The organism is uncultured Fibrella sp. (genome assembly GCF_964250085.1).
Taxonomy (GTDB): Bacteria; Bacteroidota; Bacteroidia; order Cytophagales; family Spirosomataceae; genus Fibrella.
The window spans coordinates 114935-172605 of record NZ_CAXUEC010000007.1 but is presented as its reverse complement, the minus strand read 5'-3'; the positions used below and the strand labels follow the sequence as shown (position 1 = coordinate 172605).

Below are 57671 nucleotides of genomic sequence, written 5' to 3'. Positions count from 1 at the left end.
AGCGGACAGACGAAGGAGTGGACCGACCAGACCGCGCAATCGGGTTATCCGTCCGTGGCCCATCTCATCCGAAAAGCCTTCCTGGTGAGCGAAAATGATCCCTACAGCCGCATGTACGAGTTTGTGGGGCAACAGCAGATCAACCGTTCGTTACATGCCAAAGGCTATCCCGATACGCGGATTACGCACCGCTTTGTCAGGATGACAGCCGACGAAAACCGCCACACCAACCCCGTTCGGTTCATCGCCGCCGATGGTACGCTGCTCTACACTCAGCCCGCCGCCTACAACACCGATCCGTTCGATTTTCGCCGCCCAGCCCGCCTCGGCAAAGGGTATTACGTTCGCGACAGTCTGGTGAAGCAGCCCTTCGATTTTACCACGCGGAACAAACTCCCGCTCGAATCGCTGCAACAGATCCTGCAATCGGCATTATTCCCGGAATCAGTATCGGAGAAACAGCGATTCAACCTGACTGCCAACGATTACCAGTTTATCTACCAGTACTTGTCGCAGGCGCCCGGCGAGACGAATTACCCGAAGTACGACGGTCAGAAATTCTACGACAGCTACGCTAAATTCTTCTTCCGCGACAGTCTGCACCACCTTCCTGACGGCTTGCGCGTGTTCAACAAAGTAGGGTGGGCCTACGGTTTTCTGACTGATGCATCCTACGTCGCCGACTTCAGGAACAAGGTCGAATACATGCTTACGGCGGTGATCTACGCGAACAGCGACGAGATTTTAAACGACGACAAATACGAGTACGACACCGTTGGCTGGCCGTTTCTCTACCAGTTGGGCCAGACTATCTACCAGCACGAGCTACGCCGAAAACGGGCATATAAACCCAACTTATCCCGTTTTAAAGTCCGCTACGAAAAGCGGCAGGAAGATGACCGGCCCGTTGTGACGGAGGTGGATAATTAGTGGGAGATTGGAGGGTATCACTCAACCTATAAGGTCTCTTTTTTGACTTTATAGGTTTGAAAAACCTGCACCCGTCCCCCATTTCTTCCAGCCAGCACAAACTGACCACTACGGCCTTGCACCGGTACAATGGAACGAATCTCGCCGTTTAGCACAAAACCAGTATCATAAGGCGACGGAGCCGTGAAACGGCCCTTTTCATTGTACAAAACAAAGCCGCTGCTGGCATCGTAGCGGCCCTGATACGTACCTACGCCATAGAAATTACCGCCGCCCAATACGTCCAGATCACCGTCGCCGTCCGCATCGAAGGGGGTTAGGGCAAAAACTTTCGACACCTGCGCCAACAACGGTAAGGAACGTACCTGGAACGTAGGCGGCTCACCTTTTTTGCCCGTATTTTCGAGGTAGACCGACGCAAACTGATCAATCGTGCGCTCGTCGGCATCGACTAGTTCAGACGCAGTGAAGATAGTTGAAACAGGTTTTCCGGCAATGCTGCTGTAGGCAACGTACCGCTTGTTGATAATGCCCGGCATCTGCTTTCCGAGTTCGTCTTTCGTGGCTACCGGAAACCAGTCGCCGGTGTTTCCCAGCCGTTTGTAGGCCAATACCTGATCGGTGGTTTGGTTCCCATCCATGTCTTTCACCCACATGCGCAACTGTCCGTCGGGGCCTTTCCGAAACTTGGTATTCAGGCCCAGATTACCCGCCATCAGGTCGATGTCGCCGTCTTTATCGAAATCAGCCGCGGCCAGGCATTGCCAGAAACCGGCCATAGGTACGTCTCCAAACAGTTTGTCGACTTCGGTAAGCTTACCTTTTTGGGTCAGGAAAACGCGGGGAGCCATCCAATCGCCCGCCACAACCAGATCAGGCTGACGGTCGTTGTTGACATCGGCCCAAACGGCATCGGTGAGCATGCCTGCCTGACGAAGGCCGGGCGCACGTTGATCCGTTTCGATCATAAACTGGCCTTTCCCGTTGTTGATCAGCAGGTACGAATCGGGCGTTTGGCCGTAGTGATTCGCCACTACACGCCCACCTACAAACAAATCCAGATCACCGTCGGCGTCAATATCGGCGGCACGAACACAGCTTTTGTTACCCGCCAGTTGAGGTAACCCCGTCGATTTGCTGAATTGCCCGCCGGTATTCAGATAGAGCCGATCGGCCAGTGGCGGGTCATTCCTGGAAAATTCGTTGCCGCCCGACACCACGTATATATCCAGGTCGCGGTCGCCATCTGCATCAAAAAAGAGGGCGTCGACATCTTCGGATGCTGAGTCGGCCGCCATAGCGGGTTGCGGACTGGCTACGAACCGGCCGGATGGCGTTTGCAGCAGCAACGTACCTGGCTGGTTGCGCGCCCCGCCTGCATACACATCGTCGAGCCCATCGCCGTTCACATCGCCCACCGCCAAACGGGGACCTTCGGTGGAGACTTTGAACGGCATCAGCGATTCGCGGGAAAAATCCAGATAGGACAAATTTTCCCGATGCCGATACGGAACCAGCATAGAATCAGACGCTTCTGTAAACAATCGGTCTGCCTTCGCGCGGCCCGAACGAGCAATGACATACCCGCGACCGTCGAGTTTCGCGTCGGCCTGTTTCAGTACCAGTTGCTGGTTGGCAGGTACGTTGGTGCGCATCTCCATCTGTTGATTTGGCCAGATCACGATCAGCGAATCAATCGTTTTACGCGTGCCCAGGCCAAAATTCAGGCGCGGCTCTACCGACGACTGAAAACCACGTGTCGGCATCAATTGCTGCATCTGTAGGCTATCGCCGCCTGTTTCATAGCGCAGAATAACTTTCGCGCCCACCCCGGCGGTGTTGGCCCCAATGCCCTGTAAGCGCACGCTCAGGTACGTATGTTGCGGAAACAGCACGTTGGCCCGATTCAGGTAAATACCGGCCGGGTCGTTCAGGTTATTGGTGATCAGATCAAGGTCGCCGTCGTTATCCAGATCGGCGTAAGCGGCTCCGCTGGCGCAGTTGGGTACGTCGAATCCCCAGGCCAGCGACTTGTCCTGGAACTGCAACTCGGGCGTTCCCCGGTAGAGGTAATTATGCACGTTGCCTGTCGGCATAATCTGAATTGTCTTTTGCAGCGCCTCAGCCGACGTACCCATTGCCGACTGTACCGAGTCGCTGGATACGTACTTGACGTAATCGAGGTCGTTGGGGCGGCGAACGATACCATTTGCAATGAAGAGATCGGTTTGCCCATCGAGGTCGTAATCGGCCAGTAGCGGCGACCAGCTCCAGTCGGTCGCCGCAATACCCGACAAGGCAGCTACCTCAGCAAATCGTTGCCCTTTCTGATTCAGTTGCAGGCAGTTACGGCTATATTGGTTCATGTAGCCATAGGCCAGCTTGTAGGTGTAAATATCCAGCGGGTCTTCGCCGGCCGACGATTTTTCTACCGTTTCGTCTTCCGGGTACATGTCGAGCGTCACCAGATCGGCATAGCCGTCGTGGTTCACATCGGCGGCATCGTTTCCCATCGAAAAGCGGCTGGTGTGGGCCAGTTGCTGCGGTGCTACGTTCACAAAACCACCGTGCCGATTGTTCCGATACAGGTAATCGTCTTCATGGAAATCGTTCGAGACGTAGATGTCTTCCCAACCGTCGTTGTCCATATCGGCCACGGCCACGCCCAGCCCGTAGCCCATCGGCGCCTGAAAAATGCCAGCCTTCTCCGATACATCCTGAAAAGGCTTACCAGTGCCTTTATTCTCGAACAGGAAATCGCCCGCCAACGAATCGGGCTGATTGCGGGCGGTGACTTTATCGAACGAGCGGACGGAATGAACGGCATGGTTGAGCAGGAAGCAGTCGAGGTCGCCGTCGTGGTCATAATCGAAGAAAGCAGCCTGGGTTGAAAAGCCCGCGAAAGCCAGTCCATAGGCTTCGGCGGATTCAGTAAAGGTGATGCCTTCTGGGCCATTCCCATTGTTGATATAGAGTTCGTTGCGCCCTTTAGTAGGTACGTTACCGCCGCCTTTAAACCCGCTGACCGCACAAACGTAGATGTCGAGCAGTCCGTCGCCATTTACGTCGGTCATCGTCGTTCCGGTTTGCCAGTCGGCGTTTCCTTCTACACGCGCGGTTTCCGAAATATCCTGAAAATGTGGAAGTCCGCCAGGTTGTGTTCTGTTCAGGTATAGTTTGTTCGGCCCCTGATTTGAGACGAAATACAGATCGGTCAAGCCATCGTTATTGATATCACCCGCCGAAACGCCCGCGCCGTTATAATAGTAGAGGTAGTCGATGATGTTCAGTTGCGGCGTGTCGGTAAGGCGATTCACGAACGTCACGCCGGTCCTGGCCGAATCAAGCGTTTCGAACAGCTTCGGCTCGTTGGGCGTAGTTCTACAGCCCCAGCCAACGGAGAGAATCAGGAGTGAGAGGATGTATTGCGTTCTTTTCAATGAATTGACAGACGATTGGGTGATGTGTTACTTGTTGCTTTTTGTTATGGGTTGCTGTGGCTGACGCTGTTGTCGGTTGCTGTCGAAGGGCCCAGCGAGAGCAACCTAACAGCAACCGACAGCGCGAAGCCTACAGCCACAGCAAAAAGCCACTACAGCCCGGACCAGCAACCATTATTGTACGAAGCCACTTACGGTGAACGTTTTCAGCGGGCCGTTGCATTCGCCGATCAGCAGGTACGTTCCTACGCGCTTTATATCGCGGATGTCGCCGTTGACGAACAGGCCGGTTCTGGTCATGGGCAGGGTTTCAAACTGGAAGTTGCCTTTATTTCGGAGTACCAGACCGTAGTTCGCGTCCACTTTACCCAATCGCAGACGGAGTTTCGAGTTGTTGCCCATCAGCACCAGGTCTTTCTTGTTGTCATGATCCAGATCGTCGGCCAAAATGGCGTAGAGGGGCGCATATTGGGCAGCAGGCGGCAGGTTGTGCGGAATGAACTCGCCATTCCGGTTTTCCAATACGAGCGACCGGGTTTCGTTGATGTCAAGCTTTTTTGCCTTTTGTAGCACCGACGGGTCGAAAAACTGGTCGAGCGTAGCGGTGGAGTACGAAGCATAGGTCTGGAATGTGCGGCGAAGGCTGGTCACCTGATCGCCAATTTCGTCGCGGGTATGGGCGGGGTACGGCTTTCCCTGAATGTAGTACGTCATGAAGCAATCGAGGACGCCGTTCTGATCGAAATCTTCATAGACAAGCGAAGCCGGTTCGGCCACGTTGGCCCGGAATTGCGTGTTCTGGCCAATGTTCCCGACAATCAGGTCCTCATCGCCATCGCCGTCGAGGTCAGCTTTTTCTACGCGGTTCCACCAGCCCGATAAGGATTGAATGGGCGATTGGGTGAATGATTGGTTATGCGCGTTTACAAGCACCGTCACCGGCATCCATTCGCCCACTACAACCAGATCGGGCCAGCCGTCGTGGTTTACGTCGGTGGTGGTGGCGTCGGTAATGAGGCCCAGCTTACCCAGCGATTTCGGCGTAAAATGCGCGCGCCCATCGTTGATCAGCAGCATGCTTTCGTCGGCCAGCGGAAACCGGTTTGGCCGCACATGCCCCCCCACAAACACATCCAGATCGCCGTCGCGGTCTACGTCGATGACCGTCGCGCACGAGCCGTTGATTTTGTCTTCGGGCAACGTGGCCGGCACCAGCTTCCCCGATTCATTGAGCCAAAGCTGATCGGGCAAATCGCTCCAGTCGCGGAAGTTGTAGCCGCCATTGACTACGTAGAGGTCGGGGCGTTTGTCGCCGTTAAAATCAGCCAGCAGGGCGGCGGTATTTTTGCGGAGCGCAGCGGCTGGGGGCAACGGTGTTGTTGTAAAGCCCGCCCCGCTGTTGATGAGCAACGTACCTGGCTTTTCGGGCGTGCCGCACACAAACGCGTCGGGCAGCCCATCCCCGTTGACATCGCCCACCGCCATACGCGGACCCGTGTATGAATACTGCATGGGCAACATCAACTGCCGTTCAAAATCATTGACGGGGGCAATCGTGTGTGTCCAGTTCACGGCAGCAGCAGCTTCGCTGAACAGGGGCTTGTCAGACAGTGCCGGATAGATGGTTGGCAACAGGGCAGGTCCCGGACGGGATTTCTGATAATCAATGATGAGGGTTTGGTCGACCTGCGGGTTGGGTACGTTGTCGGTATGTCCATCGGGCCAACGTACCTGAACGGTCAGGGCTTTTCCGCCGTCGGGTAGCCCGAACAGCAGGGCATCGTGACTCGCCGACAGGTAGCCGCGTGTCGGGTAGTTTTCCTGCGTCTGGGTTTGTCCACCGTTTTCGATGGTTACCGTAGCGCCAATGCCGAATGGGTTTTCGGCAGGGCCTTTTAGTTTTATTTTCAGAAAGTGGCCCTCGTTTTGGTCGCGTTGGGTGTTCCGGTAAATGCGGGCGGGTTCGTTCAGGTTGTTGGTAATCAGGTCCAGGTCACCGTCGTTGTCGAGGTCGGCATAGGCACAGCCATTGGAGCGGGTATTTTCATCGAAACCCCACTCTTTCTGCCGGTTCTGAAACGAGATGCTATCGGGTTGCGGCCCGCTCACATTTCTGAAGATGTAGTTTTTTGTTGGTGTCGAGGGCATCTGCTTCAACTGATCGAGCAACGAGGTGCCTTTCTGCATCTGCTCTTCGTCGCTGAGGTACTTGGTAAAATCGGCGTTGGTCAGGTCGCGGCCGAGGCCGTTGCTCACGAAGAGGTCTTTGCGGCCATCGAGGTCGAAATCGGCCAGCAGTGCGCCCCAGCTCCAGTCGGTGGCCGACACACCCGCCAGTTGCCCCACCTCGGCAAACCGGCCCGACCCGCCCGGCGTTTGCTGGTTGATCTGAAGCATGTTGCGCATGTTCTGATGCCAGAAACCGTTCTGCAACTGCGCCTGATACACCTGCCAGCTATCGGGCCAGATCAGTAGTTTTTGCCGGGCATTATCTTCCGGCAGCATATCGAGCGTGAAAATATCGGGCAGCGCATCGTTGTTCACATCAGCAATATCGACGCCCATTGCCGAGTACGACGTGTGTCCGATCCGCTCGCGCAGTTCATCCCGAAAGGCAGGGGATGCGGCCCCCCTACCGGCGGCATTTTTGCCCCGCTGATTGATGTAGAGGTAATCATCTTCTACGAAGTCATTGGCCACATACACATCGGGCCAGCCATCTCCGTTAGCGTCTGTTACGGATACACCAAGGCCAAACCCAAGCGGATTGCCTTTGATGCCTTCCTGCTCGCTGACGTCGACAAATAGTGAATGAGTATCTACTGAAACTGGTGAATTAGTGCTGGCACTCTTTTGCTCTTTCTGTCTTTCACTCATTAAGTTTTTAAACAGCTTATCGCCGGCGTTGTAGTCACGTTCGGTGCGCATCACGGCGGCTTCTTTACGCTGGTAGTTCTTCAGGTTATGATTGATCAGGAAACAGTCGAGATCACCGTCGAGGTCATAATCGAAGAAGTTGGCCTGCACCGAGTAACCCGAATCGGCCAGACCGTATTCTGTAGCACGTTCTACGAACGTAGGTACGTTGCCGGGTACGTTGGTGGTGTTGATGAATAGCTGGTTACGGCGCAACGAATCGGGGCGCATACCTGAGTAGCAGACGTAGATATCGAGCCAGCCGTCGGCGTTTACATCGGCCAGTGTAACGCCCGTTTTCCAGCCGCCTGTCCGTCCGGCCACCTGTGCCTTGCCGGTAACGTCGGTGAATTTTAGCGGCTTTCCGGTTTCTGTTTCGTTCAGAAACAGCTTGTTGGGCACCTGATTGCCCGTGAAATAGAGGTCGGCACGGCCATCGTTGTTGAGGTCGCCGGCGGCTACGCCCGCGCCGTTGTAGAAGTACTCGAACGCCAGAATGTTCTCCTGTTCGGTTTCCTGCAGCATGTTGGCAAACGAAAGACCGGTCTGCGCCGGGTCGGTTTTTTCAAACAACGTACTTCCGTTGCCACATCCAAGACAAGTGATAAAGAGTAGTAGAAATACGGCAGGTTTCATAGGTACGTAAAGATACTAATCGAACGGTTGATATGTAGGGGCAGGCCCTCGCCGAATCGGTCGTGCCAGCGACCGGCCAATAAACGGTACGTTTATGGAGATAATGGGTATTAATGCCATGCGAACCTTGATACTTCCACAAGGTTCGCATGGCATTTCAGAGTAGAGACGATTTGAAAGGGCTGCGTTTATCAGGCGGTCGCTGTCGCGTCCGGGAGTGGGCGCCCACGAGGGGCCGCCCCTACATATCAACGATCTGGGATCAATCGTTCTTTTTATACAAAAAGACCGCTACGGGTCTGTAGCGGTCTTTTTGTATACGTAATCCCTGGCTAATTTTAATACCCTGCGTTTTGTGGTTGCAGGTTCGGGTTACTGTCGATTGCCTGTTGTGGGAATGGGAACAGTACAGCCGTATCGGGCGATTTTGTTGGGCGTTGATCAACCGGGTTGAGGAACGTACCAAAGCGAATGGCATCGCTCCGGCGCCAGCCTTCCCAGTATAGTTCACGACCACGTTCGGCCAGAATAGCTGGCAGATCAACGGTGCTGAGCGTTGTAGCACCCCGCGTTGTGCGTAAGTTATTGACGATCGTAGCGGCAGTCTGCCCTTGTGGGTCGGTGCCACCCCGCGCAATAGCTTCTGCTTTCATCAGCAACACGTCGGCATAACGCAGGAAGACATAGTCATTCGTCGGGTTATTGTAGGTAACCGGGTTAGGCAGGTATTTGATGACGCGGATACCCTGTATCTCACTGGCTGAATTAATATTCACCTGAGGGGTGAAAGCCAATGGGTTTCCACTGCGGTCTTTGAGCGGTATAGCACCTGGCCCAAATTGCTGACCGACCTGAAACCCTGCCGTCAGCCCGGTAAGGGGGGTCAAGTCTGCTGGTTGGGCAGACCGACGTTCATCGGCCGCTTCAAAACTGTTATAAAAATCGGCCAGCGTTGTGAACCCATTCCAGGCACCGATATACTGATTATAGTGCTCAGTCATGAAGTACCGGTTCTGTACGCTACCTGGCTGGGCTGTCGCATTGTTCTGAATCGTGAAAATCAGTTCGTTTGAGCGCTGATCGTTTTCCCAGTGGAAATTGTCGAAATATTTTCCTTTCGCCACCAGCGAGAATTTTGCGGTAGCAATTACCTGGTTGGCGAAGTAAATAGCCGAGTCCATGTCGGCCTTAGCAAAGGTGTATGGTCCCGCTGGACTAGCCGGATTCTGGTTATACACGGCTCTGTTCAGGTATATCTTAGCCAGCATGGCCGCGGCCGCTTCCTTGGTAGCCACATTGGCCGTAGCCTTCGTATAGGCTGGTAGCGTAGCAAACGCATTCCGCAAATCACTGATTACGAAATTAGACGCCGCCTGACGGCTCAGGACCTGTGGATTAGAGTCGGCGGCATCTGTTGCCAGGCGGACCGGAACCCGACCCCATAGGTCAACTACATATGATGTAAAAAAGCCGCGCAAGAATTGTCCCTGTGCCACTAAAGCCGTATTTGAACCGGCTGCATAAACAGCTTGAGATGCTCGGAACGCGCCCGTGTTCAGGTCATTCCACGCACCCAGGATCTGGTCATTCAATGAGTTCCAAGTGTGCTGATGCAACTGACGCCAGCGGCCGGAGTCATCCCAGTCCGTTCCACGCGTTGGCCCCATCATTTCATCAGACGAGTGCTCTTCCATGGCATACGTGTTGCCCTGGTTTGTTGCCAGTGGATTCAGGGCCTGATAAGCACCTTGTAAGGTTGCCGTTGGGTCTAGTTTGATGGCCCCTGGCCGCGCATCTGTTGACGACAAGGCCCCGTACACTTTATCGTCGAGGTTGGTACATCCATTTATGCCCGCACCGCCAATCAGGACGGTGGCTGTCAGCAAACCAATGGTTCTATATGTTGAGAATTTCATATTCTTAGATTAAAAAAGTTCTGTTGATACCTGCTCGTATGTATCGATACGTACGAGCCAGTATTCCTGCTAGCTGGTTAGAATCCTACATTTAACCCCAGTGTCACTGTACGTGGAGTTGGATACGGCGTGTAGTCGATCCCAAGTGATGGAATACCGTTACCATTACCGTTGAAGGTCACCGTGTTCACATCTGGATTCAGGCCTGTGTACCCAGTGAAGATGAACAGATTCTGACCGGTAAGTGACAGCGACAGCGACTTGGCGAAACCGCCGCTAGGCAGATCGAACCGGCGTGACAGCGTCAGGTTGGTAATCCGAACGTAGTCGCTACTTTCCAGGAAGCGCGTCGACACCGAGTTTTCATTTAACCCGCTTTCTATGGTGTTGGCCGCTTCATACGTAACATTGCGGGCGTTTTTAAGCGCGCCTTTTGCAAACTGAGCGTTAGCCGTGTTGTTGTAGATTTTGCCGCCAAACTGCCCGTTGATAAACAAACTGGCCGTATAGGCACCGAACGTAAAGTTGTTGGTTAAGCCTAACCGTAGCTTGGCAAACGGGCTTCCCTGATATGACGATTTGCGATCATCGGCATACGTCGAATTTCCGTTGACATCAAAGCCGGTGAACGTAGGCATGAAGAAGGCAAATGGCGGATAGCCACTCGTAATCCGTTCCGCATAAGCACCCGACAAGCCCTGACCACTAATAGCACCAACGATTTGGTCTGTACCGATGTTCTGCGCCTCAATGTTCAGCGTGGTTAGGTTAAACACAGCTTCCCAGCCAAATTGCTGTGTTTGGGCTACCTGACCAATCAGGTTCAACTCAATGCCCTGGCTGACGATCTGCCCCGGCAGGTTAATCCATTTGTAGTTAACCGGAGCAGGCTGTGCGTAGAACACCTGTAGCAGGGTGTTGGAACCGGCCCGATGATAGTAGTCGATCGAACCAGACAGGCGGCCTTTCAATACGCTGAAGTCGATACCGGCACCCGTCGTGGTGTTTTGCTCCCACTTCAGATCAGGGTTTGGGTTATTCTGCTGAACCTGCGAACCAGAATTATTATACGTGTAAATAATCTTCGACGCCCCACCTGTGAAGTCCTGATTACCCACAATACCATAGTTGGCCCGTATCTTCAGATCGTCGAAAATTCCTTTTGGTATAAAGCTTTCCTGCGAAATGCGCCATGCACCTGCCAACGATGGGAAGGTACCGTATTTGTTGTTGATCCCGAAACGCGACGAACCGTCGACCCGTATCGTGGCCGTCAGCAAATACTTTTCATTGAAGTTGTAGTTAGCCCGACCGAAGAACGATTGCAGGTCATTTTGATTTCGAGACGATCCACCCCCAATAGCGGTTCCGGTCAGTGTGTTTGCCGCACCAATATTGTCAGTATACGAAATAGCCGACTGATTAAATGGAAAACGGCTGGCAGCCAGATAACTCGTATTCGTGCCAAACGTCTGGTAAGCAAACCCAGCTACAGCATCCAACGTACCTGGGCCAAGTTTCCGGTTGAAATTCAGGGTATACTCAACCAGTTTAGATAACCGGTTCAGGCTATTGATATAGGCAGCACCACCCACTTTAGATACAGTATCAGCGTATACTTGGTTGGTTACTGAGCCAAGTGGTACTGTAAACTGACCATTCAACCGTGAATCGATCGATGTTTTCCGGGTCGACGTGGAATTATCGACACCAAAGTTCGCTTTGAATGACAACCCATTCAGTATGTTCCAGGTAGCACTGATATTAGCCAGTGTACGGTTTGTTACGCCCGAGTCATGGTAATAATCGAGCATCGCCCGCGGATTCCGATAAGCGCCACCGGCTAGCTGATAGTAGGCTGTATCGGCACTATTTGTGAATACTGGGTACGTTGGGTTAGCGCCAATCATAGCCCCAAACAAGTTGCCCAATGCACCAGCCTGGTTACCAGTCAAGGCATACTGATCCGTCACGTTCGACGTAGTTGCGTTCACGGCCAGCGTTACTTTTTTGTTGAAAATATCCTGCGATGCGTTGATACGGCCCGTGATCCGCTGTTGTCCTGTGCCTTTTACCAGACCCTGCTGATCCTGATAACCCAGTGAGAATAGGTAACGGGTATTGTCGTTACCTCCACCAAAACTGGCGTTGTATATCTGCGAGATGCTGGTACGCAGAATCTCATTCTGCCAGTCGGTACTCGCCTTCCCATTGACGGTGCTCAGTGTGGGATCGCCACCGGCGGCTTTCACACCCGCCAGAAAGTCGGTTGGAGAGAGCAGGTTATATTTCTTCAGGGATGAAGAGACCGCGCCCGATGCTGAGAAATTAAACTGCGGCGCACCGGCCTTTCCTTTCCGGGTTGTGATCAACACAACGCCGTTGGCACCACGAGCCCCGTAGATAGCGGCAGCCGAGGCATCTTTCAATACCGAAATATTCTCGATATCGCTTGGGTTCAGGAATGACAGTGGGTTACGGGCCGTTGTGGTACCCGTACCGAAATCGGGTGTACCACTGCTGAAATCACCTCCATCAAGTGGCACACCATCAATTACATACAGAGGCGTGTTACCACCCCGCAGCGACACCGCACCCCGAATCTGGATGTTGTTGGCCGCACCTGGCTCACCACTGGCTGGCGTAATCTGCACCCCCGCAACGCGACCTTGTAATAGTTGCTCTGGTGAGGTGATCACCCCTTTGTTGAAGTCTTTGGGCCCCAGCGTAGCCACCGAGCCAGTAACGTCTTTTGCGCGTTGAGTACCATAACCCACCACCACCACTTCGCCCAGCGTTTTGTTGTCTTCGGCCAGTGAAACATCGATCGTTTGTCGGCTACCCACGGTTACTTCCTGTGGCGTGTACCCAATTGAGCTAAATACCAGCACCGACGTAGGGCCAACGCCGGTAAGTCTATAATTTCCATCAGCATCGGTGGTTATACCGCGCGTTTGTCCTTTAATCTGTACCGTAACACCCGGCAGGCCAAGGCTACTTGTTCCGTCGGTTACCTTTCCGGAAACGGTCGCTTCCTGGGCAAAGGCGAAGGAAACAGTGAAGAGCATGAGCAGTGAGAGTACTGCTTTCCATAGGTTAGCAGATGTGTTGGCTCCCGGCTTGTGGCTGGAATCAACAACCTGACCCACTGTTGAGTAGGGTTTGTCGTTCATAAAACGGTTGACTTGTTAAAAATGGTTATTAACCACCCTTTAATCGTCTTGCCCTATATAGAAACAAACAAAATCAACCAGACAACGAAGACATTGGCACTGAAGTAAGTAAGGATATATCACGTTGAGTATTGACTCCTGCCAGTTTATAATTGAACAAACAAGGGATAGTCTATAGGACAAATTACAATAGTAAGAACGAATAATTCAACTAATTAGGGTTTTCCCTATCCACTGCACCCTATCATCAGGGTTTACATACTATAGTTAATTGTATTAAAACAACATAAGAGGGTTTGCCTTCGGTAGTATAGGGCCCTAATAATGAGTCGCTTACCTAACTCAGTATATCGTATTTATACACCTGTATACTTTCTGGGTGGTTCGTTGAGCAGGCAAACTTTAACGCTCTTTAAATAGCATTGGCGGCGCGTTATTTATCAGATTTAACAGATACGGCTGCTGATTGATCGTCAACGGGCTAATTTGCTTCACCTCGCCCCGGGTCAGATAGCCGCTTTCTTTGCTGGATAGCACCCTGAACCCACCGCCCGCCTGGTTCAGCAAGACAATTCCCTGGCAGGCGTCGATCATGCCTAGTTGCGGCGTGAAGTGGGTAAAATTGCCGCCCAGTACAATGTCCCGGCGACCATCCTTGTTCAGGTCTTCGCAGGCAATAGCGTTTACACAGGTCATTTGTACAGCATCAGGTAAGTCACGCACCGTGAACGCTCCCTTGCCATCGTTGATAGCCACGATTGATCGGCGATAAGTCAATGTTTTCACCTGACCCGCTTCGAGAACAGCCGGTGGAAAAAGGTCCTGTAACGTTTTGGTAGCGTAATCGCTATGCTTCAGAATCTTGCTTTTCAGGAACGGAAACTGATCGGCCATTTCCCGTTTCAGAAACACAGGTACGTCCCGGCCATCAATGGTTTTGGTCATTATCTTATCGAGGATACCGTTCTTATCGAAGTCGTTGACCCATAGTTTCAACGGATGGTCTGCATCGGCATTAAGCGCGAAGTTCTCTCCTATGTTGCCGATAATCAGATCGTTGTCTTTATCGCCGTCGATATCGGCTACGGCTACCTTCCCCCACAACCCGGTCAGGTTGGCCAGACCGGTGTTTATGTTGGTGAATCGACCACTGGCGTAGCTAAATACCTGCGGACTCATCCAGTCGCCCACAACAATCAGTTCGCTACGTCCGTCGCCGTTGAGGTCGGCCCAGGCAGCGTCACGAACCATGCCCAGCCCGGCAAAATCAGGAGCAACCTGTTTTGTCGCATCCGAAAATTCACCGGTTCCATTATTTTGATATACATAACTCGACGGACTAACGCCATATTCTTTCGGATAGCTGCGACTCCCAACAAACAGGTCCAGATCGCCGTCGGCATCGTAATCGTAGGGCACCGCTACCGATGTGTTCATGGTTGTGGGGGGCAGGGCACGCGTGTTGAGCGTAAACATTCCTTTCCCATCATTTATAAACAGCCGGTTCATCAACGTACCTGACCCCGTGGGAACCTCGTTGCCACCGCTCCCAACAAACAGGTCCAGATCACCGTCTTTGTCAGCATCGAATAGCAGCGCGGCCGTGTCTTCAAACTCACTCAACTCCCTGAAAATGGGCTGGTTCGATTTTGTAAATCCTGCGCCAGTCTGCAAATACAACTGGCCGCCCTGCCCCTTGGCACCGCCTATGTATACATCCTGACGCCCGTCGCCATTCACATCGCCAATTGCCGCTTTGGGGCCTTCAGACGATAACTTCATGGGAATGTTCCTCTCGTCGAAGAAGTCTTCGTAGCGGTCTTCAACATGGGCATCGAAGGGCGCAGGTACGTTGGCAAACAGGGCGGGCGTTGATTTTACAGGCATTGTACCCAACGTACCTGAACCCACTTTAGCATCTTTGTGCGCCAGCGTCAGGGTAGCGCCAGCTTTCGGGGCGCGGAGTACGGTCACCTTATCATCAAACCAGATCACCCGCACAGAGTCGGGCTGTTTGAGGGTTCCCAATCCAATAGTCTGTATGTATTCCGTGCTCGATTGGAAGCCGCGCGATGGAGCAATGTAGCGGCTAAAAATCTGGCTTCCAGCGAACACCTCGATTTTTGATCCGATCGCATAAGTATTCTGCCCATCGCCCTGGAGCTTCACCCGCATAAATTGATTCGTTGCGGCCCGTTTCTCGGCGTGATTCTGGTACACGAAGCAAGGCTGATTCACATTGTTGACAACCAGATCAAGGTCGCCGTCATTGTCCAGATCGGCATAGGCAGCACCATTCGAGAAAGACGGATCGGCCAGCCCCACCGCCTCTCCCGATTCGGTAAAGCGCAGGTTTTTGTTATTACTGAAGAAGTAATTCGGAATAGGTCGTGATGGCATGTTCTTCACGATTTCATCGAACTCCTGTTTTTTGCCCGACAGCACCATTTTCTGAGCAAGTTCGTTGGCAAAAAAGTCGATAAAATCCTGGTCGATAACATCGTTGTAAATACCATTGCACACGTAGATGTCATTGTAGCCATCATTATCGGCATCGAACAGCAAGGCTCCCCAACTCCAGTCGCTGGCCGCCACACCGGCATAATTGGCTATTTCACTGAATGTCCCGTTCTGGTTGTTGAGTTGCAGGCAATTTTGCTGCAACTGGTTATAGAAACCTTTATCGCGCTTCAGGTTTGCCACGTAATGATTCTCAAACGAGGTGGTTGTTTTCAGACGTTTCTCGTCGCGGGGCAGCATTTCGGTGGTAAAAATTTCGGGGTAGCCGTCGTTGTTTATATCGCCCATATCGGCTCCCATCGACGCAATGCTCAGGTGCTTCATCCGCTGCTCTACTTCTTCCGTAAACCCGGTATGCCGACCGTTCGCATCATGCTGATTGATATAGAGATAGTCTTTCTCGAAGAAGTCGTTCGATATATAAATATCCGGCCAGTTATCACCGTTCACATCACCGACCGTTACCCCAAGCCCGAAGCCAATCAAACTGCTGTAGATATTTTCTTCTTTGGAAACGTCATGGAAGACGCCGTTGTCGTTGCGCATCAGCCGGTCGCCGCCGCCTTTCAGAAAATCTTTTACCGGCCATTCTTCGGCCCGCACCGACCGATTGTTTTCGTAGTTAAGCGTATTGACCGGTATAAAGCTGTTGTTCAGGATATAACAGTCCAGGTCGCCGTCTTTATCATAATCGAAAAAGGCGGCGTGGGTGGTGTACCCGTCTTCATCAAGACCGTATTTCCTGGCTTCTTCTTTAAATGTGGGTACGTTGTCGGGGCCGTTACCCTGATTTATGTAGAGTTCGTTGCGCTGGTCGATGCCTTTTTGGTACCCGGCATAGCAAACGTAAATATCAAGTCGGCCGTCGTTGTTGATGTCGACCATAACCACGCCGGTTCCCCATTTGCCGTTACTTCCCACCTTCGCTTTGGTGGTTATATCGTCGAAGTGCCAGTTTCCCTTGTTCAGGTACAGCTTGTTCGACCCCATGTTTGAGGTAAAATAGATATCGGGCAGGCCGTCGTTATTGATATCACCCACACCCACACCGCCTCCATTATAGAAGTTACGGTAATTGAAAATATTGAAGTCGGCCCGGTTTTCGACCTTATTTTGAAAGGTTACGCCAATGGCCTCATTGTCCATCTTCTCGAACAGCGTATCGCTTTTCTTCGACGAGCAGGCTGTGGTAAAGCACGCCGCCAGCAGGTAAACGGAGCCTTTCAGGTACGTTAATACGATCTTATTCATAGGTTAGTTACGGCACACGAATCTCAAAGTTACCACGTAAACACCGACACCGGTCGGGGAAACTTATAAGTTTAACGAGGCTTAATACAGCAACGATCTGGTTGTGTCGCCACGCATCATGAGCTTTGGGCGTTTGTAAACCAGCAGTGCCTCCAGGCTTTTCCAGGTTTTCGGATCACGCATTGTGTTGAAATTTCCGGTTTTTCCCGACAGGCGTACAACAACCTTCTCATCTGATAGCGACTCGACCGTTGCGTCGCCCTGGGTCATAATAAAACCGTCGCCGGTGCGCTTTGCTCTGTCGTTTACCCGGCCAATCATGACACTGCCCGCCGATGGCTGATCGACTACGATGGGCCGTGAAATGGGTCGTTTGGCAAATAATGCTTCATCGCCAAGCGAGAAAATGACGTTGCTCTCGTATTGATCGAAAAGATTCATGTGAACGGTATTCGGCGAAACGGTCACTTCGCCAGAGAACCGGCTATCGTCAGGGTAAAAATCGTCCCCATCGATCGAGACAATGATTCTGGCTTCACCAGCCTTCAGCGATTTGTAGACGGTTTCTACATCGGGCTGGGTTTTACACGTGCAAAAGAAGAGGATGGATAACAGGCTGGCAAAAACGGTAGTAATAAGACGCATAGTCAGGTAGTTGTCAAACAAACCTATAAGGTCTTGAAGACCTTATAGGTTTCAGATTTCTTAAAAGCAAAAAGGCCCGCCGGAGCGAGCCTTTTTTATCAACATAGAGTCACTCGTTTTAGTAACCTGCGTTCTGCTTCAGATTCGGGTTCGATGCAATGGCATCAGCCGGAATAGGATACAGAACCGTACCTGGATCTTTCCGGTCAACACCAGTACCCGTTAGGAATTTGTTGTAGCGAATTTCAACCGTCCGCTTACCACCTTCCCAATACGTCTCCCGACCAATTTCGTCGAATATCGTGTTGGCATCCAGTGTAGTTAGTGCTGATGCACCACGGGTTTTACGCAGGGCATTCACCCAGGTTAGGGCACCGGCCACGTCGCCACCCCGGAACAGGGCCTCTGCTTTCATCAGATATGCATCACCATACCGAGCCAGGATATACTTGTTGGCATCGGCAGGGTGGTACTTGATCACCCGGATACCCTTATCGGTTGGGCAACCAGACAGAATTACGTCGCGGGTGAATTGCAGCGGCTTGTTAGCCCGGCTATCGTTCAGGGCTACCCCTTTATCGGTATACTGCTGACCGATCAGGAAGCCACGTCCAATACCAGAGTAGTTGGAACCATCTTTCTTGGCAGCAACGCCTTTGCGAATATCAGACGCCTCGAACTTGTCGTAGAAGTCGGCCAGTGTTGTGAAGCCGTTCCAGCCCGATGGGTTCTGGTCGTAGTGCAGCGTCATCATCCAGCGGTTTTGAGGTGATCCCTGCGCACCTGTCAGGATGATTTCGCTGGCCGCTTTGTCGGTAAAGTTGCTGAAATAGTCTGAGCTGAGTTTGAAACCAGCCGCCGTAATGGCATCGACATATTTCACTACCTGATCCATATCCGCTTTTGCGAACGTGTAGCTACCATCTGTGCTTGTCGAGGTGTAAACCGCTTTGTTCAGATACAACTTGGCCAGCAGGTAGTTAGCGGCTGCTTTTGTTGCCGCCGGGTTTTCTGATACCGTGGTTTTCGCTTCTGACAGGGCGGGCAACGCCTCGGTCAGGTCTTTCACGATAAAGTCAAACGCTTCTGCCCGTGTTTTCACTTTTGGGTTCACAAAAACGTCTTCAGTAGCCTCCCGGAATGGCACCTGACCCCAATAGTCCATTACATGAAACATATTCCAGGCCCGCAGGAACTTGGCTTCGGCCGCTTGCGCTGCCGATGGGCTTGAGTTCAGAATCTGCGTGGTTTTAAGTACCTGTGAGTTCAGGTTATTCCAGGCGCCAAGTACGTTTGAGTGTGTGGGATCCCAGGTGTGTTGGTCGAGCGTCCGCCATACACCATTGTCACCCCAGTCAACCCCACGGGTTGGTGGAATCATTTCAGCCGTTGGGTGTTCGCCCAACGAGTAAATGCCTGCCTGATCAGAAAAGTTATTGCCAAGCGCGTTGTAAGAAGCCTGTAGTTCGTCCACAACGTTGACCGCTACAAAGCCCTTGTTAGTCGCTTTTACAACCAGCGAGTCTTTTTCTACTGAGTCCAGATTGGTGCAGGATGCCAGCACCGCCAGCCCTGTAGCCAGACTAATTGATTTGAATGTTATATTCTTGTTCATCTTTTTAGTTGTAAATCAGTGATTTAGAACGTAAGGTTTGCACCTAGCGTGAAGGTACGAGCCCGTGGATACGCTGTGTAGTCGATACCATATGATGGCACACCGCTCAACGATTTGTTGGTGTTTACTTCAGGGTCCTGACCAGTGTAGTTCGTAATTACGAACAGGTTTTGGCCAGTCAGGTAAACGCGCAGATTCGACAGGGCTGATTTACCCACGTTGAACCGGTAGCCCAGGTTCACGTTCTGCAACCGAACGAATGAACCGTTCTCCAGGAAGCGGGTCGATACGTCGGGCGCGTTGAAGGCACCTTCAGCCAGGCCAGGTACGTTGCGTGTCACGTTCCGACCGTTGTTATACGATCCTTTCGTGAAGTAGGCGTTGGCCGTGTTGTTATAGATGTAGTTACCAAATACACCATTGAAGAACAGGCTCATCGTGAAGTTCTTGTACCGGAAGTTGTTGGTCAAGCCACCAGTGATGGTTGGTAATGGGCTTTTTCCGATGAACTGCTGCACGTCACCGTTCGGATATTTCGAGTTACCGTTTTCGTCGTAACCACCAAACTCACGCAGGAAGTAAGCGAATAGCGGCTGCTCATTGGCGATCCGTTCAGCAAAAGCACCTGTCAAACCCTGACCGCTGATGCCACCTGTGTTGATCAAACCCTTGTAGTTCTTTACAATGTTCTTGTTGTAAGCGGCATTGAAGCTTACATCCCAACCAAAGTTAGCCTTATCAACAGCCGCGTAGTTCAATGCCAATTCAACGCCACTGTTGAATACATCAGCGTCCAGATTGAACCAGGTAAACGACGTCAGGGCGGGTTGAGCCGATGAGTTTTGGATCAGCAGATTCTTGGTATCTTTCTGATAAACGTCTAGGCTACCAGAAATTTTGTTGCCGACCAGCGCGAAATCGATACCAGCGTTAAACTGGCCAGTAGACTCCCACTTCAGTTTCGAGTTTGGGAACGAGATATCGTCCAAACCGCCACCACCAATACTGGTTGCCGTTTCATTCATATTCCAATCACCATACCGCTTACGTTGATCATACAGGTTGTGCGGAATTGACTGGTTACCCGTTACACCATAACCAACACGTACTTTCAGGTCAGAAAATACCCCTTTAGGCATAAATCCTTGCTCGGTAAGCCGGTAAGCTACAGCCGCTGATGGGAAGTAACCGTACTTGTTGTCTGTACCGAAACGGGTTGATCCATCGGCCCGCAACGTACCTGTTACTACCAGCGCACCAAAGTCTACGTTAACCCGACCAAAGAAAGACTGCAGTTCGTCTTTCGTGTACGACGTGTTGTTGAGCTGGCTACCAAATCCTTTTGAGTTATCAGCCGAGGCCGCGTTGTTGATCATCAGATCGAGATCATTTGTGCGGAAGTTGGTGGCTGATACTTTCTGGAACGTATACTCGAAGCTCTGGTATGAATAACCGAGCAGAGCGCTCAGATTAGCCGTACCCACTTTCTTGTTGTACGTAAAGTAGTTTTCCATCAGGTTATTGTCTGTCTGAATATCAGTCAAATACAACCGACCCACGTTCTGAATTGCCTGGTAACCCAGGTCTTTCGAGAAAGCAGCCTTCCGTGACGACATCGACTTGTCAAAACCTAATACAGTCTTGAATTTCAGCCCATCAATGATTTCGTATTCAGCATTGATGTTACCAACCGTACGAAGCGTTTTGGTATTGTCTTTCGACAAGCTCAACAGCGCCTGAGGGTTTGGCTCAGCTACGTTGGTCGACTGGAACAGTGAACCATCGGCGTTATAGATCGGCAACGTTGGGTTCGACTTCAGAATACCACCCAGCAAATCGCCCTGGTAACCGGCGTTGTCGGTAACCGGGATGTTGCCATCTTTCGTTTGCGACACCGTAGCCTGAATACCAATGTTCAACTTGTTGTTGATAAACTTCTTGTTGCCATTAAACGTCAGGCTGATCCGGTTCAGCGAACTGCGCTGCATGATACCCTGCTGATCGAGCGAGCCCAGCGAGAAACGGTAGTTGCCCGTGTTGTCGCCCGAGCCATAGGCCAGGTTGTGCTGCTGCGTTACACCCGTGCGGAACAGAACGTCCTGCCAGTCTACACGAGCGCCTTTGTCGTTGGTTGGTTGCAGTTTAGCGTATTCATCAGCACTCAACAGATCGTACCGCTTCGTAATGTTGCTGATACCCACTGACGGTGAATACTCCAGCGTACCTTTTGCGCCTTTACCTTTCTTGGTCGTAATCAGCACAACGCCGTTGGCACCACGAGCCCCGTAGATAGCCGTTGCCGACGCATCCTTCAGAATGTCCATCGACTCGATATCATTCGAGTTCAGGAAGTTCAGTGGGTTACGGGCCGATGAGCTACCGATACCTGAGTTATCACCGCCAGCCGACGTTTCGTCGCCTGCCAGTGGAACACCATCTACGACAAAGAGCGGGTTGTTACCGTTCCGTACCGAAGACGTACCCCGGATACGAATGTTGATAGCGCCACCTGGTTCGCCATTACTCTGCGTGATAGCAACACCCGGTACACGGCCCTGAAGTAACTGCTCAGGAGACGTTGTGATACCCTTGTTGAAATCTTTCGTACCAATGCTGTTTACAGCCCCCGTCAGATCTTTTTTCATGGCTGTACCGTAACCGATAACAACCACTTCATTCAACGTCTTATTGTCTTCGAGGAGTGTTACGTTAACCACTGATTTACCAGCGACCGTAATATTCTGGGTTTCGAAGCCAACAAAACTATAAACCAGCACCGCATTAGCCGGCACGCCGATTTTATAGTTACCATCAGCATCTGAGTTGGTACCTCGTGTTGTACCCTTTACACTGACACTAACGCCAGGTAACCCCCGGCCATTATTGTCTGATACTTTGCCCGTTACGCTGTTGTCCTGCGCAAACGTGAATTGGCTGCTCAGCAAAAGAAATAGCATGAGCACCGACAGTCCTCCCAACTGAAGAGAAGACCGAACGGACTGCATACGCCTGGTAAATGTGGCGTAACCTACTGAGTAGGAGTTGTCCATCATAGGTTTGTTAAATGGTTAGTAAAAGTTTTTTTAGTGGTAAGTACTCGAACCGCTATATACAACAGCACTCAGGACCAGATACCATAAAGCCTTGTCTACTCCACTGAACGTATAGTGGCTTTATGGCACTTGATTTAGAAGATATTGAGTATATAGATGAAGGAGTTGGCAAATTACAAGAAATAATACTTTAGGTACAAGTTCTTTTTTGATGATATAAGCTTAAGATCTGTAGGAATAATACCGATTTTTTTATTGCTCGTAGAGAACAGGCTATTGCGGAATAATACCTGTAAACTTGTATTTACACCTAATAACTAACTGATTAATAACATTTTATGTCTTGATAAGATTATGAATAATCCCAGAATAGTCATGGGCCCTCATAGACATAAATTTCTCCTTTGGTCCAGTTTTGGTTAAATTTATGGCCTCAATTAAGTCATCGAACGTACCTGCAACGCGTAAGCTCAGTCACGTTTGAGGCGGTGTAGATTACATGATACCTACTGCTTCTTCCTTGTTGCCTCCTCCCGCGTTCGAGGGCGACTTCTTTACCGATTCCACCTACCTTACGCTTTATGCGACCGACGCTTCGGCCTACCGGGAGATGCCGCTGGCGGTAGCTATGCCAAAGTCAGTCAATGACTTGAAAGCACTGATTCAATTAGCTCGCCAGGAAAAGGTGTCGCTCATCCCTCGAACTGCAGGTACGTCGCTGGCCGGGCAGGTAGTGGGCGCGGGAATCGTGGTCGACGTGTCGAAGCACTTTACGAAGATTCTGGAAGTCAACCCGGAACAGCACTGGGTACGTGTACAACCGGGCGTCGTGCGCGACGAACTGAACCTGTTCCTGAAACCATACGGCCTGTATTTTGGCCCCGAAACATCAACGGCAAACCGGGCGATGATTGGGGGCATGGTGGGCAACAACTCCTGCGGGTCCAACTCGGTTGTTTACCGGGCTACGCGCGAGCATACACTGTCGGTGAAAGCACTGCTGTCTGATGGGTCGGAGGTGGAGTTTGGTTCCCAGACGAGTTGGGATTACATCAAAGCGGTGGGTAACGCCAGCCGGAAGAATGGAGGTGCCACACTGGCCGACCAGATTCTGCTGAAAACAAACGCGATGCTGACCAACGCGGAAAATCAGCAGGAGATACGTACCCAGTTTCCGAAAGCCAGTATCGAGCGGCGCAACACAGGCTACGCATTGGACGAACTGCTCAATTGTGAACCGTTTACACCGGGTGGCGAGGCGTTTAATTTCTGCAAATTGATTGCCGGGTCAGAAGGCACACTCTGCTTCATGACCGAGATCAAGCTGAATCTGGTGCCGCTACCACCGAAGGAACAAGGGTTGGTTTGCGTGCATTGCCACACCATCGACGAATCGCTTCGGGCCACGCTGGTAGCGCTTAAATACAAACCGCAGGCCGTTGAACTGATCGACGACATTATACTGGAACGGGCCGACTCGAACCCGGAACAGCGCAAAAACAGCTTTTTCGTCCAGAAAACACCGACCGATGGCTTTCCGATCATTCTGGTCGTCGACGTATCGAAACCGACACGCGCCGAGATTGAGTCGACGGCCGCCGAGATGGAAGCCGAGATGCGGGCGGCCGGACTGGGCTATCACTACCCACTCCTGTTTGGTGAAGACACCAAAAAAATCTGGACGCTCCGCAAAGCCGGTCTGGGCTTATTAGGCAACTTACCGGGCGACGAAAAAGCGGTGGCTGTTATCGAAGATACGGCCGTTGACGTGCGCGACCTGCCCGACTATATCCGGGAGTTCAACGAGATTCTGAAGACCCACAACATGGCGTCGGTGCATTACGCCCATGCCGGTTCGGGGGAGTTGCATTTACGGCCGATCATCAACCTAAAGACAGCCGAAGGCCATCGTCAATTCAGGATGATCGCCGAAGAGATTGCCACACTGGTAAAAAAATACAACGGCTCACTCTCCGGCGAACATGGCGACGGACGGTTACGCGGTGAGTTTATTCCGCAAATGGTCGGTCAGCATAATTACGAGTTGATGCGGCAGGTGAAGCAGCTTTGGGACCCGGAAGGCATTTTCAACCGGGGCAAGATCGTGGATACGCCACCAATGGACACGTACCTGCGCTACGAAGCCGACCAGCAAACGCCCGATTTCGAAACGTATTTTCGGTATAACAACCAGACCGTGTTGCAACATGCCGAGCAGTGCAACGGCTCGGGCGATTGCCGCAAAACGGAAGTGTCGGGCGGAACGATGTGCCCCAGCTACATGGCAACGCGCAACGAGAAAGACACCACGCGGGGCCGGGCCAATATCCTGCGCGAAATGCTGACGCATTCGCCCAAAGAAAACCGGTTCGACCACAAGGAGATCAAGGAAGTGTATGACCTGTGCCTGTCGTGCAAAGCGTGCAAGTCGGAATGTCCGTCCAACGTGGACGTGGCGAAGTTAAAGGCGGAGTTCTTACAGCATTATTACGATGCCAATGGCGTTCCGATCCGGTCGCGGCTGATCGCCAATTTTGCCCGCCTGTCGGGGCTGGCCAGCTATGTTCCGTGGGCCTGGAACGCGGTGCTGGGTACGTCCCCGCTTCGCCGCATGGCCAACCGCCTCGTCGGTTTCCACCCCGACCGGACCATGCCGCTGATGGGAAAAACGACGCTCAAAAAATGGTTTACCGCTTCCCGTTCACTGTCTTCTGTTGCTCTGCAAAATAGCCCGGTCCGACTAATCGGCGAGGCAATGGAAAACAGCAAACTAAAAACAGTGAACCTGTTCTGCGACGAGTTTACCAATTTCAATGATGTGGAAGTTGGCCAGAAAGCAGTGCTGCTGCTTGAGAAACTGGGCTATAACGTCGTTATTCCGACGCACGGCGAAAGCGGGCGGGCGGCGCTCTCGAAAGGCATGCTGAAATATGCTAAAACACTGGCCGACCGAAACGTGCGCGACTTGCGGGGCGTTATCACCGACGAAACGCCGCTGGTTGGCATTGAACCGTCGGCTATTCTGACATTTCGGGATGAGTACCCCGACCTCGTCGATCCCTCGCTGGCGGATGATGCCCGGAACATTGCCCGTAATGCGCTCACGTTTGAGGAATTCATCGCCCGCGAGCTAGATGCCAACCGCATCGACCCGGCCCTGTTTACCGACGAAAAGCGACTCATCAAACTGCATGGTCACTGCCAGCAAAAGGCGGTGTCGAGCATGGTTCATAGCCAGCGTATTCTGTCGTTACCCAAAAACTATACCGTCGAGCAGATTCCGTCTGGTTGCTGCGGCATGGCGGGGTCGTTTGGGTACGAGAAAGAGCATTACGACGTATCAATGCAGGTGGGTGAGCTGGTATTGCTCCCAACCGTTCGGCAGCAACCGGCCAATGTGATTATTGCCGCCGCAGGTACGTCGTGCCGCCACCAGATTCATGACGGCGCGAACCGCACGGCCAAGCACCCGGCTGAAATTTTGTATGAGGCGTTGAAATGACCCCTAAATCCCCTGAAGGCGGTCGGCCCCTACCGGACTTTGCGCTGCTCAGCTACGAAATGCCAGATAAGCAAAGCAAGTCCGGTAGCGGCCGACCGCCTTCAGGGGATTTAGGGGTTGACCACCTATCAAATACCGGGTTTTATTTCGTCATAAGCCTGTTAATTTTACAGAGTAATACGTTCGTTGCCTGACCGGGCGACATTCCGCAATTTTTGTTCATGAAAAAACTCCTGATTGGTGTCGCCTGTCTGCTTAGCTGGCAGGGTATGGCCCAGACTTCATCGACAACAACCACCAGCGGCTACGACCCCCGTGTGTTGTTTCACCCTTTATTTAATATGCAGCCCGGCAATGACTACCGGACGGGCAGCGGTGCACCAGGCCCCCGCTACTGGCAAAACCGGGCCGACTACAAGATCAACGTCAAACTGGATGATGTTGCCCAGACCGTGACAGGCGAGGTTGAGATTACGTACAAAAACAACTCGCCCGAAAGCCTTAACTACGTATGGCTTCAGCTCGACCAGAACGCATTCAGTGACACCTCGCGCTCGGCCAAAACCACGCCTATTCAGGGGGGACGATTTGGTAATAAGGATTTCGCGGGTGGCTACGGCATCACCAGTGTACAGGTGGAGCAGGGCACACGTAAGTTTACGGCTGCGCCAAACGTCGTTAGCGACAGCCGGATGCAGATTAAACTGACCGAGCCTATGAAGCCAGGCGGCGATGTAGTGAAGATCAAGATCGGCTATTCGTTCAAAATTCCCGAATACGGTTCAGACCGGATGGGGCAGTTGAAGCGGAAAGACGGTATCATCTACGAAATCGCGCAGTGGTATCCACGTATGTGCGTCTATGACGACATTCAGGGCTGGAACACGCTGCCTTACCTGGGTGCGGGTGAGTTTTACCTCGAATACGGTGATATAGAATACGCCATTGACGTACCCTGGGATCATATCGTAGTTGGTTCGGGCGAGCTGATGAACCCAACGGAAGTACTAACGGCCGAGCAGATCAAACGGTTGGCGCAGGCCAAACAGAGCGATCAGACGGTGATGATTCGCAGCAAGGAAGAAGTAACGAACCCATCATCGCGGCCCAAGCAATCGGGTCGGCAGGTGTGGCGTTTCAAATGTATCAACACGCGCGACGTGGCGTGGGCCTCGTCGAAAGCATTTGTCTGGGATGCGGCCCGTATTAACCTGCCAAGCGGTAAAAAGGCACTCGCCCAATCGGCGTACCCAGCCGAAAGTGCTACAGCCGATTCGTGGAACCGGTCAACGGAGTACGTCAAACACAGCATTGAGTTTTACTCTGGGTACGTCTTCGAGTACTCGTATCCGGTAGCGACCAACGTAGCCGGTATTGTGGGTGGTATGGAATATCCCGGTATCGTGTTCTGCCAGCATAACTCGAAGAAAGACGGCCTATTCGGCGTAACAGATCACGAATTTGGCCACAACTGGTTCCCGATGATCGTGGGTAATAACGAACGCAAATACGCCTGGATGGACGAAGGGTTCAACACCTTCATCAACTTCCTGTCGACGGCGGCGTTCAACAAAGGCGAATACAACCGGGAGCGTGGCACCATGCACGACGTGGCCCCGGCACTGTACTCGCCCGTTGAGCCAATTATGACCATTCCTGACGTGCAGGCGGCGCGTAACCTGGGCATTCTGGCGTATTACAAACCTGGAATGGGCCTGCGTATTCTGCGCGAGAGCATTCTCGGTCCTGAGCGTTTCGACTATGCATTCAAGCAATATGTGGCTCGCTGGGCATTCAAGCACCCAACGCCGCATGACTTCTTCCGCAGCATGGAAAACGGCGCGGGCGAAGACCTGGGCTGGTACTGGCGTGGCTGGTTCTTCGAAACCTGGAAGCTCGATCAGAGCGTGAAAGGTGTGAAATACACTGATTCGGCCCCCGAAAAAGGCAGCATCATCACCATCGAAAACCTGGATAAGCTGGCCATGCCGGCCGTTGTGGAGATTCAGGAAAGCAATGGCAAAAAGACGCGCGTTCAACTGCCTGTCGAAATCTGGCAGCGGGGTGGCACCTGGAGCTTCCAGGCCAATACCACCTCAACCATTTCGCAGGTAACGATTGATCCTGATCAGAAACTGCCCGATTACAACTCGAAAAACAATACCTGGAAAGGCGATGTAAGCCCGAGCAACTAAAATCATGTCCTCTGTTGCGCTGCTACTGAAACACATCGGAGATTAGCGAAGCAACAGAGGACAGAAGACTGTACAAAGCGGCCATTCTTGTGAAAGGGTGGCCGCTTCGTTGTTGATGAACCTTTCATTCTTCCTGCATTTTCTGTTAATTTTGTAAGACCGGTCCGCCGGTGCGGTACTCTTGTATAACCAACTCATGAAAAGTAATACGATGGCGCTTTGCAACTGGCTGTTAACGCTGGTTTTGCTGGGCGCGGCGGGCTGTCAATCAGCAAAACCGGAGGAGTATATGCCCAAAGCGGCGAATCCGGAACGCTACAATGCCTGCGTCAATAAATTAACGGAGGTCATTATTCACGATATTTTTTCGCCTCCCGTCGCCAGCCGTATTTATGGCTATGCTAATCTGGCAGGTTATGAAGCGATGGCCCCGTTTAACCCCGGCTTCGAGTCGCTTGGCGGTAAGATCAAAACGTTTAAAAGTGGGCCGCAGCCCGAAGCAGGAAAAGAGTATTGCTATCCCATTGCCGGTGCTAAAGCGTTTTTGACCATTGCCCACGCGCTGACATTCTCAACCAATTTTTACGAGGACTTCGAGCCTGCCTTTTACAAGCAGTTCGAGACAGATGGCGTGCCCAGCGACGTTATTGAACGCTCGATGGCGTATGGCGAAGCGGTAGCGAAAAATGTACTCGATTTTGCCGGGAAAGACCATTACAAACAGACGCGTGGTTTTAAGCACACCGTCACCAACGACGAGGGAACGTGGGTGCCAACGCCACCCGCCTACATGGATGCCGCCGAGCCAAAGTGGAACAACATACGCTGTTGGGTAATGGATACCTGTAATCAGTTTATGCCGCCTCGCCCCTATGCGTACACGATGGCAAAGGGAAGCCCGTATGAGAAGGAGTTAATGGAGGTGTATGAAACAGGCAAAAAGCTAAGCAAAGAGCAGTCAGATATCGCTTATTTCTGGGATGATAACGCCTTCGTGATGAATGTGGCCGGACACGTTAGCTACGCCTCGAAGAAAATGACGCCGGGCGGCCACTGGATCGCCATTGCCCAGACGGTAGGCCGCCAGCAGAAGCTACCCCTGATGCGTATGGCCGAAGCCTACACATTGACATCGTTTGCGCTGGCCGACGGATTTATTGCCTGCTGGGACGAAAAATACCGCAGCAGAACGGTGCGCCCCGAAACGGTGATCAACAAGTCGATCGACCCGAAATGGGCACCCTTCCTGCAAACACCGCCTTTCCCGGAATACCCAAGCGGACACAGCACGATCACCGCCGCCGCGGCAACCGTATTAACCCGGTTGATGGGCGACAACATTCCGTTTACCGATTCAACTGAATATAAATACGGCCACGGGGTACGTTCCTTCAAATCGTTTTACGATGCGGCCAACGAAGCGTCGGTCAGCCGGTTATACGGTGGCATCCATTACCGGTCAGCTCTCGAAAACGGCTCGGTAATGGGCAAAAAGGTAGGCCAGTATGTGCTGGAAAAAGCCAAAACCCGGAAAGAAGGCGTAGCGGTGAAATAAATGTGGGTTCAGAGGTTTAAGGTCTAAAGTGGCTTCGCTATAAACCGTAACGGAAGTGTAGCGGAGCAACGTTAGGCCCTTGGACATTGAACCCTTGAACCTATTTTATTTCCCCTCCATCTCGCGCAGCAACTTGTTGGCGTAGATAAACTCGTTCAGTTTGGGTACGTCTGAATGGGCCAGTGTATCGCTCGTGCCTTCCCAGAGTTTGTTACCTTCGTAGAGGAACATAATCTTTTCGCCGATCTCCATCATCGAGTTCATGTCGTGCGTGATAACGACCGTCGTGATTTTGTATTCGTCGGTAATTTCTTTGATCAACTGATCGATTTTGATCGACGTTAGTGGATCGAGGCCGGAGTTGGGTTCGTCGCAGAAAAGGTATTTAGGGTTCATCACGATAGCCCTGGCAATGCCGACGCGTTTTTTCATCCCGCCCGAAATCTCCGATGGCATACGCTGCTCCGCGTTTTCCAGACCTACCCGTTGCAGCGAGGCATGGGCACGTTCCAGCTTTTCTTCCTCCGTCATGGTCGTGAGCATATCGAGCGGAAACCGGACATTTTCGAACACACTTTTCGAGTCGAACAGTGCTGACCCCTGGAAAAGAACGCCCATTTCGCGGCGGATGGCTTTGCGGGTATCATCATCTGACGTCAGAAAATTCCGGCCGTCGTAGAGCACTTCGCCGGCATCGGGTTGCACCAGTCCGATCATGCACTTCAGAAGTACACTTTTGCCGGTACCGCTACCGCCGATAATCAGGCTGGTATCGCCCGGCTGGAAGCTTCCATCTATACCGGCTAACACTTGCCTATCGCCAAACGTCTTCTGAATATTTTTTATCTCAATCATACATAATACGCTGCGCTGTCATTGGGCTTTGCCGTCATTAAGTAGTCATTCGCTTCGCTGTCATTAGACAATTGCTATTCATTTTTACCTGTGAATGACCACCTAATGACAGCGAAGCGAATGACTACTTAATGACGGCAAAGCCCAATGACATTTCGTTTAAGCCAATAGCAATTGAGTCAACACAAAGTCAGCCACGATAACCGATATGCAACTGGCCGTCACGGCATTGGTCGACGCGTTACCAACTTCTAAAGCACCACCACTGGCATTGAAGCCCTGGAAGGCCGAAATGGTTGTAATCAGGAAGGCGAATACCTCCGTTTTAATCAGGGCGAATTTGATGCCAAACGGGTTATAATCGAAGCGAAGACCCGAAATGAAGTCTTCATGCGAAATAACGCCCACCAGCACCCCCGCCAGATAACCGCCCAGAATACCCAGAAACGCCGCCAGAATAGTCAGCAGGGGAAACATGAGCATGGCACCAATCACTTTGGGCAATACCAGATACGAGCTTGAATTGATGCCCATCACCTCCAGCGCGTCGATCTGCTCGGTAACGCGCATGGTACCCAGTTGACCGGCAATATTTGACCCGACCTTACCCGCCAATACAATACTGCTGATGGTTGGCGCAAATTCCAGGATTGTACTATCGCGAACGATAAAGGCGATGATATTGCGCGGAACAAACGGATTATCAAGATTATACGCCGTTTGCACGCAGGTAACAGCCCCAATAAACGAGGCCACGATAGCGACAATAAAGACGGAGTTGACCCCGATGCTGACGCACTCGTCGAGAATCAGGCGCAGGTAAACGGACATACGCTCGCGGTCGCGAAACAACGTACCCAGAAATATAAAATACCGACCAAGGGTAACCATATAGAGAAAACAGGAAGCGGCCGGAAAAAACGATTCAGCGTGGCCACCAAGGCAATGAACGGCCATCGCCGACGAATGGTTTCGGTCCCTGTTTCCGTTTAATAGCCGAATGGCCGAACTTTACGGTATGAAAAAACTCATTGTGGTAACCGGTGGCTCGAAAGGTATTGGCCGGGCCATTGTCGACACGTTTGTAGCGCGTGGGTACGATGCTGTGCTCTGCGCCCGCAACGTGGATGGAATCGAAGGTCCGGGACTGATTCCGTTTGCCGCTGACCTCAGCACGCGTAGCGGCGTTGATGCCCTGGTAACGTACCTGAAAAGCCTGAATCGCCCGGTCGATGTGCTGGTAAACAACGCAGGTACGTTCCAGCCGGGGCAAATTCAAAATGAAGCTGACGGTACGTTCGAAACCCTGATGAACACCAACGTAGCCAGTGCCTATCACCTCACGCGTGGTCTGGTAGGCGACATGATTGCCCGGCGCGATGGTCATATCATTATGATGTGTTCAACAGCCAGCATCACAGCCTACACCAACGGCGGTTCGTATTGCATCTCGAAGTTCGCCCTGTTGGGTATGAGCAAAGTATTGCGCGAAGAACTAAAACCAAGTGGTGTGCGTGTTACAGCCTTACTACCCGGCGCTACATTGACCGCCAGTTGGGAAGGCACCGACCTGCCCACCGACCGATTTATGCAGGCTACCGACGTAGCCGAAACCGTCTGGGCAGCCTGCAACTTACCCAAAACAGCCGTCCTCGAAGAAATCCTGATGCGCCCACAGTTGGGGGATATTTAAATGAATGACCACTGTATACTGTACAATGAATAATGGCTCTGTTAAAGGACGTACCTGAGCGAAAAATCATTTATTGTACAGTATACAGTGGTCATTAAAAATGATGAACACATACTTTCGCTTACTCTCGTTTGGCAGGCCGCTGGGGCGGTTCTTAGTGCCGTTTATGCTGACATCGCTGCTGGCGGCACTCTTTGCAACGCTGAACTTTACCCTGCTCATTCCGCTGCTCAACGTACTTTTCAAACAATCGTCGCCCGACCAGTTACAGACTGTCCTGAATCAGCCCGCCCCAACGCTTTCGCTGGGTACGTCGCCTATCGATCTGTTCAATTATTACTTTGCCCAGCAGTTTCAACTGTACGGTCAGCTAGGAGCGTTGAAACTGGTTTGTGGTACCGTAGTTGCTTCCGTGCTGCTGAGTAACCTGTTCAAGTATCTATCGGTCAGGCAATTAGAATCATTTAAGGCGCGTATGGTGGCTACACTACGGGAAACCGTTTTTGCGCAAGCCATACAACTGCACCTGGGCTACTTCTCCGACCAGCGGAAAGGTAACCTCATTGCCCGTATCACCACCGACGTGCAGGAAGTAGAAAATTCGATTGCCAACACCCTGTCGGCAGCGTCGAAAGAAGTGTTCACGCTTATTTTCTTCCTGATCACGCTGTTTTCAATTTCCGCTAAACTCACGTTCGTCGCCTTTCTGGTCATTCCGATTTCGGGGGGAATCATCGCCACGCTGGTTCGCCGGATGAAACGCGACGCCACACAGGGTCAGCAGCGACTAAGCAGTTTGCTCAGCGTACTCGACGAAACCTTCGGCGGTATGCGCGTGGTAAAGGGATTCAACGCCGAACCGTTTACACTGGGAAAATTCAGGACCGAGAATGACGGCTATCGCGATGCCATCCGGTCGCTGGCCAACCGTCGGGAACTGGCTTCACCTTTCTCCGAATTCATGGGCGTAACGGTGCTGGCGGGCATTTTGCTCTATGGCGGTTCGCTGGTATTGTCGGGGCAGTCAGACCTGACGGCTGGCGAGTTTGTGACGTACCTGGCGCTTTTTTCGCAGGTGACGCGGCCCGCCAAAGATATTTCCAACGCCATCAGCAGTTCACAACGCGGGTTGGTTTCCGGCAAACGGGTACTGGATTTAATCGACACGCAGCCCGCCATCACCGACAAGCCAAACGCGATTCAACTCGTTGATTTTCGGCAGGATATTGCATTCGAGAATGTATCGTTTGCGTATGAAGAAGGATCACCTGTTCTGAAAAACGTGAATTTCCGGCTCGAAAAAGGCAAGACCGTCGCGCTGGTTGGTTCATCAGGTGGCGGAAAATCAACACTGGCTGATCTGGTACCCCGTTTCTACGACCCGGTTTCGGGTGCTGTCCGCATCGACGGGCACGACCTGCGCGATTGCCAGACGGCCTCGTTGCGGAACCTGATGGGCATTGTTACACAGGAAAGTATCCTATTCAACGACACGGTCTTCAATAACATCGCTTTTGGCAGTGACGCTACTGAAACCGAGGTTGAGCAGGCTGCCCGCATTGCCAATGCACATGAGTTTATCAGCAAAATGCCCGACGGCTACCAAACTACCATTGGCGACCGGGGCAGCAAACTCTCGGGCGGTCAACGGCAGCGGATCAGCATCGCCCGTGCCGTGTTGCGCAACCCGCCGATCCTGATCCTGGACGAAGCCACGTCGGCCCTCGATACGGAGTCGGAGAAGCTGGTACAGGAAGCCCTCACCCGCCTGATGGCCAACCGCACCACGCTCGTTATTGCCCACCGCCTCAGCACCATCCAGCACGCCGACCAGATTTTGGTGGTGCATCAGGGCCAACTTGTTGAACAGGGCAATCATCAGGAATTACTGGCCAACGAAGGCGGCTTCTACTGGCGACTTCAGACCTTGCAGCAGGTTTAAATGTAGTTTGCTGTTGCGCTACTAACGTACCAGATTGTGGTTTAGCAGCGCAACAGTAAACCGCAAACAGTAAATAGTAAACTGATTTCTACTCCTTCCAACTTCCCCAATCGCTGCAACACGATGACCACCAGCGACTTGCGGACTTCTATTTCCAGAATACAGGCGGTATCATAGTCTTGTCTGAGAACGATTAAGTGTTGCTCTTTCACAAGGCGCATCACCTCGTTCATCTGCTCGAAAGGGTAACGTACCTGATACGTTTCATTCACCGTTTGTTCGATCATAGTGGCTTCGTCGAGGGCGGCATTGGTAGCCGTTTTGTAGGCATTGATCAGGCCCGGAACGCCTAGCAACGTACCTCCGAAGTAGCGAACCACCACAACCAGCACGTTGGTCAGGTCACGCGAGTAGAGCACATTCAGGATGGGCCGACCGGCCGAGCCGCCGGGTTCACCGTCGTCGTTTGCGCGGTAGTTGTTGCGGTCTACGCCAAGACGGTACGCATAGCAGTGATGAACCGCTTTGGGATGTTGCGTTCTGAGGGCTTCCAGGTACGTTCGAACGTCTGATTCAGTGCGAATTGGGTAAGCAAAGGCCAGAAATTTACTGCCCCGGTCACGGTATTCGCCGGTGGTTGGCGTAGCCAGCGTGCGAAAGGTATCGTCAACAATCATTCGTACAAAATCAGCGGAATCGTGGGCTTATAGTTGACAATCAATGGGTTCGATAAGGCGGTTTAACTTCCCCTGCTTGTTGGTTTCAACATCAACAAGTAAATACTCCTGTAGCGTTTCAAAACACGCCTGCCTGTTTCTAAGTTGTATAGCCTACAAACCATTCTGATGCAAGCTACTCTGCCGATGTCTACTCAACCGCCCGACAACACACCTGGTCCTATCGACCAGCTAGCGTTGCGCTACTTGCGGGGAGCATTGGAGTCACCGCATCCTACAGACGAACCGTTTGTGATGAACAACCGGGAGAGCCATGTCATTGCCAAGATTCGCTGGCAGACGCTGGCAATGGCTGGGTCATTTGGCATCCTCGGCGTGCTGCTTCTATATGTACCGCAATACCTCTGGCCTGCTTTTTTCGAGCCTACTTCATTAACGCTGTTTGAGACGACCTATGAATTGCCGTTAATTACATTGCTCTACGGCGTGTTATTGGTTTACCTCGAAATCTACGCGCTACTTTACATCAACCTACGGGCGGTGCGGTATGTAATGGCGGTTTGCCAGTTTCCCCGGCAGCATGACGCCCAATACGAACGGCACCTGCACGCACTGGCCGACGCGGCGCAGGAGAAAGAGAATCAGGGCATTCTGCGGTTTGGCATAAATCCGTACTTGGGGCTTCCACAATGGGGACTCACTGCCTTTTTTATTGTGAATAAGCTAAAGGCAGCGCTGAGCAATGTGGTATTAAAATTTCTGATAAAACGCCTCTTAGGCCGGTTTGTTCTTCGTCAGGTAACCGATCTGGCTGGTATGCCCGTTTATGCGTTCTGGAATATATGGGCGTCGAATCAGGTCATTCATGAGGCCAAAATTCGGGTGATGGCCCCGCTCACCATCCGCGAATTTGTTGATAGCCTGCACGAAGAATGGAAGCATAACCAGGCATTTTGTGAGCTGATCCCCGAGGCGCTGCAATACGTGGCCATCCTGAAACGCCAGTACAACTACGCGCATCTCCTGCTGACGGAAACGCTGATGGATCGCTTCGGGCTTCAGGTTATTCAGCCAACGGGCCATTTTCTCGACCGGCTTGCCGAAGCGCCTCCAGAGGTACGTCGCCCGCTGGAACGGCTGATCATTTTTGGTGTTCTAATCGATGGTGGCCTGTCGTGGTTCGAGCGGCGGCGGCTACGTCAGTTTCAGCAACGCGGCTGGCTTTCCTATTCGATTGAAGATATTGAAGAAATTGGCCGGGAATATTATAAAGGGCGAGGTCTTTGGGTCTGATTTCCCCGTATATCATAGTCGTACCAGCTCATCATCGATTGGTAGCCATTCCTTTTTTCATCTATGTTCCGTTATCTGATTTATTTATTCCTGCTCTCCATTGCAGGTACGTCCATTACAGCCTGTACCGCTAATAAAAGCACCGAGGGGACCACTGTAAAAGATACTTCGCCAGCAAAACTGCCTGACGCGCAACCGGGCGAAGCTGTTGCTACATTTGCGGCGGGTTGTTTCTGGTGTATTGAAGAAGAGTTTGAACTGCTTCGGGGCGTTCGTGAGGCGGTTTCCGGTTACTCGGGCGGCGGTGAAGCGAATCCCACCTACGAGCAGGTCGGCAACAATGAAACCGGCCACGCGGAATCGGTACAGGTATATTATGACCCGAAAGTGATTCCCTACGATACACTGGTGAAAGCCTTTTTGTATGCGCATGACCCAACCACGCTCAACCGACAGGGGCCAGATGTAGGTACGCAGTATCGATCGATTGCCTTCTACCGATCACCCGCCGAAAAGGCCAGCATTGAGGCGGCCATCAAGCGGTTTAACGCAACTGGCGAACATAATGACCCGGTAGTTACGCAGGTTGTTCCATTCAAGGTATTCTATCCCGCCGAGGTGTATCACCAGGGGTATTACCGCGCCCACCCCGATGAAGCATATATCGTCAGTGTATCGGAACCGAAGGTTGAAAAATTCAAAAAGCGCCTTGCCGACAAGCTGAAAACCGCTCCGTAAAAAGAGGCTGGTTTCAGGTACGTTGCCAGCCATGTATCCTATTAATTCACAGAATATTACTGTTCTGATTCCGGTTCGTAGTTGAATCGGAATTTTTAAATTTATTCAGCCGACAAGGCAGTTCAAGCGGGCGAAACGGCTATTTTTGTTAACACGTAAACAATCTGTACCCTGCCTTTTGTAGCGGTACGTCAACCCGTTCAAAACCTCACCTACGCATGCTTACAGCAACTGCAATTGAGCCTATTCTAGAAGAAGACAAAAGCCGGTTTGTGCTCTTTCCTATCAAGCACAATGATATCTGGCAGATGTACAAAAAGCATGAAGCCTCATTTTGGACCGCTGAAGAGATTGATTTGGGTCAGGACATGACCGACTGGAATAACCTGAATGATGGCGAGCGGCACTTTATCTCGCACATTCTGGCCTTTTTCGCCGCTTCAGACGGAATTGTAAACGAGAATCTGGCGGTTAACTTTCTGTCGGAAGTACAGTATGCTGAAGCGAAGTGCTTCTATGGTTTCCAGATTATGATGGAGAATATCCACTCGGAGACTTATTCACTGTTGATCGACACGTACATTAAAGATCCCGTCGAGAAAGATCGGCTGCTGAATGCCATCGATACGATTCCGTGCGTTCAGAAGAAAGCAGAATGGGCGCTTCGCTGGATTGAAAACGGCAGTTTTGCCGAACGCCTGATCGCTTTTGCCGCCGTTGAAGGCATTTTCTTCTCGGGCTCGTTCTGCTCAATCTTCTGGTTGAAAAAACGTGGACTTATGCCCGGCCTGACCTTCTCGAACGAACTGATTTCGCGCGATGAAGGCCTTCATCGCGATTTCGCCTGCCTGCTGTATACGGATCACATCAGAAATCAGATGGACCCGGCGGCTGTGTACCAGATCATTCGCGACGCGGTAACGATTGAGCAGGAGTTCGTGACCGATGCACTGCCCGTTTCCCTGATCGGAATGAACGCCGAACTGATGAAACAGTACATCGAGTTTGTGGCCGATCACCTGCTGATATCGCTGAACCTCAATAAAGTGTATAACGCCGCCAACCCCTTCGATTTCATGGACATGATCTCGCTTCAGGGCAAAACCAATTTCTTCGAGAAACGCGTGGGCGAATACCAGAAAGCCGGTGTAATGTCATCAACGAAAGAAAACGAAGCAGCCAAGTTCTCAATGGACGCTGATTTCTAGTTAGTTATCAACGTACTACGGACTTCAGTCCGTTTTTGCTTCCCGATAAAATACAGACTGAAGTCTGTGGTACGTTTCATTCAGCACCCAATACTTCCCAGATCAACGCTGGCTCGTAGCCTTTACTGAGGGCATAACGAGCCAGTTTTTGTTTAACCACCAGCGGATTGTCGTCACGAACCTGGCGGCGTTTTTTGTCGAGCAGGTCGGTTAATTTGGCGCGGTAATCATCGGGTTTAATATCGGCCAGGGCTTTATTGAGGTTGTAGCCCGTAATACCTCGTTGGGCCAGTTCCTGCGTGATCTTGCGCTTTCCCCACCCCTTTATTCTGAATTTACCACCGGCAAAAGCCGTAGCAAATCGCTCTTCACTGAGGTAGCCCTGCGTGATGAGTTCTGCGATGATTTCCTCCGCATCGTCGCCATAGATATCCCATGCGTCGAGGCGTTTGCGTACCTCCTGCTGGGTACGTTCCTGATAGGCGCAGAACGAAGCGGCCTTCCGCAACGCATCTTTGAGGTATTCGGTCATAGTAAAAAAACACCGTTCGGCGGGGGCGGGTTCGATAGATTGATCGTCGGTATATGGAACGCGTCACTATTTTTGTGGGTGCTAATCAATCGGACGCAACTCCGTGTCTTATGACTCATCCGTTTTTATTGAAGAAACCACTGGCCATTTTCGACCTGGAAACGACAGGCGTAAATCCAGCTAAAGACCGGATTGTGGAGGTCTGTGTGGCCAAAGCGCTACCTGGCAAAGATAAAAATCCAGGCGAGTTGGTGGTGAAGACGTATCGGATCAATCCAGGCATTCCCATTCCGCTTGAGACAAGTCTGATTCATGGTATCTATGATGAAGACGTAAAAGATGCCCCCAGCTTCAAGAGCATTGCCAAAACGCTGGCGCAGTTTCTGGACGGTTGCGACTTGGCTGGCTTCAATAGTAACCGGTTTGATATTCCACTGCTGGTCGAAGAATTCCTACGCGCCAATGTTGATTTCGACATCAAAAATCGCCGGATGGTTGATGTTCAGCGCATTTATCACCTCATGGAGCCGCGTAACCTAACGGCGGCTTATCGCCATTTCTGCGGAAAAGAGTTGGTAGGTGCCCACGGTGCCGAGGCCGATACGCTGGCTACGTTTGAAGTGTTGGGCTCGATTGTTGAAAAGCACACGGGACGAACCATACGGGATGAGCAACGCAAGATCAGCTTCACTATCGACAACGATATGGAGGTGCTCGATTCTATTGCCCGCAACAATAATGTAGATCTGGCAGGGCGGATGGTCTTCAACGAAAAAGGCGAAGAGATCATCAACTTTGGCAAGCATGCCGGCAAATCCGTGCTCGATGTGCTTAAAACGGAACCCTCTTTCTACGACTGGATTCAGAAAGGAGATTTCTCGCTCGATACTAAACGCCGTTTCACCGAAATCCGATTACGGATGTTCACAGGTGCGCTAAACGGGAAAAAATAGATTTTCTTCTACCTTTGCCCGAACGTTCCACTCACAGCTTTTATGCTACCCAACGATACAGCGGCTACCATTCCGGAAGTAATCCAGCAAATTCCTCTGAATTATTACCTCATCTTCAGCACCGCTCTTTTTGTCATCGGCATCATCGGCGTGCTGACCCGGCGTAACGCCATCGTTATGTTTATGTCGATTGAGCTGATGCTCAACGCCGTAAACACCCTTCTCATCGCCTTCTCGTCATACCGCTCCGATCCTGCGGGCCAGGTATTCGTTTTCTTTATCATGGCCGTTGCCGCCGCTGAGGTATCAGTTGGCCTGGCCATAATTGTCATGATTTATCGTAATCTCCGCACGACGGATATCGGCGTGCTGAATAAACTTAAGTGGTAAAAAGAGTTTCAGGTTTCAGATTTCAAGTGCGCTGCTACACCAGCAATAGGGTGATAAGCAAAGCACTCGAGGCCTGAAACGTTGAAACTCGAACCTTCAGGTTCCTATGTCTACCGATCTACTCTGCCTTTTAATACCTCTCCTTCCCCTTCTGGGTTTTATCATTAATGGCCTGGGGTTCCGCAAGGTGCCTTCTTCGCTGGTTGGCATTATTGGGCTGGCAGGCCCCGTGCTGGCATTCGTCTGCGTCTGTTTGCTCTGGGGTACGTTCAGCGCGGGCCAGAACGCCGTGATCAAGTCGGTGCTGTTCGATTGGATCAGCGTTGGCGACTTCCACATTAATTTCTCATTCCAGATCGATCAGCTAACGATGCTGATGCTGGGTATTGTAACGGGTATCGGCTCGCTGATTCACCTGTACAGTATCGGCTACATGCACCATGATGCGGGCTATGGCAAGTTTATGGCGTTCCTGAACCTGTTCCTGTTCTTCATGCTGCTGCTGGTGCTGGGCTCCAACTTCGTGATCATGTTCATCGGCTGGGAAGGCGTTGGGCTATGCTCGTACCTGCTCATCGGCTTCTGGAACACCAACACCAGTTATAACAACGCGGCCCGCAAAGCCTTTGTCATGAACCGCATTGGTGACCTGGGCTTTCTGCTGGGTATCTTCACCATCATGGCCACGTTTGGCTCGGTTGAATACACCGACGTGTTTACGCAAGCGGTGGGCATGGAAGTGAACGACAAGGTGGTCCTGACCATAACGCTCTTACTCTTTGTTGGAGCAATGGGTAAATCGGCGCAGATCCCGCTCTACACCTGGCTCCCCGACGCCATGGCCGGTCCAACGCCCGTATCGGCGCTGATTCACGCTGCAACAATGGTAACGGCGGGTATTTATATGGTAGTCCGGGCCAACGTGCTGTTCTCGCTGGCTCCGCTCACGCTCGATATTATTGGTGGCATTGCCATCGCTACTGCCCTACTGGCCGCTTCGATTGGCCTGTTGCAGAATGACATCAAGAAGGTGCTGGCCTACTCAACCGTGTCGCAACTGGGTTACATGTTCATGGGGTTAGGTGCAACGGCCTACACGGCCAGCATGTTCCATGTGATTACGCACGCGTTCTTCAAAGCGCTGTTATTCCTGGGGGCAGGTAGCGTCATTCACGCCATGTCTGATGAACAGGATATTCGGAACATGGGTGGCCTGCGCAAATCGCTTCCCATCACGTTCTGGACCTTCCTGATCGGCACTATCGCCATTGCTGGTATTCCACCCTTTGCCGGTTTTTTCTCGAAAGACGAAATTCTGGCGCATGTATTCGAGCATAGCAAGATCATGTGGGTGTTGGGCGTAATTGGCTCGGCTATGACCTCATTCTACATGTTCCGTCTCCTATTCCTGACGTTCTTCGGTGAATTCCGGGGTACGTCGGAGCAGAAACATCACCTGCATGAGTCGCCGTTGAGTATGACGCTCCCGTTGATGGTGCTGGCGGTTTTATCGGCCCTTGGTGGCTTGATGAACGTACCTGAAGTACTGGGAGGCTCAGCCAAGCTGGCTGAATTCATGTCGCCTATGTTTGACGAAGCCCGTCAGGCCAACCCAGCCATTTTTGAAGCCAATGCGCTCGACCACGGTACCGAAATGCTCCTGATGGGCGTATCGGCGAGCATCGCTATCCTGGCCGCAATTGGCGCGTACGTTATGTACGTGCGCAATGCAGCGGTACCAGCTCCTGATTCAGAAACCCGCTCGTTGCCGCAACAGGTCATTTACGGCAAATACTACATTGATGAGTTATACGAAAACATCGTCATTCGCCCAGTTCGGGCGTTAGGCGACGCGTTTTATAGCCTTGGCGAATTCGCTATCGACGCCGTTGTAGGTGGAGTGGCCTTTGCCGTTCGCGGAAGTTCAACAGCCCTGCGACGTATACAGAGTGGCTCCATCAGCCTCTACGTGCTGATTATGGTGCTCAGTATTACACTCATCGTTGCTCTTCGCTTCTTTACTCTCCCCTTCATCGGCGGGAAATAACCGTTACAGCTACTTAACCATGCTTACGTTATCCCTGATTTTTTGCCCCATCGTAGCGGCCATAGCGGTACTCTTCTCACCCCGTGAAACTGCTCGCATCACCGCGTTGGTGGGTACGTTGATCGAACTGGCACTGGCCGCCTACGTTTTCCTTACCTTCAGCGCCAACGCCGATTTTCAATTTGGCTTCGATTACGCGTGGCTACTGAACGCGGCCGATGGCAAAAGTGGCATCCGATTCAGCGGGGCTATTGACGGTATCAGCTTATTGCCGGTTATCCTGACCGGACTGGTTACGCCGCTGATCGTACTGTCAACCTTTAAGCAGACGTATGACCGTCCCAATTCCTTTTACGCGCTGATCCTGTTTATGCAGGCTGCGCTGATGGGCGTGTTCGTAGCCCGCGACGGTTTCCTGTTCTACCTTTTCTTCGAAGCCGCGTTGATTCCGATTTACTTCCTGGCAGCAATGTGGGGCGGCGAGAACCGGATCAAGGTTACGTTCAAGTTTTTCGTTTACACCATCTTCGGCAGCTTACTGATGCTGGTGGCGTTGGTTTATCTCTACGCCAATACGCCGGTTACAACAACTGGCGTTCATAGCTCGGCCATTGCTGATCTGTATGCGCTGAACCTCAGCCCGGTGCAACAGGGATGGATCTTCTGGGCGTTCTTTATCGCTTTCGCCGTGAAGATGCCCGTGTTCCCGTTCCACACCTGGCAGCCCGACACGTATGTTGAATCGCCAACCCCAGCCACCATGTTGCTGGCCGGTATCATGCTGAAAATGGGGGTTTATGGTCTTATTCGCCTGTTGCTACCTATTGTTCCGGCAGGTGTTGACCGGTGGGGGAGCCTCGCCATCACCCTGTCGATTATTGGCATTGTGTACGGGGCTATCATCGCCATCCGGCAACGCGACATGAAACGGCTTATTGCTTATTCGTCGTTCTCGCACGTTGGCCTGATGGCGGCTGGGGTATTCTCCCGTTCAGAGATGGGGTTGCAAGGTGCGCTTATCCAGATGCTTGCCCACGGTATCAACGTAGTGGGCCTTTTCTTCATCGCTGAGCTGATTCTGCAACGTACCGGCACCCGCCAACTCGACCAGTTGGGCGGCATCACCAAAACAACGCCCCGCCTGACGGTCTACTTCATGATCATCCTGCTGGGTAGCGTGGCCCTTCCTCTAACAAACGGATTTGTTGGCGAATTCCTGTTGCTGGCCGGTGTCTACGCCTACAATCACTATCTAGGACTGGTGGCTGGACTGACCATCATTTTCGGGGCGGTCTATATGCTTCGGATGTATCAGAAGAGCATGTTCGGCACCACGACCACGCGCACGGAATCGGTAGCAGACCTAAGTGGCACTGAAAGTTACACGCTTTTGGTACTCTGTGTATTCGTCTTCTGGATGGGCCTATACCCCGCCTCGTTCCTGAAACTGACCGAACCCGCCGTTGCCAACTTAATGCAATACATTAAATAGTTCAAGGTTCCCAGGGCCCAAACTTTAGACGTTAAACCTTAAACATTGAACTCTCCTTTTCTATGTTTCCCATCGTTGTCCTTTCTATTTCTGGCATTGTATTGCTGTTTCTGGGCTTCCTGAAGTCAAGGGCGGTGTTACTGCCTGCCACCCTGGCCTGTCTTGTGATAGCGACTGTGGCCAATTTCTACGACTGGAACAAGACGTACGTCTATTTCAACGACATGCTGGTTATCAATAACCTGGCTATGGTCTTTATCGGTATTGTATTACTGTCGGCGTTTATGGTGGTGGCCCTGTCGGGTAGCCTGCTCGACGATGAAGACGCGCAACCGGCCGAATACTACGCCATCATGTTGTTTTCGCTGGTTGGTGCCATCATGATGATCGGGTACGAAAACCTGCTCATGCTTTTTGTAGGCATCGAAATTCTGTCGGTTGCCATGTACATTCTGACTGGTAGTGACAAGCGAAACCTACGGTCGAACGAAGCCGCGTTGAAGTATTTTCTGATGGGTGCCTTTGCCACAGGCATCTTACTTTTTGGCATAGCCCTACTTTACGGCGCTACAGGCACGTTCACCATTTCGGGCATTGGCAACTCTGTAGCGGTCATGATCAAAAGCCAGACATCGCCGCTGCTGTTTTATTCAGGTATGTTTATGCTGCTGATTGGTATGCTGTTTAAAGTATCGGCTGCTCCCTTTCACTTCTGGACACCCGATGTATACGATGGTGCGCCTACACTGTTTACCGCTTTCATGTCTACGGTAGTAAAAACAGCCGGCTTTGCGGCTTTACTGCGCATCTTGCTCGTGTGCTTCAGTGCCAATGCCGTTTATGGCTACTGGGTGCAGGTATTGACTGTCATTACCCTGCTGACGCTGTTGATCGGCAACATCACGGCAGTCTACCAGACCAGTTTCAAGCGTATGATGGCTTACTCAAGCATTTCACACGCAGGTTATCTGCTGATTGGTTTAGTGGGTCTCACCCAACAGTCTAAAGGAGCCATTGCGTTTTACTCACTCGCTTATTCACTGTCAACGATCGCGGCGTTCGGCATCCTGTTGCTGGTTGTTAAAAGCCGACCGATAAACGATGCATTCGTAGGTGATCAGACTACATTGACCCGGCCCGACGAAAGCTACGAAGCGTTTAACGGGTTAGCCCGAAACAACCCGCTTCTCGGTTTTGTGATGACAGTAGCCATGCTTTCGTTGGCTGGCATTCCACTGACTGCTGGTTTTTGGGGTAAATTCATGCTCTTTTCAACAGCGGTAGACAAGGGGCTGGTCTGGCTTTTAGTGGTAGCGGTGCTTATGTCGGCGGTTAGTGTTTACTATTATTTTCGGGTTATCATCGCCATGTATTTCCGGGAGGGTCATGCCGATACCATACGCGTAGCGCCATTTTATCGGTTCGTACTTATTGCCGCTACCGTACTAACTATTATGCTAGGGGTAGTGCCTGGCCTATTTCAACGGTTAATCTAACCATTCTGTAACAGGCCCGTTTACTCAGTAGATGGGTTTAAAGTAACAGAACACAAGGACGCTGCGTACTTTTGCGTTCGCAATCAATACTCCAAAACGTGCAGCCTGTCGAAATCAGCATCGTGCAAACAGAGAAATACAAAGCACAGCGGGAATTTCTTTCCTTCTTTCTGACGGCTCTGCTCGGTGCTTCAGTTAACTTTTTTAGCCAGATCTACTACCGTCAATACTTCGGTTTTGGCACGAGCGTGCTCCTGGGTTATTTGACAGCTACTGTTGTTAGTTTCGTACCAACCAAGCTGTTTGCTTTTTCAGCCAAAGGCACTGGTAACTCAGGCCGCGAAGCCATCAAATTTCTCGTCATTGCTCTTGTAGCCTGGGCTGTTCAGGTTGGAATCGCCGCCGCGACCCTCAAATGGATTGCTGATCCGTTACTTGCCGGTAAACTCTCTACTTTCTGGCGCGAAAAGTTTTCTCACGTGGTGGGCATGGGGTTTAGCTTCCTGGCCAACTACTTCGGGCACAAACTATTAACTTTCCGTAGTACGGGTATGTACGACCGCATCAAAGCCCGCACGGGTCGGCAGAACGAAGATGTCTTTTAGTTTTTACCCATAAACTTTATTTATTGTACTTTTTGAGTACAAAAATAGAAATAGGGGAGAATATAGACTTCTATATTGCACATTATCAAGGCGACATCTACATTTACGGCGGAAACTTTAAAGCCACCGAAACACAGTACCATGAAAAAAGTTATCGCCCTCCTGTTTGTAGGTAGCGTTCTGACGCTCGCCTCTTGCGAAAGCAAGCCTAAAACTGAAGAAGCTGCCGTTGATTCAACTGCTGCCGTTGTTGACTCTACTGCTACAGTTGACTCTGCTGCCGTTGATTCAACTGCTTCAATGTCAGCCGTTGCTCCTGCCGACAGCGCGAAGTAATTTTAGTTGCTCATCAGCAACTCAGAAAAAGCCCTATTTTCGTAGGGCTTTTTTGTTTTTATACCCTGTGCTCGGTCAACTCACTCAACACATACCCTCAACAGCTGTTGCTTATTGTCAGCAACTTCAGCAACAGTTTCCGTTCGGATTCCGTATTGTCAGACCACGACGTACCCGACTTGGCGATTTCAGGGTGCTACCTAATGGCACAACCCATATCACCGTCAATGCCGACCTCAACCCGTACGCTTTCCTGATCACGTATGTGCACGAGGTAGCGCATTGCGCCGTTTATCAGACGTATAAGCGGCCCGGTAAACCGCATGGACGTACCTGGCAAACACAATTTCAGCGGTTAATGGCCCCCCTACTTACAGAAGCTATTTTTCCAGCCGATGTCCTGGTTCCACTACGCTATTACATGGCCCGTCCGGCAGCAACTACGTCGGCTCAGCCAGCATTGATGCAGGCTTTGAGACCATACAATAAACAGTCCGACAAGATTCAGCCTGATGGCCAGCAGGAGTTGAGGCAACTGGCAGAAGGTCAGTTATTTCAGTTTCAGAAAAAAAGGTACGTTCGGGGTAAGTTACGACGTACCCGCGTCGTTTGTAAAGACATACAGTCTGGTCGTTCCTACGCCGTACTAGCCGATGCGCTGGTAATGCCTATTAATGAAAATTGAAAAGCCGATGAACAATGTCTAGTAGGTTCACTACAGCGCTACATCGTATTCTGAACATAAGCAGTTTACTTTCTGCCAAAGGCTGGTTTAGTGGCGCTTGGCTACTGCTCATTGTTCATTGTTCAGCCGCACAGTCTGTTCTTCGGTCAGGTACGTGGTACAAAATCGGGGTGCTCGGCACAGGCGTCTACCAGCTCGATTACAACGCACTAACGGCTTTGGACCCGGCTTTCCGTACGGCCGACCCGCGTACGTTTAAAGTGTATGGCAATGGCGGTGCCCCCCTGCCACAAGCCAACTCAGCCCCACGCCCAACTGACCTAATAGAGAACTCCATTCAGGTAACAGGTGAAGCCGACGGCCGTTTCGATACCGGTGACGTGCTGCGTTTTTATGCGCGAGGACCACAAACGGTGACCCAAAACCCAGTTACAGGCCGGTTTCAGCACCAACTCAACCCCTATAGCGACACCACCTTTTACTTCCTGACAATCGGCACCGACGCTGGAAAGCGAATCATAACCCGTCAGTCCAGCCAGGCCACCGGCCTGCCAGCCATCACCACGTTCGATCATTACGCGTATTACGAGCACGACACCACAAACTTAATTAATTCGGGTCGTGAGTGGATGGGCGATTACTACGGAACGTACCCACAGCAGTTTGTGCCATTCCAGTTGCCAGGACGTGTTGCCGGTGCACCTGCTTATGTGACCCTATCGGCAACCGGTGTATCACTGACCCCATCCGCCTTCTACGTCTCGCTCGATAACACGATTCTGACGAGTGCCACCTTCGATGCGATCAGCGGATACCGGTTTGCGCCGCGGGGGTCGGCCCGAACAGTAACGGGTCAGGTCACGGTTCCTGCCGCGCCCGACGAACTCCGGCTCACCCTAACCTACGACCGGCAGAATGGCAGCGGAGCCGTAGCGTACCTCAACTATGTGGCTGTTCAGACAAAGCGTGAGATCCGCCAGTATGACGTACCTATAACGGTGTTTGGCGGGCGCGGTAGTTATACCGCCCGCCAGGCAACCAACGAATTACTCATCTGGGATGTGTCGAACCCGACCACACCCGTCCAACAGGCTTATTCGCTGGCTGGAACGCAGGCAACCTGGGCGGTTACCGACACGGCCTCATTTTATCTTCATACGCTACGCAATGTAGGTATCCCCGCCGCAGTTTATCGAATCCTCAATCAGAATATACGGGCAGAGGTAACCCCAAACCTGCTGATTATCACGCCCGAAGCGTGGCGCGACCAGGCCGAACGGCTGGCGCAATTCAGGCGCGACAATGATAAGCTTAGTATATTGGTGGTCACCACGGCTCAGGTCTACAACGAATTTTCGTCTGGCCAGACCGACGTATCGGCCATCCGGGATGCAGCCCGGTTCTTCGCCCGGAGACAGCCAGGCGAATCCACGCGGGGTACGTTACGCTACCTGCTATTGATGGGTGATGCTTCGTATGACTATCGGGGAAAAGCCAAATCGCTGACACCCGCCCAAACCGCTAACCTGATTCCAACTTATGAAAGCCTGGAATCACTCGACCCCGTCCGTAGCTTTTCGTCCGACGATTATTTCGGTTTTTTGAAAGATGACGATGGTGAGTGGCCCGAAACCTACGCCGATAACACCCGCCTTGATATTGGCGTTGGTCGATTGACCGTGAAAACACCCGCCGAGGCGCGCAACGTCGTTGATAAACTTATCCGATACGCCTCTGACAAACGGTTGCTGGGCGACTGGCGATCAAAACTACTGCTGGTTGCCGATGATGGAGACGGTAACATTCACCAGAACGACGAAGATCAACTGGCTGCGCTGGTTGAGGCGCGTCACCCCGAATTCAGACCTGAACGGCTGTTTCTCGATGCCTTTAAACAAGACACGATCACGCTGGTCGGGCAACCGGTGGGCCTGATTACCGAACGGGCGCCAACCGTCAATCAGGCCATTAACCGTGCAGTTAATGAAGGGCAACTGCTTATCAACTACGCTGGTCATGGGGGTGAAACAGGCTGGGCGCAGGAGCAGATACTGACCGTCCAGGATATTTTGTCGTGGAAAAATAGCCGAATGCCGTTGTTTATAACCGCTACCTGTGAGTTTGGCCGGTATGACGATCCAAACGTTGTATCGGGTGCCGAACTGGCGCAACTCGACCGTACGGGTGGTGCCATTGGCTTGCTGACCACAACCCGGCCTGTGTTTGCCAATACAAACTATTTGTTGAACGAAGCTTTTTATAAAGCCATTTTTCTGGCAGTCGAAGGTGGTTTGCCCCGGCTCGGTGATGTCATGCGCGACACGAAAAATAACAGCATCAGCGGCGTGCAGAACCGGAACTTCACCTTGCTTGGCGATCCGTCGATGCGGTTGGCCTATCCGCAGCAGACGGTGACGTTCACCCGCCTAAACGATAGGCCCTTAAACCCCAACCGGGTCGATACCCTGCGCGCCGGGCAGCGCATCACGCTTCAGGGCGAGGTTCGTCCACAAAGCAGTACGGTGGTGGCGGGCGATTTCACCGGAACTGTACGCATATTGGTCTACGATAAGCCTTTATCGCTGAAAACACGTGGCACCGAAAGCGAGCCTTATGCCTATAAAGCGTATCAAAGTCTCCTGTTTTCCGGGCAGGCCACTGTGCAGCAGGGACGTTTCCAGGTTAGTTTTAACGTACCTACCGACGTATCGCCCGCCTTCGGATTTGGTCGTGTTTACGCTTACGCTGTCCGGAGCGACAGCCTGAGCGATGCCGTTGGCAGTTACCAAAATCTGTTGATGGGCGGTACAGGTACGTTAGTCACGGATACGCGTCCGCCCAGCCTGACGCTGACCCTGGGGGGTGCTTTACCCGCCGCCGAACGGCCAACCGCTACCGGCCCAACCGTAACCATACGGCTGCTGGTTGCCGATGAAACAGGCGTTAACCTGACCCAAACCACCGCCAATCATGGCCCAACCCTTCAACTCGACGGCGGAGCGCCCGTACGGATTGCTGATTATGTTACGGGCTCGGCCGACGGGCGGTCCGGGGAGTTCAACTTTCCGCTACGCGATATGGCTCCCGGAAACTACGTAGTTCGGGCAAGAGTATTCGATATAAACAATAATCCGGCAGAGGCTACGTTGGCATTTGTAGTCGCGGAACAACCCGCCATGACAATTCAACGATTAGTTGGCGCGCCAAATCCGGTACGGGAACAAAGTCAGTGGTTACTGACCCATAACCGCCCCGGTCAGCCACTTAACTGGACCTGGCGACTGGTGTCTATGAGCGGAAAAAGCCTGATCGAAGAGCATGGATCGTGTTATGATTGCGCAGAAACAATATCAGTTGGATCGTATTCCCGCTTACCATTTCCGCTAACAGCGGGCATCTATATCTTACAGGCTGAGCTGACAAATCCTGAAACAGGCGAACAGGCCAAAGCCAGTAATCGGCTACTTTTTAGTGACTAATCGAAACGTTTTTTTTCTACACGCAGAAACCTCGTAATTTTGACGGTCACCGCAGTACAGCCGCCCGTTGGCAACCACACTGTCAGACCATTAAAACGGATTTATGAATCGTATGTACTTCAGCTTGCTACTTAGCGCAGGCTTCTTCGTAACAAGCTTAGTGGCTGTAGGTCAGCCAACCTCGTTCACTAATCTGGCCGGTCAGGTGCAACGGGTACCCAACTCTGCTGTCCCTTTCCTAAACTTTACACCCGATGCCCGGTCGGGTGCACTGGGTGATGCCGGGGTAGCCCTCGACAACCCGGACGCCAACGCGATCTACTGGAATCCGTCTAAGCTGGTCTACGCCAAAGAAAACGCGGGGGCAGCCGTATCCTATACGCCCTGGCTACGCGATCTGATCGGCGACATGTATTATGGTTACTTCTCGGGCTATAAAAAGCTCAACAAGAACCAGGTAATCGGTCTCTCGCTGCTTTATTTCGATTTGGGCACAATCGACTTTACAACCAGCCAGGGCGTCTCGGCAGGCTCGTTCAACTCCCGGGAATATGCCCTTACGGCTAGCTTCTCGCAGAAACTGGCCCGCAACTTCTCGATGGGTGTCAACGTGAAATACCTGAATTCGAACCTCGCGGGCGGTGCCACGTACAGCAGTGGGCAAACACCCATTCAACCCGGTTCAACGGCCGCCTTTGACCTGAGCGCCTACTACAACAACTCGATCCGCGACGATGTCACGGGTAAAGGCATCAGTTGGGCCTATGGTCTGATGATCTCTAACCTCGGTGGTCGTATCAATTACGGTAGTCCAGAACGATATTTCATACCGACCAACTTCCGGCTGGGCGGTATGTTCACCTACCATGCTGACCAGGTCAACAAGTTCAATTTCGTGCTTGACCTCAATAAGCTGATGGTGCCAACGCCGCCCATTTATGAAACTATTAATGGTAAGCGGGTTATTGTAGGTGGGCAAGATCCTAATCGGCCTTATCTGAGCGCCGTATTCGGCTCCTTTGCCGATGCGCCCGGCGGCCTTAGCGAAGAGTTGAAAGAAATCACCGGCTCGTTCGGTGCTGAATATTGGTACAACGAGCAATTTGCCGCCCGACTAGGTTATTTCGGTGAATCGGTTGAGAAAGGCGGTCGTCAATACGCTACGGCTGGTATTGGTGCCCGGCTTCCTTCACTGGGCGTCGACTTCTCGTACCTCTTGCCCGTTCGCTCGGGGAGCCCCCTGGCCAACACATTTCGGGTAACGTTACTGTTTAATTTCAATAAGAACCAGCGGGCTGCCGAAGAGGCGGAGACCGCCGATAACGAGAATTAATTTTCGATATAGACCGTTTTGATACCGGCAATCCATTACGGTGGGTTGCCGGTTTTTTCTTTATCCGATGACACTACTTGACCGAACTATTGCCCCCGATTATCAGCCCGTCCAGGACATCCGCCTTGCGAGCGTCGACACCCAGCAACTGAGCAACGGCGCTCCCCTCTATATTGTCGCTTTCGACCAGCAACCCGTTATACGCGTGGAAGTGAATATCGACGCTGGTGCCTGGTACGAAACTCAGCCTGCCACGTCCTTTTTTGCCTGGAAAATGCTCGCTGAAGGCACTAGCTCACGCACGTCGGCGCAAATCAGCGATGCCTTTGATCGGTACGGGGCTTTCCTGGAGCTGAACAGCGGCTTTGATCGGGGTAGCCTGGTCGTTTATTGCCAACCCAAGCACCTGGCCAATGTGTTGCCACTTGTGGCTGAACTGCTCACCGATGCAACGTACCCGGAGAAAGAATTTGAAGACCTGCGCACCATTACGCTGCAAAATCTGAAGGTCAACTACGAGAAAACGAGTCATCTGGCGAGCGTTCGTTTCCGGCAGAAACTCTACGGCCCGAATCACCCTTATGGCCGCAGCCAGCACCCCGACACGGTAGGTACATTGCCCCGCACCGAAGCGGTTGCATTTTACAACCAGTACATCCGCCAGCAACCATTCAGAGTGCTGCTGGCAGGGCAGGTTGGCTTAACCGAAACAGCCCTGGTCAATGAAGTACTGGGGCAGTTGCCTATTCAGGCTAACGTACCTGACAAGTCGGTGACCCATCCGGCTATTGTTACCGACACAACACCCGAACTTATCGACAAGGCCAGCAGCCTCCAATCGACGATCCGGCTGGGCCGTGTTTTGTTCAAGCGGGATCACCCTGACTTTTACAAGATGCTGGTTACCAACGAAATCCTCGGCGGTTACTTTGGCTCCCGGCTCATGAAGAACATCCGGGAAGATAAAGGCTTTACCTACGGTATCTCGTCCAATGTTGGTGCTTTCCGGCAGGCGGGCCAGTTCCTGATCGGAACCGACGTAAAACGCGAGTTTACCCAGCAAACCATCGATGAAATCTGGAAAGAGATTCATCGGCTACAGACCGAACTCACCCCTGCCGATGAGTTGCTGACCGTGCAGAACTACATGGCGGGTGAATTTGTCGGCTCACTAAACACACCATTCGAGATTGCCGACCGGTACAAACTCATTTTGCTGGATGGCCTTCCCGTCGATTTCCTGAGCAGTTATATCAGCCGGATCCGGGCAGTTACCGTCGAGGATGTGCAGCAAATGGCACAAACGTACCTGACCGAGGAATCGTTGGTTGAAGTAGTGGCGGGTGGTAAGTAGTTCCTGCACAACCCGGCAGGTAACTGAATGGCCCATCAGATAGCGTTAGAAGGCGTTCGTTAGTTTTTTCCTAAATTTGAAGTCAGATCGAACAAAACTGATCGGCTACAGCCTTACACAAGACCGCGCTAATGACCTTATCTATTGCCCCAGCCGCGTTGCTGGCTTATTTACTAGGATCGATTCCGACAGCCGTTTGGTACGGACGCGCCTTCTTCAACATAGACATTCGTGAACATGGCAGCGGCAATGCCGGCGCCACCAACACGTTTCGAGTACTGGGCAAACGGGCTGGCACAGTTGTTATGCTGGTCGACGTATTGAAGGGATTTGCCGCCGCCTCGCTGGTTCATATCCTGAGTGCACTGGGTACGCTTTCAGCAGATGAAGTACTGGGATGCCAGCTTCTGTTTGGTTTTCTGGCGGTGTTAGGCCACCTATTTCCTGTTTTCGCTCAGTTCCGTGGCGGCAAGGGTGTGGCTACGTTGCTTGGTATGGCACTCGCTATTAAACCCGAAGTTGCCGCCATCTGCATTGGCGTGTGGCTGTTGGTGGTCATTGCGTCGCAGTACGTGTCGCTGGGCTCGATTCTGGCCGCGCTGGCCTTTCCGGTGCTGTTACTCCTGCGCATATCAGGGCAGCCGGAAAGCCCACTGCTGATTGCATTTGGCTTCGTGATATTCCTCGTCGTGGTAGTTACTCACAAAAAGAATATTGGCCGATTGATTCAGGGTAACGAAAGCCGCACGGTCCTGATCAAGTTAAAAAAGACAAAGTAGATAGATGCCGCCTGCCAGATTCTGGACAGCGTTTTAGTAACGGCATTTACCGCCTGACATCCACTATCCAATCTCCCTTATTATGCTCGCAACGTACCTGACAGACAACAAGCAACGGTTCCTCGACGAACTGTTCGATCTCATCCGTATTCCTTCGGTATCTGCCGACTCCAAGTTTAAAGGCGATGTTCGGCGAGCGGCCGAATTTGTCCGTGACCGCCTGATCGACGCTGGCCTTGATGGCGTTGAGGTGATTGATACACCGGGCCATCCTATTGTTTTCGGGGAAAAGATCATTGATCCAGCCAAACCAACTGTACTGGTCTACGGCCACTACGACGTTCAGCCTGCCGACCCGTATGAACTTTGGGATACGCCGCCTTTCGAGCCAACCATTCGCAATGAGCGGATCTATGCCAGAGGCGCCTGCGACGACAAAGGGCAATTTTACATGCACATCAAGGCTCTTGAAGCCATGCTGGCAACGGGTAACCTGCCCTGCAACGTAAAGGTGATGATTGAAGGTGAAGAAGAAGTAGGCTCAGACCACCTCGGCGATTTTGTTACGGCCAACCGGGAAAAGCTCGCCGCCGACGTTATCCTGATTTCAGACACCAGCATCATCAGCAATGATGTGCCCTCGGTAGAGTCGGGGCTACGAGGCCTGTCCTACGTGGAAGTCGAAGTAACTGGCCCTAATCGCGACCTGCATTCCGGCGTATATGGGGGAGGGGTAGACAATCCGGTGAATGTGCTGTGCCAGATGATTGCCTCCCTGAAAGATGCCGATGGCCGTATTACTATTCCCGGTTTCTACGATACAGTGATCGATTTGACCGAGACCGAACGCGCTGAACTGGCTAAAGCTCCGTTCGATCTGAATGAGTATAAGCGTGACCTGGGCATTGGCGATGTGTTTGGAGAGGCGGGTTATTCAACCAACGAACGTACCTCGATCCGGCCGACGCTGGACGTAAACGGCATCTGGGGCGGCTACATCGGCGAAGGCGCTAAAACCGTTCTTCCCTCGAAAGCGTCGGCTAAAATCAGCATGCGTTTAGTACCCAACCAAACACCCGACGAGATAACGGCCCTTTTCGCTAGGCATTTCGAGTCGATTGCTCCGGCATCCGTATCGGTGAAGGTGAAGCCCCACCACGGTGGTTTCCCTTACGTAACGCCCACCGATTCGATTGAATTTGAAGCGGCCAGCCGTGCTTTCGAGGAGGCCTGGGGTAAAAAACCTATTCCAACCCGGGGTGGCGGCAGTATACCTATTGTTGCTTTATTTGAAAAAGAGTTAGGTATCAAAAGTATTCTGATGGGCTTTGGCCTGGATGCCGATGCGTTGCACTCGCCTAACGAGAGTTATGGTCTATTCAATTTTTACAAAGGCATTGAGACCATTCCCTACTTCTACAAGCATTATACCGCGCTGAAAAGTGAGGTTTGATTTACTGAGCAGACAGGAAGTTCCTGCTTGTTCTATGAGTTAGAGGCTAGCAGACAAACGTTGCGCCAGTCAGTAATCGTCGTAACAAAAATGCCTTCATTTTGTGAAGGCATTTTTGTTGCTTTCTGGATAAGGAGCTGAATACTTTTACATAAGTATTAAAAAATGCTTAGACTGCTGCCGTTCGTGTAGTTATTTTTTCGTATAATTCGGTTCAGTAACAGTAGGTTAACAACCTAAACGATGAGAAAAATAGCTACGTGTACAGCACAATGGTGGACTATGGTCTTCTGTAGTCTGTTAACGTTAGTTGGTTCTGTTGCCGCTGATCCGCTGCTCTCCCCCGCCCACTTCCGGGTCGACCACATAGGTGTAGATGACGGCCTCGCTCAGGGCTCCGTTTATTTCATTCTCAAAGATTCCCGGGGCTTTATGTGGTTTGGCACTCAGGATGGGCTGAACTGCTATGATGGGCACCGATTCTTAACCTACCGCTCCGATGATCGCCGCTCTGGCAACATCCGGGGCGTGAATATTTTTGGCATCGTTGAAGATAAACAGGGCACCATCTGGATAGGAACCGAAGAAGGTTTAAACAGGTATGACCGTTGGAAAGATCAGTTCACCTGCTTCTACACGTCACTACCCAAACCGGGGTCCCGGCCTATTCCTTCCCGTACGTTACCCTTCTTCGCCGATGATAAGGAGTTGCTCTACCTGAGCGATGCCGAAGGTCTTGTCTCTGTAGCCTACCGCACCCGCCAGAAGCGGGTTCTGCACCCGAATCTGAAACCAAAGCATGAGTACGATCTGCAAAGTTCGACAACCAAAACTCCGGCGGGCGATGTATGGCTGCACGCCTCTGTAGGTCTGCTGCGCTATAATTTATTGGAGAAGAAGCTGTACCGGTACTTCAGCAACCATCCCGATAATGTGTTTGGCCAACCAGAAACCGTTTTCTCCTTTCATATCGATGCAGATAATGTCGCCTGGATTGGTACAGCCAGTGGCCTTGTTCGCTTCGATCATAAGACCGGAATAGCCCACACATACAGTTTGGCTGGCGCAACGAAAATAGGCCCTATTTATAGTTTGAGCGAAGACCAGCAAGGTCGCCTGTGGGTGGGTACTCAACAACAGGGAATCTTCTACTTTGATAAGCGGGTACGTCTGTTTGGCACGATTGAAAGCGCCCCAAACAGCCCCTTGGTGATCGATCAATTTGAGATCAATAAACTATATGCCGATAACCAGGGAATCATCTGGGCCAATGTTGATCCGAACGGGCTGGTAAAGCTGGTTCCTGAGCTTTTCGCTTTCGACGGAGTCAGCAAGCAATATCAGGCCAGCCATTTACCCGCCCATCAACGATTAAATGGCTTCACTATCCGGGGATTCAGTGAATTTGCCGTGACACCGGCTGACAAATCGCTGTCGAAACCTCCGTTATGGGTTGGTACAGAGGCCGGTATCAACGTGTTGGATCAGTCTTCATGGCGGGTGTTACGGCACTACCTGACAACCACACCGCGTAGCAATTTGCCGATGCACAACCTCATCAAACGCTTATACGTTGATTCGTACAAGCGAATGTGGGTCGGTACTATTGGTGGGGCTTATCTGTTCCACCCGCGCGATGAGTCCTTTGAACTCATACCATTCCCGCCTGCGTCTGCCCGACAGGCCGAGGTTACCGAAAACTACGCGCGCGATCTGGTAGCTATCAGCGCTGATACGTTGTTGGCCACCACCGAAGAAGGCATCTTTCAACTGAGTCTGGCAACCCGAAGATGGCAAAAACGGCCCGAGTTAGCCGATCGAAACTTGTTCTCCTTCCATTGGGATGCCGCTTCCCGGCGGCTTTGGGTAGGAACGTACCTGAACGGATTTGCCTGTTACGCACTTCCACCCGATGGCTCACCAGCGCCGTGGCGTCAGGTAATGACCGGCTTACCCGGCTACACAATTCTCCAGATTCATGACGATGTGGCCCGGAAGACCATCTGGCTTTCTACAGATCGTGGCCTGGCCGCGCTTGACCGGCAGACCAGGAAAATAAGGTTTTTCACAGAATACGATGGGTTGGCCAACTCATTCGTTTACGGCGTATTGCCAGACAATCAGAACAATCTCTGGATGAGCACAAACCGTGGTATATCGCGGCTTGAAGTGGGTACGTCACAGATCAAAAATTTTGGATTGATAGATGGCCTTCAGGGGTTAGAATTCAATGGCAATGCTTTACTGCGTACCCAGGCTGGCACCTTGTTGTTTGGTGGTGTCAATGGATTCAACAGTTGCCGACCTGAGTTATACCGAAGCACTCGTACAAACCCGGCGGTTCACCTGTACAACCTGCGCGTGAATGACGAGCCCTACCGGACAGACGCCATACTGAATGAATCCAACCTGCTGCTGAACTACGAGCAGAATACCTTTTCGCTTGAATTTGCAGCAATGGATTACCTCAGCAATACAAATAATCGGTATTCGTATAAGCTGACAAACTATGATGAGGACTGGGTACAGGCCGGCGACAAAAATTACGTTCGTTATGCCAATGTTCCCCCAGGCGATTATGTGCTGGAAGTTCGAACAGCCAATAAAGATGGCCAATGGAGTTATCGCGTCCACCGGTTGGCAATTCAGATCAACCCGCCATTTTGGCGTACTATTCCATTTGTTCTTCTGCTTGTTTCGGCCGTAAGCGCCCTGATACTCATCTGGGTACGTAGGCGTGAGAACTTGCTCCGAGACCGGCAGGCCGAACAACTCCGGCTTGCTTTTGATGTGCAGGAACAGGTGAAAAAGGATATCGCCCGCGATTTGCATGATGAAATCGGTACCCGGCTGGCAACGTTGAAGCTATACACATCGCAAATGGCCCGTTATATTGGCGATGAGGAAGCACCACGAACATTGCGAAACGCAATTAATGGCTTAATCAATGATACCATCAGCGATGTTCGGGATTTGCTGCGTGA

The 57671-nt window shown here is 51.9% G+C and carries 35 protein-coding genes (2 of these 35 running past the window's edge); 23 read left to right on the top strand and 12 right to left on the bottom strand.

Going from position 1 to position 57671, the window contains the following annotated elements:
• A protein-coding gene (locus ACFE8Q_RS20795) for a serine hydrolase (protein WP_375447361.1) crosses the window boundary here: on the top strand, positions 1 to 930 show its 3' portion. 357 nt of this gene lie to the left of the window's left edge; the window shows 930 of its 1287 coding nt (coding positions 358-1287); its start codon lies beyond the left edge, outside the window; it ends in the stop codon at positions 928 to 930.
• A 26-nt stretch (positions 931 to 956) separates the two neighbouring features.
• Here the strand turns inward: ACFE8Q_RS20795 and ACFE8Q_RS20790 are convergent, their stop codons facing one another.
• The 8 genes from ACFE8Q_RS20790 to ACFE8Q_RS20755 all read right to left on the bottom strand — a co-directional run bounded on the left by ACFE8Q_RS20790 (position 957) and on the right by ACFE8Q_RS20755 (position 22095).
• A complete protein-coding gene (locus tag ACFE8Q_RS20790; RefSeq protein WP_375447360.1) occupies positions 957 to 4370 on the bottom strand; it encodes a VCBS repeat-containing protein in 3414 nt (1137 codons plus the stop codon).
• A 174-nt stretch (positions 4371 to 4544) separates the two neighbouring features.
• Positions 4545 to 7922, bottom strand: coding sequence for a VCBS repeat-containing protein (locus tag ACFE8Q_RS20785; RefSeq protein WP_375447359.1), 3378 nt, complete (start codon positions 7920 to 7922; stop codon positions 4545 to 4547).
• Between the two features lie 338 nt (positions 7923 to 8260).
• The gene (locus ACFE8Q_RS20780) at positions 8261 to 9838 is read right to left on the bottom strand and encodes a RagB/SusD family nutrient uptake outer membrane protein (protein ID WP_375447358.1); all 1578 of its coding nucleotides are present in this window, start codon (positions 9836 to 9838) and stop codon (positions 8261 to 8263) included.
• 77 nt (positions 9839 to 9915) lie between these two features.
• Positions 9916 to 13011, bottom strand: coding sequence for a SusC/RagA family TonB-linked outer membrane protein (locus tag ACFE8Q_RS20775; protein WP_375447357.1), 3096 nt, complete (start codon positions 13009 to 13011; stop codon positions 9916 to 9918).
• A gap of 402 nt (positions 13012 to 13413) precedes the next feature.
• Entirely contained in the window at positions 13414 to 16782 is a 3369-nt protein-coding gene (locus tag ACFE8Q_RS20770; RefSeq protein WP_375447356.1) for a VCBS repeat-containing protein, read from the bottom strand.
• 81 nt (positions 16783 to 16863) lie between these two features.
• The gene (locus tag ACFE8Q_RS20765) at positions 16864 to 17427 is read right to left on the bottom strand and encodes a hypothetical protein (RefSeq protein ID WP_375447355.1); all 564 of its coding nucleotides are present in this window, start codon (positions 17425 to 17427) and stop codon (positions 16864 to 16866) included.
• Positions 17428 to 17545: 118 nt separating this feature from the next.
• Positions 17546 to 19042, bottom strand: coding sequence for a RagB/SusD family nutrient uptake outer membrane protein (locus ACFE8Q_RS20760; RefSeq protein ID WP_375447354.1), 1497 nt, complete (start codon positions 19040 to 19042; stop codon positions 17546 to 17548).
• A gap of 23 nt (positions 19043 to 19065) precedes the next feature.
• The gene (locus tag ACFE8Q_RS20755; RefSeq protein WP_375447353.1) at positions 19066 to 22095 is read right to left on the bottom strand and encodes a SusC/RagA family TonB-linked outer membrane protein; all 3030 of its coding nucleotides are present in this window, start codon (positions 22093 to 22095) and stop codon (positions 19066 to 19068) included.
• A gap of 610 nt (positions 22096 to 22705) precedes the next feature.
• On the opposite strand from ACFE8Q_RS20755, the gene ACFE8Q_RS20750 reads away from it, so the two are divergent.
• The 3 genes from ACFE8Q_RS20750 (at position 22706) to ACFE8Q_RS20740 (ending at position 29347) form a co-directional block, all read left to right on the top strand.
• Positions 22706 to 25597 carry an FAD-binding and (Fe-S)-binding domain-containing protein gene (locus tag ACFE8Q_RS20750; RefSeq protein WP_375447524.1) on the top strand — a complete coding sequence of 964 codons (2892 nt, stop codon included), beginning with the start codon at positions 22706 to 22708 and terminating at the stop codon, positions 25595 to 25597.
• A 221-nt stretch (positions 25598 to 25818) separates the two neighbouring features.
• Positions 25819 to 27792, top strand: coding sequence for a M1 family metallopeptidase (locus ACFE8Q_RS20745; RefSeq protein ID WP_375447352.1), 1974 nt, complete (start codon positions 25819 to 25821; stop codon positions 27790 to 27792).
• Positions 27793 to 27988: 196 nt separating this feature from the next.
• Positions 27989 to 29347 carry a vanadium-dependent haloperoxidase gene (locus tag ACFE8Q_RS20740; protein WP_375447351.1) on the top strand — a complete coding sequence of 453 codons (1359 nt, stop codon included), beginning with the start codon at positions 27989 to 27991 and terminating at the stop codon, positions 29345 to 29347.
• A gap of 105 nt (positions 29348 to 29452) precedes the next feature.
• Here the strand turns inward: ACFE8Q_RS20740 and ACFE8Q_RS20735 are convergent, their stop codons facing one another.
• Positions 29453 to 30202: an ABC transporter ATP-binding protein gene (locus ACFE8Q_RS20735; protein ID WP_375447350.1), complete on the bottom strand. Its 750-nt coding sequence runs from the start codon at positions 30200 to 30202 to the stop codon at positions 29453 to 29455.
• A 159-nt stretch (positions 30203 to 30361) separates the two neighbouring features.
• Positions 30362 to 31093 carry an MlaE family ABC transporter permease gene (locus ACFE8Q_RS20730; RefSeq protein ID WP_370726974.1) on the bottom strand — a complete coding sequence of 244 codons (732 nt, stop codon included), beginning with the start codon at positions 31091 to 31093 and terminating at the stop codon, positions 30362 to 30364.
• 127 nt (positions 31094 to 31220) lie between these two features.
• Here ACFE8Q_RS20730 and ACFE8Q_RS20725 point away from each other — a divergent pair, with 127 nt between their 5' ends.
• Positions 31221 to 31895 (top strand): SDR family oxidoreductase, encoded by a 675-nt coding sequence (locus ACFE8Q_RS20725; protein WP_375447349.1) that lies wholly within the window; start codon positions 31221 to 31223, stop codon positions 31893 to 31895.
• A 103-nt stretch (positions 31896 to 31998) separates the two neighbouring features.
• Positions 31999 to 33837 carry an ABC transporter ATP-binding protein gene (locus tag ACFE8Q_RS20720; RefSeq protein ID WP_375447523.1) on the top strand — a complete coding sequence of 613 codons (1839 nt, stop codon included), beginning with the start codon at positions 31999 to 32001 and terminating at the stop codon, positions 33835 to 33837.
• Positions 33838 to 33878: 41 nt separating this feature from the next.
• Here the strand turns inward: ACFE8Q_RS20720 and ACFE8Q_RS20715 are convergent, their stop codons facing one another.
• Positions 33879 to 34514, bottom strand: coding sequence for an IMPACT family protein (locus ACFE8Q_RS20715; protein WP_375447348.1), 636 nt, complete (start codon positions 34512 to 34514; stop codon positions 33879 to 33881).
• Between the two features lie 168 nt (positions 34515 to 34682).
• Between ACFE8Q_RS20715 and ACFE8Q_RS20710 the strand changes: the two genes are divergently transcribed.
• From ACFE8Q_RS20710 to ACFE8Q_RS20700, 3 genes are all read left to right on the top strand, one after another.
• Positions 34683 to 35807 (top strand): hypothetical protein, encoded by a 1125-nt coding sequence (locus tag ACFE8Q_RS20710; RefSeq protein WP_375447347.1) that lies wholly within the window; start codon positions 34683 to 34685, stop codon positions 35805 to 35807.
• Between the two features lie 63 nt (positions 35808 to 35870).
• On the top strand, positions 35871 to 36545 hold the full coding sequence (gene msrA / locus ACFE8Q_RS20705) for a peptide-methionine (S)-S-oxide reductase MsrA (protein ID WP_375447346.1): 675 nt from the start codon (positions 35871 to 35873) through the stop codon (positions 36543 to 36545).
• A gap of 218 nt (positions 36546 to 36763) precedes the next feature.
• Positions 36764 to 37753 (top strand): ribonucleoside-diphosphate reductase small subunit, encoded by a 990-nt coding sequence (locus tag ACFE8Q_RS20700; protein WP_375447345.1) that lies wholly within the window; start codon positions 36764 to 36766, stop codon positions 37751 to 37753.
• Between the two features lie 76 nt (positions 37754 to 37829).
• Here the strand turns inward: ACFE8Q_RS20700 and ACFE8Q_RS20695 are convergent, their stop codons facing one another.
• Positions 37830 to 38285: a regulatory protein RecX gene (locus ACFE8Q_RS20695; RefSeq protein ID WP_375447344.1), complete on the bottom strand. Its 456-nt coding sequence runs from the start codon at positions 38283 to 38285 to the stop codon at positions 37830 to 37832.
• Between the two features lie 110 nt (positions 38286 to 38395).
• Here ACFE8Q_RS20695 and ACFE8Q_RS20690 point away from each other — a divergent pair, with 110 nt between their 5' ends.
• The 14 genes from ACFE8Q_RS20690 to ACFE8Q_RS20625 all read left to right on the top strand — a co-directional run.
• Complete coding sequence (locus tag ACFE8Q_RS20690; RefSeq protein WP_375447343.1) at positions 38396 to 39238, top strand: exonuclease domain-containing protein; 843 nt, start codon at positions 38396 to 38398, stop codon at positions 39236 to 39238.
• Positions 39239 to 39280: 42 nt separating this feature from the next.
• Positions 39281 to 39628, top strand: a complete 348-nt coding sequence (gene nuoK, locus ACFE8Q_RS20685) for an NADH-quinone oxidoreductase subunit NuoK (RefSeq protein ID WP_375447342.1) — start codon at positions 39281 to 39283, stop codon at positions 39626 to 39628.
• A gap of 106 nt (positions 39629 to 39734) precedes the next feature.
• Positions 39735 to 41675, top strand: coding sequence for an NADH-quinone oxidoreductase subunit L (nuoL, locus tag ACFE8Q_RS20680; RefSeq protein ID WP_375447341.1), 1941 nt, complete (start codon positions 39735 to 39737; stop codon positions 41673 to 41675).
• 19 nt (positions 41676 to 41694) lie between these two features.
• Positions 41695 to 43167 carry a NuoM family protein gene (locus ACFE8Q_RS20675; protein WP_375447340.1) on the top strand — a complete coding sequence of 491 codons (1473 nt, stop codon included), beginning with the start codon at positions 41695 to 41697 and terminating at the stop codon, positions 43165 to 43167.
• A gap of 62 nt (positions 43168 to 43229) precedes the next feature.
• Positions 43230 to 44663 carry an NADH-quinone oxidoreductase subunit N gene (locus ACFE8Q_RS20670; RefSeq protein WP_375447339.1) on the top strand — a complete coding sequence of 478 codons (1434 nt, stop codon included), beginning with the start codon at positions 43230 to 43232 and terminating at the stop codon, positions 44661 to 44663.
• Positions 44664 to 44761: 98 nt separating this feature from the next.
• Positions 44762 to 45268: a GtrA family protein gene (locus ACFE8Q_RS20665; RefSeq protein ID WP_375447338.1), complete on the top strand. Its 507-nt coding sequence runs from the start codon at positions 44762 to 44764 to the stop codon at positions 45266 to 45268.
• Between the two features lie 141 nt (positions 45269 to 45409).
• Positions 45410 to 45604: a hypothetical protein gene (locus ACFE8Q_RS20660; protein WP_375447337.1), complete on the top strand. Its 195-nt coding sequence runs from the start codon at positions 45410 to 45412 to the stop codon at positions 45602 to 45604.
• Positions 45605 to 45671: 67 nt separating this feature from the next.
• Positions 45672 to 46289 (top strand): SprT-like domain-containing protein, encoded by a 618-nt coding sequence (locus ACFE8Q_RS20655; RefSeq protein WP_375447336.1) that lies wholly within the window; start codon positions 45672 to 45674, stop codon positions 46287 to 46289.
• 14 nt (positions 46290 to 46303) lie between these two features.
• A complete protein-coding gene (gene porU, locus ACFE8Q_RS20650; RefSeq protein WP_375447335.1) occupies positions 46304 to 49768 on the top strand; it encodes a type IX secretion system sortase PorU in 3465 nt (1154 codons plus the stop codon).
• 103 nt (positions 49769 to 49871) lie between these two features.
• Positions 49872 to 51101 carry a type IX secretion system outer membrane channel protein PorV gene (porV, locus tag ACFE8Q_RS20645; protein WP_375447334.1) on the top strand — a complete coding sequence of 410 codons (1230 nt, stop codon included), beginning with the start codon at positions 49872 to 49874 and terminating at the stop codon, positions 51099 to 51101.
• 67 nt (positions 51102 to 51168) lie between these two features.
• Positions 51169 to 52455, top strand: coding sequence for a M16 family metallopeptidase (locus ACFE8Q_RS20640; protein WP_375447333.1), 1287 nt, complete (start codon positions 51169 to 51171; stop codon positions 52453 to 52455).
• Between the two features lie 131 nt (positions 52456 to 52586).
• A complete protein-coding gene (gene plsY, locus ACFE8Q_RS20635; protein ID WP_375447332.1) occupies positions 52587 to 53234 on the top strand; it encodes a glycerol-3-phosphate 1-O-acyltransferase PlsY in 648 nt (215 codons plus the stop codon).
• A gap of 82 nt (positions 53235 to 53316) precedes the next feature.
• A complete protein-coding gene (locus ACFE8Q_RS20630) occupies positions 53317 to 54687 on the top strand; it encodes a dipeptidase (protein WP_375447331.1) in 1371 nt (456 codons plus the stop codon).
• A gap of 243 nt (positions 54688 to 54930) precedes the next feature.
• On the top strand, positions 54931 to 57671 hold the 5' portion of the coding sequence (locus ACFE8Q_RS20625) for a two-component regulator propeller domain-containing protein (protein ID WP_375447330.1). Its footprint extends 463 nt past the window's final position; 2741 of the gene's 3204 nt are visible here — the first part of the coding sequence; the start codon lies at positions 54931 to 54933; the stop codon falls past the right edge of the window.

Coding starts and splice junctions, on each gene's coding strand:
- ACFE8Q_RS20675 (WP_375447340.1), top strand. CDS start 41,695: ATGCTTACGTTATCCCTGATTTTTTGCCCCATCGTAGCGGCCATAGCG.
- ACFE8Q_RS20775 (WP_375447357.1), bottom strand. CDS start 13,011: ATGAACGACAAACCCTACTCAACAGTGGGTCAGGTTGTTGATTCCAGC.
- ACFE8Q_RS20745 (WP_375447352.1), top strand. CDS start 25,819: ATGAAAAAACTCCTGATTGGTGTCGCCTGTCTGCTTAGCTGGCAGGGT.
- ACFE8Q_RS20755 (WP_375447353.1), bottom strand. CDS start 22,095: ATGATGGACAACTCCTACTCAGTAGGTTACGCCACATTTACCAGGCGT.
- ACFE8Q_RS20715 (WP_375447348.1), bottom strand. CDS start 34,514: ATGATTGTTGACGATACCTTTCGCACGCTGGCTACGCCAACCACCGGC.
- ACFE8Q_RS20695 (WP_375447344.1), bottom strand. CDS start 38,285: ATGACCGAATACCTCAAAGATGCGTTGCGGAAGGCCGCTTCGTTCTGC.
- ACFE8Q_RS20730 (WP_370726974.1), bottom strand. CDS start 31,093: ATGGTTACCCTTGGTCGGTATTTTATATTTCTGGGTACGTTGTTTCGC.
- ACFE8Q_RS20780 (WP_375447358.1), bottom strand. CDS start 9,838: ATGAAATTCTCAACATATAGAACCATTGGTTTGCTGACAGCCACCGTC.
- nuoK (WP_375447342.1), top strand. CDS start 39,281: ATGCTACCCAACGATACAGCGGCTACCATTCCGGAAGTAATCCAGCAA.
- ACFE8Q_RS20765 (WP_375447355.1), bottom strand. CDS start 17,427: ATGCGTCTTATTACTACCGTTTTTGCCAGCCTGTTATCCATCCTCTTC.
- ACFE8Q_RS20700 (WP_375447345.1), top strand. CDS start 36,764: ATGCTTACAGCAACTGCAATTGAGCCTATTCTAGAAGAAGACAAAAGC.
- nuoL (WP_375447341.1), top strand. CDS start 39,735: ATGTCTACCGATCTACTCTGCCTTTTAATACCTCTCCTTCCCCTTCTG.
- porU (WP_375447335.1), top strand. CDS start 46,304: ATGTCTAGTAGGTTCACTACAGCGCTACATCGTATTCTGAACATAAGC.
- ACFE8Q_RS20660 (WP_375447337.1), top strand. CDS start 45,410: ATGAAAAAAGTTATCGCCCTCCTGTTTGTAGGTAGCGTTCTGACGCTC.
- msrA (WP_375447346.1), top strand. CDS start 35,871: ATGTTCCGTTATCTGATTTATTTATTCCTGCTCTCCATTGCAGGTACG.
- ACFE8Q_RS20720 (WP_375447523.1), top strand. CDS start 31,999: ATGAACACATACTTTCGCTTACTCTCGTTTGGCAGGCCGCTGGGGCGG.
- plsY (WP_375447332.1), top strand. CDS start 52,587: ATGACCTTATCTATTGCCCCAGCCGCGTTGCTGGCTTATTTACTAGGA.
- ACFE8Q_RS20770 (WP_375447356.1), bottom strand. CDS start 16,782: ATGAATAAGATCGTATTAACGTACCTGAAAGGCTCCGTTTACCTGCTG.
- ACFE8Q_RS20640 (WP_375447333.1), top strand. CDS start 51,169: ATGACACTACTTGACCGAACTATTGCCCCCGATTATCAGCCCGTCCAG.
- porV (WP_375447334.1), top strand. CDS start 49,872: ATGAATCGTATGTACTTCAGCTTGCTACTTAGCGCAGGCTTCTTCGTA.
- ACFE8Q_RS20740 (WP_375447351.1), top strand. CDS start 27,989: ATGAAAAGTAATACGATGGCGCTTTGCAACTGGCTGTTAACGCTGGTT.
- ACFE8Q_RS20750 (WP_375447524.1), top strand. CDS start 22,706: ATGCCGCTGGCGGTAGCTATGCCAAAGTCAGTCAATGACTTGAAAGCA.
- ACFE8Q_RS20630 (WP_375447331.1), top strand. CDS start 53,317: ATGCTCGCAACGTACCTGACAGACAACAAGCAACGGTTCCTCGACGAA.
- ACFE8Q_RS20735 (WP_375447350.1), bottom strand. CDS start 30,202: ATGATTGAGATAAAAAATATTCAGAAGACGTTTGGCGATAGGCAAGTG.
- ACFE8Q_RS20785 (WP_375447359.1), bottom strand. CDS start 7,922: ATGAAACCTGCCGTATTTCTACTACTCTTTATCACTTGTCTTGGATGT.
- ACFE8Q_RS20670 (WP_375447339.1), top strand. CDS start 43,230: ATGTTTCCCATCGTTGTCCTTTCTATTTCTGGCATTGTATTGCTGTTT.
- ACFE8Q_RS20710 (WP_375447347.1), top strand. CDS start 34,683: ATGCAAGCTACTCTGCCGATGTCTACTCAACCGCCCGACAACACACCT.
- ACFE8Q_RS20725 (WP_375447349.1), top strand. CDS start 31,221: ATGAAAAAACTCATTGTGGTAACCGGTGGCTCGAAAGGTATTGGCCGG.
- ACFE8Q_RS20760 (WP_375447354.1), bottom strand. CDS start 19,042: ATGAACAAGAATATAACATTCAAATCAATTAGTCTGGCTACAGGGCTG.
- ACFE8Q_RS20690 (WP_375447343.1), top strand. CDS start 38,396: ATGACTCATCCGTTTTTATTGAAGAAACCACTGGCCATTTTCGACCTG.